Source organism: Canibacter oris (genome assembly GCF_014197205.1).
In the GTDB taxonomy this organism is placed as follows: Bacteria; Actinomycetota; Actinomycetes; order Actinomycetales; family Microbacteriaceae; genus Canibacter; species Canibacter oris.
This window is the reverse complement of record NZ_JACIFD010000011.1, coordinates 1-56,498: the sequence shown is the minus strand read 5'-3', so window position 1 is coordinate 56,498 and position 56,498 is coordinate 1. Positions and strand designations below refer to the sequence as shown.

Annotated in this window: 58 protein-coding genes and 4 tRNA genes (1 of these 62 running past the window's edge); 34 read left to right on the top strand and 28 right to left on the bottom strand. The window is 56.0% G+C overall.

What is annotated here, in order from left to right; all coding sequences use genetic code 11:
* Positions 1-282, top strand: partial view of a type II toxin-antitoxin system PemK/MazF family toxin gene (locus tag F5897_RS06025; protein ID WP_124824099.1) — the end only. The gene continues 342 nt to the left of window position 1, outside the view; 282 of the gene's 624 nt are visible here — the last part of the coding sequence; its start codon lies beyond the left edge, outside the window; its stop codon occupies positions 280-282.
* A gap of 91 nt (positions 283-373) precedes the next feature.
* Here F5897_RS06025 and F5897_RS06020 read toward each other — a convergent pair whose 3' ends face one another.
* Positions 374-1,366 (bottom strand): hypothetical protein, encoded by a 993-nt coding sequence (locus F5897_RS06020; protein ID WP_124824098.1) that lies wholly within the window; start codon positions 1,364-1,366, stop codon positions 374-376.
* A 175-nt stretch (positions 1,367-1,541) separates the two neighbouring features.
* Here F5897_RS06020 and F5897_RS06015 point away from each other — a divergent pair.
* The 4 genes from F5897_RS06015 to F5897_RS07940 all read left to right on the top strand — a co-directional run bounded on the left by F5897_RS06015 (position 1,542) and on the right by F5897_RS07940 (position 2,159).
* Positions 1,542-1,614 (top strand) — tRNA-Gly (locus tag F5897_RS06015).
* A 53-nt stretch (positions 1,615-1,667) separates the two neighbouring features.
* Positions 1,668-1,741 (top strand) — tRNA-Cys (locus F5897_RS06010).
* A 4-nt stretch (positions 1,742-1,745) separates the two neighbouring features.
* Positions 1,746-1,823: transfer RNA gene (locus F5897_RS06005), tRNA-Val, on the top strand.
* A 210-nt stretch (positions 1,824-2,033) separates the two neighbouring features.
* The gene (locus F5897_RS07940) at positions 2,034-2,159 is read left to right on the top strand and encodes a hypothetical protein (RefSeq protein ID WP_281375795.1); all 126 of its coding nucleotides are present in this window, start codon (positions 2,034-2,036) and stop codon (positions 2,157-2,159) included.
* 165 nt (positions 2,160-2,324) lie between these two features.
* On the opposite strand, the gene F5897_RS06000 is transcribed toward F5897_RS07940, so the two are convergent.
* Both F5897_RS06000 and F5897_RS05995 read right to left on the bottom strand, forming a co-directional pair.
* Positions 2,325-2,690: a DUF2304 domain-containing protein gene (locus tag F5897_RS06000; protein WP_183304852.1), complete on the bottom strand. Its 366-nt coding sequence runs from the start codon at positions 2,688-2,690 to the stop codon at positions 2,325-2,327.
* Positions 2,690-3,430 carry a glycosyltransferase family 2 protein gene (locus F5897_RS05995; protein WP_183304851.1) on the bottom strand — a complete coding sequence of 247 codons (741 nt, stop codon included), beginning with the start codon at positions 3,428-3,430 and terminating at the stop codon, positions 2,690-2,692. The genes F5897_RS06000 and F5897_RS05995 overlap by 1 nt, the downstream gene beginning before the upstream one ends.
* Positions 3,431-3,603: 173 nt before the next feature.
* Here F5897_RS05995 and F5897_RS05990 point away from each other — a divergent pair, with 173 nt between their 5' ends.
* Positions 3,604-4,479 (top strand): glycosyltransferase family 2 protein, encoded by an 876-nt coding sequence (locus F5897_RS05990; protein WP_124824095.1) that lies wholly within the window; start codon positions 3,604-3,606, stop codon positions 4,477-4,479.
* A 7-nt stretch (positions 4,480-4,486) separates the two neighbouring features.
* Complete coding sequence (locus F5897_RS05985; protein WP_183304850.1) at positions 4,487-5,893, top strand: hypothetical protein; 1,407 nt, start codon at positions 4,487-4,489, stop codon at positions 5,891-5,893.
* Here the strand turns inward: F5897_RS05985 and F5897_RS05980 are convergent.
* The 4 genes from F5897_RS05980 to F5897_RS05965 form a co-directional block, all read right to left on the bottom strand.
* Positions 5,834-6,910, bottom strand: a complete 1,077-nt coding sequence (locus F5897_RS05980; protein ID WP_183304849.1) for an acyltransferase family protein — start codon at positions 6,908-6,910, stop codon at positions 5,834-5,836. The two genes, F5897_RS05985 and F5897_RS05980, sit on opposite strands and share 60 nt — an antisense overlap.
* Complete coding sequence (locus tag F5897_RS05975; RefSeq protein WP_124824092.1) at positions 6,907-7,908, bottom strand: glycosyltransferase family 2 protein; 1,002 nt, start codon at positions 7,906-7,908, stop codon at positions 6,907-6,909. The genes F5897_RS05980 and F5897_RS05975 overlap by 4 nt, the downstream gene beginning before the upstream one ends.
* Before the next feature lie 62 nt (positions 7,909-7,970).
* Positions 7,971-8,057: transfer RNA gene (locus F5897_RS05970), tRNA-Leu, on the bottom strand.
* Positions 8,058-8,101: 44 nt separating this feature from the next.
* The gene (locus tag F5897_RS05965) at positions 8,102-8,527 is read right to left on the bottom strand and encodes an NUDIX hydrolase (protein ID WP_343048823.1); all 426 of its coding nucleotides are present in this window, start codon (positions 8,525-8,527) and stop codon (positions 8,102-8,104) included.
* Between the two features lie 53 nt (positions 8,528-8,580).
* On the opposite strand from F5897_RS05965, the gene F5897_RS05960 reads away from it, so the two are divergent.
* From F5897_RS05960 to F5897_RS05890, 15 genes are all read left to right on the top strand, one after another.
* The gene (locus F5897_RS05960) at positions 8,581-9,957 is read left to right on the top strand and encodes a M20/M25/M40 family metallo-hydrolase (protein ID WP_183304847.1); all 1,377 of its coding nucleotides are present in this window, start codon (positions 8,581-8,583) and stop codon (positions 9,955-9,957) included.
* 48 nt (positions 9,958-10,005) lie between these two features.
* The gene (locus tag F5897_RS05955; protein WP_183304846.1) at positions 10,006-10,911 is read left to right on the top strand and encodes an undecaprenyl-diphosphate phosphatase; all 906 of its coding nucleotides are present in this window, start codon (positions 10,006-10,008) and stop codon (positions 10,909-10,911) included.
* Positions 10,912-10,913: 2 nt separating this feature from the next.
* Positions 10,914-12,287 carry a cysteine--1-D-myo-inosityl 2-amino-2-deoxy-alpha-D-glucopyranoside ligase gene (locus F5897_RS05950; protein ID WP_183304845.1) on the top strand — a complete coding sequence of 458 codons (1,374 nt, stop codon included), beginning with the start codon at positions 10,914-10,916 and terminating at the stop codon, positions 12,285-12,287.
* Positions 12,284-12,991 carry an HAD family hydrolase gene (locus F5897_RS05945; RefSeq protein ID WP_124824087.1) on the top strand — a complete coding sequence of 236 codons (708 nt, stop codon included), beginning with the start codon at positions 12,284-12,286 and terminating at the stop codon, positions 12,989-12,991. Before F5897_RS05950 ends, F5897_RS05945 begins: the two co-directional genes overlap by 4 nt.
* On the top strand, positions 12,988-14,019 hold the full coding sequence (locus F5897_RS05940) for a tRNA (adenine-N1)-methyltransferase (protein ID WP_124824086.1): 1,032 nt from the start codon (positions 12,988-12,990) through the stop codon (positions 14,017-14,019). The genes F5897_RS05945 and F5897_RS05940 overlap by 4 nt, the downstream gene beginning before the upstream one ends.
* A complete protein-coding gene (locus F5897_RS05935) occupies positions 14,009-14,941 on the top strand; it encodes a hypothetical protein (RefSeq protein WP_183304844.1) in 933 nt (310 codons plus the stop codon). The genes F5897_RS05940 and F5897_RS05935 overlap by 11 nt, the downstream gene beginning before the upstream one ends.
* Positions 14,942-14,949: 8 nt before the next feature.
* Complete coding sequence (locus F5897_RS05930) at positions 14,950-17,160, top strand: helix-turn-helix transcriptional regulator (protein WP_183304843.1); 2,211 nt, start codon at positions 14,950-14,952, stop codon at positions 17,158-17,160.
* Positions 17,161-17,169: 9 nt separating this feature from the next.
* Complete coding sequence (gene tatC, locus F5897_RS05925) at positions 17,170-17,964, top strand: twin-arginine translocase subunit TatC (RefSeq protein ID WP_233574299.1); 795 nt, start codon at positions 17,170-17,172, stop codon at positions 17,962-17,964.
* A gap of 15 nt (positions 17,965-17,979) precedes the next feature.
* Complete coding sequence (locus tag F5897_RS05920; RefSeq protein ID WP_183304842.1) at positions 17,980-20,259, top strand: DEAD/DEAH box helicase; 2,280 nt, start codon at positions 17,980-17,982, stop codon at positions 20,257-20,259.
* 2 nt (positions 20,260-20,261) lie between these two features.
* Positions 20,262-21,917 (top strand): apolipoprotein N-acyltransferase, encoded by a 1,656-nt coding sequence (gene lnt, locus F5897_RS05915; RefSeq protein WP_183304841.1) that lies wholly within the window; start codon positions 20,262-20,264, stop codon positions 21,915-21,917.
* 61 nt (positions 21,918-21,978) lie between these two features.
* On the top strand, positions 21,979-22,740 hold the full coding sequence (locus tag F5897_RS05910; RefSeq protein ID WP_183304840.1) for an SDR family oxidoreductase: 762 nt from the start codon (positions 21,979-21,981) through the stop codon (positions 22,738-22,740).
* 2 nt (positions 22,741-22,742) lie between these two features.
* Complete coding sequence (locus F5897_RS05905) at positions 22,743-24,464, top strand: methyltransferase (RefSeq protein ID WP_183304839.1); 1,722 nt, start codon at positions 22,743-22,745, stop codon at positions 24,462-24,464.
* A 9-nt stretch (positions 24,465-24,473) separates the two neighbouring features.
* Complete coding sequence (gene hisD, locus F5897_RS05900) at positions 24,474-25,796, top strand: histidinol dehydrogenase (RefSeq protein ID WP_183304838.1); 1,323 nt, start codon at positions 24,474-24,476, stop codon at positions 25,794-25,796.
* Positions 25,796-26,281 carry a transcriptional regulator NrdR gene (nrdR, locus tag F5897_RS05895; RefSeq protein ID WP_124824079.1) on the top strand — a complete coding sequence of 162 codons (486 nt, stop codon included), beginning with the start codon at positions 25,796-25,798 and terminating at the stop codon, positions 26,279-26,281. The genes hisD and nrdR overlap by 1 nt, the downstream gene beginning before the upstream one ends.
* Positions 26,282-26,301: 20 nt before the next feature.
* On the top strand, positions 26,302-27,345 hold the full coding sequence (locus F5897_RS05890; protein ID WP_183304837.1) for a quinone-dependent dihydroorotate dehydrogenase: 1,044 nt from the start codon (positions 26,302-26,304) through the stop codon (positions 27,343-27,345).
* Between the two features lie 76 nt (positions 27,346-27,421).
* On the opposite strand, the gene F5897_RS05885 is transcribed toward F5897_RS05890, so the two are convergent.
* Positions 27,422-27,949: a DUF3043 domain-containing protein gene (locus F5897_RS05885; RefSeq protein WP_124824077.1), complete on the bottom strand. Its 528-nt coding sequence runs from the start codon at positions 27,947-27,949 to the stop codon at positions 27,422-27,424.
* Between the two features lie 137 nt (positions 27,950-28,086).
* Here F5897_RS05885 and erpA point away from each other — a divergent pair, with 137 nt between their 5' ends.
* The 6 genes from erpA (at position 28,087) to F5897_RS05855 (ending at position 32,594) form a co-directional block, all read left to right on the top strand.
* A complete protein-coding gene (gene erpA / locus F5897_RS05880; RefSeq protein WP_124824076.1) occupies positions 28,087-28,455 on the top strand; it encodes an iron-sulfur cluster insertion protein ErpA in 369 nt (122 codons plus the stop codon).
* 154 nt (positions 28,456-28,609) lie between these two features.
* The gene (gene ctaC / locus F5897_RS05875) at positions 28,610-29,485 is read left to right on the top strand and encodes an aa3-type cytochrome oxidase subunit II (protein WP_484482098.1); all 876 of its coding nucleotides are present in this window, start codon (positions 28,610-28,612) and stop codon (positions 29,483-29,485) included.
* Between the two features lie 5 nt (positions 29,486-29,490).
* Positions 29,491-31,134: an aa3-type cytochrome oxidase subunit I gene (ctaD, locus tag F5897_RS05870; RefSeq protein ID WP_183304836.1), complete on the top strand. Its 1,644-nt coding sequence runs from the start codon at positions 29,491-29,493 to the stop codon at positions 31,132-31,134.
* 12 nt (positions 31,135-31,146) lie between these two features.
* Positions 31,147-31,569 (top strand): aa3-type cytochrome oxidase subunit IV, encoded by a 423-nt coding sequence (gene ctaF / locus F5897_RS05865; RefSeq protein WP_124824074.1) that lies wholly within the window; start codon positions 31,147-31,149, stop codon positions 31,567-31,569.
* Between the two features lie 20 nt (positions 31,570-31,589).
* Positions 31,590-32,033, top strand: a complete 444-nt coding sequence (locus F5897_RS05860) for a GNAT family N-acetyltransferase (protein WP_124824073.1) — start codon at positions 31,590-31,592, stop codon at positions 32,031-32,033.
* Positions 32,034-32,039: 6 nt separating this feature from the next.
* Entirely contained in the window at positions 32,040-32,594 is a 555-nt protein-coding gene (locus F5897_RS05855) for an exonuclease domain-containing protein (protein WP_183304835.1), read from the top strand.
* Positions 32,595-32,924: 330 nt separating this feature from the next.
* On the opposite strand, the gene qcrB is transcribed toward F5897_RS05855, so the two are convergent.
* From qcrB to F5897_RS05825, 6 genes are all read right to left on the bottom strand, one after another.
* Positions 32,925-34,532 carry a cytochrome bc1 complex cytochrome b subunit gene (gene qcrB / locus F5897_RS05850; protein ID WP_124824072.1) on the bottom strand — a complete coding sequence of 536 codons (1,608 nt, stop codon included), beginning with the start codon at positions 34,530-34,532 and terminating at the stop codon, positions 32,925-32,927.
* Positions 34,529-35,530 (bottom strand): cytochrome bc1 complex Rieske iron-sulfur subunit, encoded by a 1,002-nt coding sequence (qcrA, locus tag F5897_RS05845; RefSeq protein ID WP_233574339.1) that lies wholly within the window; start codon positions 35,528-35,530, stop codon positions 34,529-34,531. The genes qcrB and qcrA overlap by 4 nt, the downstream gene beginning before the upstream one ends.
* Positions 35,531-35,625: 95 nt before the next feature.
* Positions 35,626-36,420 carry a cytochrome bc1 complex diheme cytochrome c subunit gene (qcrC, locus tag F5897_RS05840; RefSeq protein WP_124824070.1) on the bottom strand — a complete coding sequence of 265 codons (795 nt, stop codon included), beginning with the start codon at positions 36,418-36,420 and terminating at the stop codon, positions 35,626-35,628.
* A 20-nt stretch (positions 36,421-36,440) separates the two neighbouring features.
* Positions 36,441-37,061 carry an aa3-type cytochrome oxidase subunit III gene (gene ctaE, locus F5897_RS05835; RefSeq protein WP_124824069.1) on the bottom strand — a complete coding sequence of 207 codons (621 nt, stop codon included), beginning with the start codon at positions 37,059-37,061 and terminating at the stop codon, positions 36,441-36,443.
* Positions 37,062-37,660: 599 nt separating this feature from the next.
* Positions 37,661-38,410 carry a phosphatase PAP2 family protein gene (locus F5897_RS05830; RefSeq protein WP_158608056.1) on the bottom strand — a complete coding sequence of 250 codons (750 nt, stop codon included), beginning with the start codon at positions 38,408-38,410 and terminating at the stop codon, positions 37,661-37,663.
* 116 nt (positions 38,411-38,526) lie between these two features.
* Positions 38,527-39,390 (bottom strand): alpha/beta fold hydrolase, encoded by an 864-nt coding sequence (locus F5897_RS05825; RefSeq protein WP_183304834.1) that lies wholly within the window; start codon positions 39,388-39,390, stop codon positions 38,527-38,529.
* A gap of 60 nt (positions 39,391-39,450) precedes the next feature.
* Between F5897_RS05825 and F5897_RS05820 the strand changes: the two genes are divergently transcribed.
* Entirely contained in the window at positions 39,451-40,158 is a 708-nt protein-coding gene (locus F5897_RS05820) for an exonuclease domain-containing protein (RefSeq protein WP_183304833.1), read from the top strand.
* Positions 40,159-40,282: 124 nt separating this feature from the next.
* On the opposite strand, the gene F5897_RS05815 is transcribed toward F5897_RS05820, so the two are convergent.
* From F5897_RS05815 to F5897_RS05790, 6 genes are all read right to left on the bottom strand, one after another.
* On the bottom strand, positions 40,283-40,699 hold the full coding sequence (locus F5897_RS05815; protein ID WP_124824065.1) for a DUF3349 domain-containing protein: 417 nt from the start codon (positions 40,697-40,699) through the stop codon (positions 40,283-40,285).
* Positions 40,700-40,727: 28 nt separating this feature from the next.
* Positions 40,728-41,021 carry a hypothetical protein gene (locus F5897_RS05810; protein WP_183304832.1) on the bottom strand — a complete coding sequence of 98 codons (294 nt, stop codon included), beginning with the start codon at positions 41,019-41,021 and terminating at the stop codon, positions 40,728-40,730.
* Positions 41,021-42,193, bottom strand: coding sequence for an inorganic phosphate transporter (locus tag F5897_RS05805; protein ID WP_124824064.1), 1,173 nt, complete (start codon positions 42,191-42,193; stop codon positions 41,021-41,023). Before F5897_RS05805 ends, F5897_RS05810 begins: the two co-directional genes overlap by 1 nt.
* A 178-nt stretch (positions 42,194-42,371) precedes the next feature.
* Positions 42,372-43,202: an aldo/keto reductase gene (locus F5897_RS05800; RefSeq protein WP_183304831.1), complete on the bottom strand. Its 831-nt coding sequence runs from the start codon at positions 43,200-43,202 to the stop codon at positions 42,372-42,374.
* Positions 43,203-43,311: 109 nt separating this feature from the next.
* Positions 43,312-43,560, bottom strand: a complete 249-nt coding sequence (locus F5897_RS05795) for a type B 50S ribosomal protein L31 (protein ID WP_124824062.1) — start codon at positions 43,558-43,560, stop codon at positions 43,312-43,314.
* 175 nt (positions 43,561-43,735) lie between these two features.
* The gene (locus F5897_RS05790; RefSeq protein ID WP_183304830.1) at positions 43,736-44,521 is read right to left on the bottom strand and encodes an ABC transporter ATP-binding protein; all 786 of its coding nucleotides are present in this window, start codon (positions 44,519-44,521) and stop codon (positions 43,736-43,738) included.
* A gap of 100 nt (positions 44,522-44,621) precedes the next feature.
* Between F5897_RS05790 and serB the strand changes: the two genes are divergently transcribed.
* The gene (serB, locus tag F5897_RS05785) at positions 44,622-45,260 is read left to right on the top strand and encodes a phosphoserine phosphatase SerB (RefSeq protein ID WP_183304829.1); all 639 of its coding nucleotides are present in this window, start codon (positions 44,622-44,624) and stop codon (positions 45,258-45,260) included.
* Positions 45,261-45,328: 68 nt separating this feature from the next.
* On the opposite strand, the gene fabG is transcribed toward serB, so the two are convergent.
* Positions 45,329-46,042, bottom strand: coding sequence for a 3-oxoacyl-ACP reductase FabG (gene fabG, locus F5897_RS05780; RefSeq protein ID WP_183304828.1), 714 nt, complete (start codon positions 46,040-46,042; stop codon positions 45,329-45,331).
* 88 nt (positions 46,043-46,130) lie between these two features.
* On the opposite strand from fabG, the gene F5897_RS05775 reads away from it, so the two are divergent.
* Both F5897_RS05775 and F5897_RS05770 read left to right on the top strand, forming a co-directional pair.
* Complete coding sequence (locus tag F5897_RS05775; protein WP_183304827.1) at positions 46,131-46,493, top strand: DUF3099 domain-containing protein; 363 nt, start codon at positions 46,131-46,133, stop codon at positions 46,491-46,493.
* 207 nt (positions 46,494-46,700) lie between these two features.
* Positions 46,701-47,585, top strand: a complete 885-nt coding sequence (locus tag F5897_RS05770; protein WP_183304826.1) for an SURF1 family cytochrome oxidase biogenesis protein — start codon at positions 46,701-46,703, stop codon at positions 47,583-47,585.
* A gap of 79 nt (positions 47,586-47,664) precedes the next feature.
* Here the strand turns inward: F5897_RS05770 and abc-f are convergent, their stop codons facing one another.
* From abc-f to sufB, 6 genes are all read right to left on the bottom strand, one after another.
* Complete coding sequence (gene abc-f / locus F5897_RS05765) at positions 47,665-49,263, bottom strand: ribosomal protection-like ABC-F family protein (RefSeq protein WP_183304825.1); 1,599 nt, start codon at positions 49,261-49,263, stop codon at positions 47,665-47,667.
* A 78-nt stretch (positions 49,264-49,341) separates the two neighbouring features.
* Positions 49,342-49,668 (bottom strand): metal-sulfur cluster assembly factor, encoded by a 327-nt coding sequence (locus F5897_RS05760; RefSeq protein ID WP_124824571.1) that lies wholly within the window; start codon positions 49,666-49,668, stop codon positions 49,342-49,344.
* A 92-nt stretch (positions 49,669-49,760) separates the two neighbouring features.
* Positions 49,761-50,510, bottom strand: a complete 750-nt coding sequence (sufC, locus tag F5897_RS05755) for a Fe-S cluster assembly ATPase SufC (protein ID WP_183304824.1) — start codon at positions 50,508-50,510, stop codon at positions 49,761-49,763.
* A 2-nt stretch (positions 50,511-50,512) separates the two neighbouring features.
* Positions 50,513-50,845: a non-heme iron oxygenase ferredoxin subunit gene (locus F5897_RS05750; protein ID WP_124824054.1), complete on the bottom strand. Its 333-nt coding sequence runs from the start codon at positions 50,843-50,845 to the stop codon at positions 50,513-50,515.
* Positions 50,846-52,000, bottom strand: coding sequence for a Fe-S cluster assembly protein SufD (gene sufD, locus F5897_RS05745; RefSeq protein ID WP_124824053.1), 1,155 nt, complete (start codon positions 51,998-52,000; stop codon positions 50,846-50,848). It abuts the gene before it with no gap.
* 3 nt (positions 52,001-52,003) lie between these two features.
* Complete coding sequence (gene sufB, locus F5897_RS05740; protein ID WP_124824052.1) at positions 52,004-53,422, bottom strand: Fe-S cluster assembly protein SufB; 1,419 nt, start codon at positions 53,420-53,422, stop codon at positions 52,004-52,006.
* 171 nt (positions 53,423-53,593) lie between these two features.
* Here sufB and F5897_RS05735 point away from each other — a divergent pair, with 171 nt between their 5' ends.
* Entirely contained in the window at positions 53,594-54,487 is an 894-nt protein-coding gene (locus tag F5897_RS05735; protein ID WP_183304823.1) for a COX15/CtaA family protein, read from the top strand.
* A gap of 170 nt (positions 54,488-54,657) precedes the next feature.
* Here F5897_RS05735 and F5897_RS05730 read toward each other — a convergent pair whose 3' ends face one another.
* The gene (locus tag F5897_RS05730; protein ID WP_124824050.1) at positions 54,658-55,617 is read right to left on the bottom strand and encodes a heme o synthase; all 960 of its coding nucleotides are present in this window, start codon (positions 55,615-55,617) and stop codon (positions 54,658-54,660) included.
* Between the two features lie 131 nt (positions 55,618-55,748).
* Here F5897_RS05730 and F5897_RS05725 point away from each other — a divergent pair.
* Positions 55,749-56,498 (top strand): transketolase family protein (locus F5897_RS05725; RefSeq protein WP_484482097.1); only part of this gene is annotated, 750 nt, incomplete at its 3' end.

Here is a 56,498-nt window from a genome sequence, read left to right as displayed (position 1 = left end):
CCATATGTGGAAAATGATGGCCGTGGCAAAGACCGCCCAATCTTGATTATCGGCACTCTGCCGGATGGCGCGGTTGCCGGATGCTACCTGACCTCAACGCCGCACCGGGAATATGTGCACTTGGGCGCCGGCAACTGGGATAAGCAGGGTCGCGACAGCTATCTGAATCCTGAACGACTGCTGCGCGTCACCCGCAGCGGGATGCGCCGGGAGGGCAGCGCTGCGTCTCAGCAGCAGTTTGAGCGGGCGCTGGGTGCGCTGCGTAGCGCCGGGCTAATATAACACACACCCGGATATATTGCGTTAGGCGGGTTAGAGATTTGCAGCCCTGTCGCTAGCGGCGTGGCTCGGCTGAGAGCGTCTTAACCAGCTGCTAGAGGTTCGAGAGGTTGCTGTCGAGCAGGTTATTAAGCTCCTGCGAGGTTTCGCTCAGTTGCACCAGCCGCAGCCGCAACTGCTCATAGTGATCAATTTTTGCTTGGATTTCGCTGCGGGTCTGCAGCAGCTGTTCACGCTGGGCCCGATACTGGTCAGAGATTCGGTAAAACTCTTCCGGGTTGGTTGCGAAACCGTAGTTACGGTTGCGCTCGTTAAACTCCTGCACCGCACTGTTATACATCTGTACCCGGGTTTCAAACTGCCCGCGCTCCAGCTCCACGGTTTCTCGCAGCTGCCGCATTTCTGCTTCCAGCTGCGCGGCCTCCTCTTGAATCGTGGTAAACACTGCGTGGTAGCGATCGAAAATCGCCACAATAGCGGAACGATCTACAATATACTGCGCGTAGTGTTCCTCAAGCTCAGCCGGCAGGTCTGCAACCTCAGTGCCCAGCACCGAGTGCAGCTCGTTAGTGAATTCCGCCTGCGGCAAATCAGCGTAAACCTCCATGCGAGTGCGCAGCTGCTCTGAGGCGTGATTTTCGTAATAGTCTAACAGCCACTTAGAGAGTTCGCGATTGTCTGGGGTTTGCTGCCACACCGCATGCAGCATCTCATGCACCGCGGTGACCTCAACGATGCCGCTGATACGCGGATCTGTGACATCAAAAAGGTGGATCCGGTGCTCGCTGGTGTAGCACCCCACAACGTGACCAGATTCCGTGTGTGTCACCGCTGCACACCCGGTGCGAAAAGCTGCGCCCGTGGAAATAGTGGGGTGGGTGGAGTGAAACACCAAAAGACCAGCGTCGGTGAGCCGAATGTGTTCTTCGAGCGCCAGAATTTTATTGTCTGGCCGGTAATCACGAGCCAGCCACCAGTTCTGAATTGTGTAGCGATTAGCGTACGCAAAATATGCACCGACTGCGATGAGCAGTAACAGCAGGAAAACGAATATCCGCTTCCAGGGTGATTTAGTATTTTGCGTCACACTCTAATTATGCAAGGGTGTGACTGAGAAAAGTCGGCGATTCCAGCGCTTCGTTATAGAGCTGTTGTGTCCCTTGACTTTAAGCGCGACACGCTGGCGACACACGGCAGTTTGCACGATCTAAAAACCTCAACTATAGTTAATTGAGTTGAAGCGATTACAGCAGAAACAAAATGCGGATGTAGCGCAGTTGGTAGCGCATCACCTTGCCAAGGTGAGGGTCGCGAGTTCGAATCTCGTCATCCGCTCTGGTGGACTGGGTAACCCAAACCACTACCGTAAGGTTTATTTTACACCGCGCGGTGGCGTGGCCGAGAGGCGAGGCAGCGGCCTGCAAAGCCGTATACACGGGTTCGAATCCCGTCGCCACCTCCAACTCGGGCGATTGGCGCAGTCTGGTTAGCGCGTTTCCTTGACACGGAAGAGGTCGCTGGTTCGAATCCAGTATCGCCCACCACTCATTAATTTTCTTACCGCACCTAATCCGTGCGGTTTTGGCGTATCCGGCTTATACTCGGGGCTAGCCCCGTGACACGCCCGCCCATGCTTAGCAGGCATATGCATTGGCGCAAATCACGCTATCAATAAAACATACAGCAGACCGTGAAACCAACCGCACACTAAATATAAACACAACCCAGCCGGCTAGATAAAGCGTAACATTGTTATGCCCGCCTGGATCACCGGCACATACACGGAAGCTTTTTACGCTGATTCGTGGCTTATCTGTGACGACTACCTGGAATACATGCAGGTGCAGGAGGAAGCGAAGAAAGCACTCGCTGCACACTAAATGTAGGTTTTCACTGATATAACCTACCCATCGCGAGGGATTTTTTCCTACCCTTTTACCAGTCACAGCATCAAACGCTCACGCGACGAAGGCGCACGCCACAGTGCCCAAACAGCAAAACCGGCGGCACCTAGCAAGCACCGCCGGCATTTCAGCCCAGGGGAGCTATTGCTGGGCGGGCGGATCTTCCACCCGCTGCTTCAGCTCCCTGAGCTCAGCGTCTAAGATTGCAACCTGTTCAGCAAGTGCGCGGGTCTTATCTTCACCGCGAGTCAGTTCCACCGACTGCTGCACGGTGAGCACCAGCAACAGCACCAGCGCCACAATAAACAACAGGTTAGCAGGCACCGCGAAACCTAAAAGGTGCGCAACGAAGTCAAGCACTCCGGGGAAGATGCTGAGCGCTAGAATTCCCAGCGCCACGAGCACCCAGGTAACGATGTAGCGTTCGCGCAGGCGACCGGCGCGCACCAGCAAGAACAACCACGCCACCATCAAAAAAGCGATGATGATCCACAGCATATTCTGCATTAGATTTCCTCCTCGAGCGCTGCAACCGGCTCTGTTTTACGAGTTAGCGCCAAGCCCATCGCGAAAAAAGCACGAATCAAATAAATCATCGCTTTAAAAGGTGACGCTGAAGGGGTGCCGCCCTGGCGCTCCCGCATTGCCACAGGCACCTGTGTCACCACCAGGCCGGAGCGCGCTGCGACAACCAACGAATCAATTGTGTCGCCCAGATACTCAGCAGGGAAGTGCTTGCAGTACTGTTTAATCGCACGGCGGTTTGCAGCGCGGAAGCCGCTGGTGGCGTCAGTCAGCTTCGTGCCGGTGATGCGCGACAGAATCTTCGCGAGCACCTGCATCGCCCACCAGCGTGGACCAGCAGCCTGGTACTCACCAACTCCGGCAAATCGCGCCCCGATAGAAATATCAGCGTGTGCAAGACCAGCCAAAACCCGCGCGATATCGTTAGGGTTGTGTTGCCCGTCAGAATCCACCTGAATCGCTTGGCGGTAGCCGTGCCGCAAAGCGTAGTGATAACCGGCACGCATCGCACCGCCAACGCCCAGGTTAAACGGCAAATCCATCACCGTCGCTCCCGCTGCTCGCGCCACCGCGGCGGTGTTATCGCGTGATCCGTCATTAACAACCAAAATATCCAGATCATCAGAAACGGCGATGATTTCCGCAATGGTGTTTGCGATCGCTTCTTCTTCGTTCCAGGCCGGCATAATCACCAGCGTGCTTGCCTGTTTATTGCGGATCATCCTCACCCCGTATCCAGATAACTTATCACAGCAATTTTACCTGTTAAACACTGAACACAAGCAGCAGCCACCGCAAGAAGTAAGATATTTCCTCGGCGACTGTGGGTGACAGCAGATTTTAACCAGAGTGCTGTTAATCTTTTTACAGAACAATAACCTGACTTGGAGTGAACATGACAGTAGATATTCTGTTTCCTTTCTATGGTGACGTCGATTTTATGAAACAGGCTGTGCGCTCTGTAATCGGTCAAACTTATCAAGATTGGCGTCTCATCGTGGTTGATGACGGCTACCCAGATGACAGCATTCCAGGCTGGTTTGAGTCACTCGAAGATTCACGTATTACATATATGCGCAATGAAAAAAACCTCGGCGCAAACGGCAACTACACCAAGGCACTGAGCTTTGTCGAGAATGAGCTGGTGACGGTTATGGGCGCCGACGATGTGATGCTGCCTAACTACATTGAGTGGCTGGTAGAAGCCGCTGCCGCACACCCTGAGGCACAGATTTTCCAGCCAGGTTGCGTGGTGATTAACGAGCGTGATGGCCTGTCAAACACCCTGGTAGAAAAGGTGAAGTCATACTATCGCCCCAACACCACCCGGGTGCTGGCCGGGGAAGAACTGGCGGTGTCAATTCTGCGCGGCGACTGGCTCTACTTCCCGTCACTGGGGTGGCGAGCGTCTGCAATTCAGGAGATCGGTTTCCGCGGCGGCCTGAATGTGGTGCAGGACATGGCACTCGTGCTTGATGTCGCGATGCGCGGCGGGGCTCTGTTCTACGATGAGCGCGTGGCATTCATGTACCGTCGCCACAGCGCATCTGATTCTTCATGGCGCGCGCTTGAGGGCAGCCGCTTCAAGGAGGAGCGCGAATACTTCTACACCATCGCCCGCGAAATGGAGCAAAAAGGTTGGAAGCGCGCTGCACGCGTGGCGAAGCTACACGTGTCTTCCAGGTTGCACGCGCTAGCGCTGCTGCCAAAAGCGGCCCGCGCCAAGAAGTGGCAGGGGGTTAAAAACCTCACCAAGCATGCCGTAAAGTAACACAGGCATGACTGAACAGAGCGCCGCCCAGCGCATTACCAAACGCGAACAAATCGCAATTTTGGCTAGTTCCGCTGTGGCGGCGCTCAGCACCTTTGTTGCCACCTGGATCGCAAACTTTGCGCTGCCCGCAGCGCAGGTCACCGAGTTTCTGTTGTTCTGGGCTGCGCTGTTTGGCGTTTTTGGGATTGTCGCAGGCATCGCCTCTGAATCCACCCGGGCTGTGGGAGCCGCACGCCTGGCACCTGCTACGCCGAGCGCTACCACTGCTACGAACGCTACAACTACGATGAGCGCCGCCACACCCGCCGCAGCAGGCAGCAGTGCAGCCGCAATCAGAGGGGCATCCGTTGCTCTAACAGCGGGGGCAATCGGGGGAGCGGTGGCGCTTTTAATCGCACTGAGCTCGCCACTGTGGGTGGGCCAGATTGCCACCACAGCGCCCGGCGCAACCGTAGTGCTGTTGGTCACTGGCGTCGCACTCTACGCGGTGCACTCGGCGGCCAGTGGCGCCGCAGCCGGCAGTAACAGCTGGTTCCTGTACGCTTTCCTGGGCGGTGGAGAAGCCGTCTGGAGGCTGGTGGCAATGGCGCTGGTAACGTTCCTCGCGGGCTCGCTAATTTCGCTAGAAGCCGCGGTGGTTTCTCCAGTTTTACTGTGGCTCGTGCTGGCTCTCACGCACGCTCCAACCCGCCGCGTGTTGCTGTCTCGCGCAGATGTCAACAGCGCCCGCCTGCTGCACAATATGCTGTTTGCGATTCTGTCGTCTGCGGCATCCGCAGTTTTGATGACCGGCTTCCCACTGGTGTTGCGTTTTAGCGAGCAGGCTGCCGCTCACAGCGAACAATTTCTGGTGTTGGGAGCACTGATTCTCGCGGTTTCAATCTGCCGCTCTCCAATCATGATTCCGCTGCAGGCGTTTCAGGGCGTTGCAATTGCTGCCTTCCTCAAACAACGACACCGCCCGCTGCAAGCTTTTATGCGCCCAGCAGTCGCGCTGACGGCGGTGGGAGCGGTGGGGGCGCTGCTCGCGGCGCTCGTCGGCCCTTTCCTGTTTCTGCTGATCTATCCGCCAAAGCACGATGCTGTAACGGCCTACCACACTGTGGCGCAGCCCTGGGTGCTTGCGGCTCTCACCGCGGCATCTGCGGTGATGGCGTTGCTGGTGCTTTCTGGAACCGCGATCCTCGCCTTAAACGGGCACACCTACTATGCTGCGGGGTGGATTATTGCTGCCGCGGCGACAACGGCCCTGGTTTTCCTGGTGCCGCTCCCGCTCATTGAGCGCACGATTATTGCACTGTTTCTTGGCCCCGCCACGGGAGTGCTATTGCACCTGCTGGGGATGCGCCGCCTAGCCTGGGATCACCCAGGTGCGGATCGGCTTGATGAGGCGCAGCAGCCACACGGCTAGCAGCGACAAAACCCACACCACAACGGTGCGCAACAGCACCTCCGGGAAACTGTTAGCTGGGCTGATCCGCGCCAAAACATCAATCAACATGAGGTGAATCAGGAACACTCCGAATGTCAGACCGGAGAGTTTTGTGAAAAGGCTAGCGATCCGCTGCGGCATAAAACTCCAGTCGGTGTTGTGCGCCGCGACGTAAACGGCTGCAGCAAAAAACACGGTGCCGACGGAGAGATAACCGTTCCACAAATCAGCGTGTGCATCATGCCGCAGCATATAACCGCCCGCAACGAAGATAAAGCTGGCGAGTCCGACGGCACCCAACGCATAAATCACCCAGCGCTTCATGCGGGAAAGCTCAATGTTGGTGATGAGGTATCCCAGCAGAAAGTACAGCACGTAACCGCTGAGCGGAATTTCCAAATCCGGCATAAAACCAGGAAAGTAGCCTCTGATAAGCGGCACCAGGGCAGCACTGAAAAACGCTAATGCAGTGAGCGCAGCCACTACTTTGACAGGGCACAGCCCCAGCTTTTCAGCGCCTGCAAGTGCCAGTGCAAGCACGGGAATAATCAGGTAGATGCCGATGGTTGCTTCGAGATACCAGAAGGTTGCGACCTCGCCGCTGCCACCGAAAATTGTCGCGCCGATCCGCTGCAGATTATAGTCGGAGCGGTGCAACACAAAAGCGTGAAACAACAGATACAGCTGCCCCCACACCACATAGGGGACCACAACTTTCAGGAGGCGTTTGCGGAAGAAAGTGGGGATGCTGTCGCGGCGCAAAAAGCCCAGCAGGTTCCGGCCGCTGTTCATGAAGAAAATCGGCACCGCAATCGCGAAAACAGCGCTCAACACATTTTCTGCCCACCACCGTGGAGTGTCGGACGGGTGCCAGTAGTTGGCGCGCACATGCAAAAACACCACCCCGAAAATTGCGATGACGTTTAACACGTCGACGTACAGCGCCCGCGGGCGTTTAACGGTGGTTGCTGGGGTGGCGTTAGTTAGCTGTGTCACGCTTTAATCCCGTATTTACGGCTAATGTAGCGGTAGTAAACTTTTCGATACAGTCCCGGCGCTAACATTAGCGCGGTTGCCGCGACTGCCAGCGCCGGCTTAAACTTCACAATCCTAAAAATATCAGCCCAGCTGAGCCGTTTGCGACACTCCTTGATTGTCAGGGCAGCCCGTTCTTTACCCGCGACCATCGCCTGCTGCGAGTTATTAACATAGGTGAGCACCTTAGCAGAAGACAACGCCGCTGCAAGGTTCGGAGTGCCCTGCACCAGATCCTGCGCAAAACCATTAAAAGCGGCAACCAAATGATCGCTCTCAGTAACCTCCACCATGTTGCCCCAGGTCAGGCTCTTCGGATCTACTTGGTAACGGTAAAGCGGGGTTTTAATCGACGCGAACTTAGCGGCGCGCGCCAGCGTTTGGAAGGTGTAAAGCGCATCCTCTGCGCGGTGCACCTTATTATCAAAACGCACCTGTCGAATAATTTCAACACGGAAGAGTTTATCCCACACATAAGGGGAAATCTTGTCAAAGAGTAGCTGCACGGCTGCTTCTTTACCGGTGGCATTTTCCGGGAAAGGCCAAGCCCGATAGGTCTCTTCACCGTCTAAGCTGATTAGTTTGTGCGCACAGGTTACAATCTCAGCGCCGCTGACCTCAGCGAGTTGATGCAGTTGCTCCAAAAACTGCGGCTCAAAAGAATCATCGGAATCAAGGAATGAAATCCAATCACCCTGCGCATACTTTAACGCCGTGTTACGCGCCCCAGACAACCCCTGGTTAACCTCGTGATCAATGTAGGTGAAACGCTCATCGTTTAGCTCTGCCAGGTAGTTTTGCACAATTTCAGCGGAGTTATCAGTGGAAACGTCATTTACGATAATAACTTCCCAGTCGGTATCAGTCTGGGCAAGCACCGAGTCGATGCACTGAATAACAAATTCTGAAGTGTTATACACCGGCATAATAATCGACGTACGCGGTTTTTTAGCTACCATGAGAAACTCCTTTAGCTATAAATTTAGCAGGTGAAAACGCCTTAGCATTTTCACCTGCTCTGTGCGCGAGGGGGGACTTGAACCCCCACGTCCTAAATGCGGACACTAGCACCTCAAGCTAGCGCGTCTACCTATTCCGCCACCCGCGCAAAATTGTCTTAACGGACAACAGATAAAAATTTATCACAGTTTCTTAAAACTCACAATCAGAGTTAGCGTGTCGGATTAAGCGCGGAAAAATATGCTCTGTGTTTAGCGGCGCAATGTCATGGCGAGAAGTGTCTGGCGCGATCCACGCAACATCCACAATTTCAGCAGCCGGAGATGGCGTTGCCGCTAGTTGCTGCAACTCCTGAAACACAGTAGCAACAACCTGGGCACCAGCCTCGTTTGCCGCAGCGGCGGTGAAAGTTCCAAAGTGCTTTAGTTGCTGCGCATCCAAATGCAGCCGAAGTTCTTCGCGCACCTCTCTAACAGCACACTCAGCCATGGTTTCACCCGGCTCCGGCTTGCCTCCCGGTAGCATAAAAACTGTGGTGTCTTTTTTCTTTACGTGCAGCACCTGCCCGGCAGCGTTCTCAAGAATCACCGCGGCAACAATAATTTCCTGATTATCCACAGCATTAAGTGTACTAAGCTGCAACCGCACGCCGTACAGCTTAAAATAGTTTTGTGAATACCCCAGCATTTTCTAACAGCAGCGCCGAACACAACGATAGCTCTAGCGAGCCGAATAACAGCAACACAGCGCACAGCCAAAACGACATCAGGCTTAGCGAGACCGTGAAAATAGCGCAGCGCCTGATTCAGTTTGACACCACTAACCGGGGGCAGGGCAATGCCAACCCAGAGCGTCCCGCCGCAGAGTGGGTGGTGCAGTATCTCGCCGAGCTCGGGGTGGCAGCAGAGATTTATGAGGCAGCACCCGGGCGCGCCACTGTGGTCGCGCAGATTGCAGGGGCGGATCCGCAGCTGCCGGGGTTAGTACTACACGGACATCTGGATGTGGTGCCGGCAGACCCGAAGAACTGGTCGGTTGATCCCTTCGCGGGAGTTATTAAAAATGGCATGCTGTGGGGGCGCGGCGCGGTTGACATGAAAGACATGGACGCGATGATGCTAACCGCGGTAGCAGAAATTTTACGCGCCGGAGAAAAACCGCGCCGTAATCTCACCCTGGTCTTCTTTGCCGATGAGGAAAACGGTGGAGTTTACGGCAGCGAGTGGATGGTGCGGCATCACCCGGAGGTTTTTGCCGGTGCCAAATATGCCATCAGCGAGGTTGGGGGGTATTCGATTTACCTTGGGGACAAACGCGCTTACCTGCTGCAAACTGGAGAAAAAACCGCAAACTGGATGCGTCTGACCGCACGCGGCGTTGCGGAACACGGCAGCCGAGTAGCAACTGACAATCCACTGGTTAAGCTGAGTGCAGCACTGACTCGGCTCGGCAACCACAAGTGGCCAATTGAGCTCGGGGCTACAACCACCGCGCTGCTGCAGGCAGTTAGCGAGCTCACCGGAACCAGCGGCACCCCGGAAGAGATTCTGGCGCAGACGGGCACCGCTGCCGGCTTTTTGCAGCCGAGCCTGTGCGCCACAAGCAACCCCACAGTTATCGATGCCGGCTATATGCAAAACGTGATTCCAGACACCGCAACCGCGATTATTGATGTGCGCACTCTGCCTGAGAAACAAGAGGAGACTATGAGGCAGGTAGCGGAGATTCTGGGCCCAGAAATCGAGATGGAGCCGCTGGTGCAGGCGGTCGGTCTAGAGACTGAGTTCGCTGGTGAAGCCGTTGACGCGATGATCGCAAGCCTTAAAAAGTTTGACCCGGAAGCGGTGGTATTGCCTTATCTGCTCAGTGGTGGCACTGATAACAAAGCACTCAGCGCACTGGGCATCATCGGCTACGGCTTCGCGCCGCTGCTGCTACCACCTGAGCTTGATTTCCCGGCCATGTTCCACGGCGTTGATGAGCGGGTTCCGCTGCAGGCGCTAGACTTCGGGCATCAGGTGCTGACAGATCTGCTGCGTACTTTCTAAGCATTGCCCGGTAGTGTTAAAGAGACTAGCAGCGACAGAGAGCAATTGATGAATATTTTCGAAGCGATTATCCTCGGCATTGTGCAGGGCTTGACAGAGTTCCTCCCGATCTCTTCGAGCGCGCACCTGCGAGTTGCAAGTGAGCTACTCGGCATCGGTGACGCCGGAAGCGCTTTCACCGCGATTACACAGCTCGGCACCGAGGCTGCGGTTGTGGTCTTCTTCAGGCGAGATATCGTCCGCATTATCAAGCACTGGGCGCTGGCGCTGGTCGGGAAATTGCCGCGCAATGACGCTGATGCGAAGATGGGGTGGTGGATCATCCTCGGCTCGCTACCCATCGTGGTCTGCGGGTTACTTTTCGAGGATCTTATCGACTCTACGCTGCGCTCTCTGTGGTTCGTGGGGCTCACTCTAATTGGCTTCGGCTTGCTTCTGGGGTGGGCTGATAGAGTTAGCTCTAAGCAGCGGCAACTGAACGATTTGAACGCACGAGACGGTGTGCTTTACGGCCTCGCTCAGGCGCTGGCTTTAATTCCCGGAGTTTCGCGCTCTGGGGGCACGATTACCGCTGGCCTGCTAATGGGATACAGCCGCGAAGCAGCTGCGCGTTACAGCTTTCTGCTGGCAATTCCGGCGGTCATTGGTTCCGGCGGTTACAAGCTCGTAAAGAGCTTCACCGCAGCTGAGACAGTGTATCCGGTGCCGACACTGGTGGCGACCGTTGTGGCTTTCTTAGTAGCAATTGCAATCATCAAGTGGTTTATGCACTTTATTACAACTCGCAGTTTCCTACCGTTCGTGATTTACCGTATTGTCTTGGGCACAGTGCTGCTGATGGCTGTGGCGACGGGCTTACTGGAGCCTAACAGCGCGGCGAACGCGACTGCGCTGTCAGCTAGCAGCGCGGGTCTTGTAGCACCGCACTTGGCCGTTTGGGGAGGGATGCTATAAATATGCGCACCTGGTCTGAACCACGTTTTCATAGCCTCGGCTCCGAGGGAATCATGCCGCGCTTTTACAACAGCGCCACCGCACGTTTTGAGCATGCGCCGTTGCAAGACAACAAGGCTACACTGTATGTGTGCGGTATCACCCCGTACGACGCAACTCATCTGGGGCACGCTTTCACCTATCTCACTTTCGATCTGATGCAGCGAGCCTGGCTGGATGCCGGGGTAGACGTGGTTTACGCACAGAACATCACTGACGTAGACGATCCACTGTTGGAACGAGCACAGGCAACGAAGGTGAAATGGCGCGACCTCGCGGCAGAGCAAATTGCGCTGTTTCGCAGCGATATGCACAGCCTAGCAATGCTGCCCCCGCAGCACTATGTCCCGGTTACTGAGCAAATTACGGAGATCGCTGCCGCGGTGCAGACACTGCTTGACAAAGGTTTTGCATACCGACTCCCGGTCCACGATGTCCCGCCAGAGGCAGTGGCTGCGGCGCCACCTGCCGGGGAAAGCCAAGGCTCCGCTGCCGCAACCACGACATCACCGGCGCCGGACGCTCCAGCGACAACAAAATACGATATTTATTTTGACCATCAGGCGGTAAGCGCAGCTGGTGTATGGCAGCTCGGCGACGTGATCAAGCTGCTGCCTGAGGAGTATCTCCGACTCAGCGAGCTGCGCGGGGGAGACCCGGCACGAGAGGGTAAACACCACCCGCTTGACCCACTGCTGTGGCGCGCCAAGCGCAAGGGTGAACCTAGCTGGGAGACCGTGCTAGGTAAGGGACGCCCTGGCTGGCACATTGAGTGCTCTGTAATTGCAGCCCAGTGTTTGGGGACCCCCTTTACGGTGCAGGGCGGCGGCGAAGATTTGCGCTTCCCACACCACGAGTTCTCGGCCGCAAACGCTGCGGCGCTTTACGACACACCGCTCGCACACATTTACTCGCACGTTGCGCTGGTGTCATATCAGGGGCACAAAATGTCAAAATCGCGCGGCAACCTGGTGTTTGTGCACAAGCTGTTGCGCGCCGGATACAGTGGCAGCGAGATTCGCTTGGCGTTGCTCAACCACCATTACCGCAGCAGCTGGGAATGGTTTGATCAGGATATTGTCGCAGCAAAGCAGCGCCTCGCGTTGTGGGAGGCGGGCTTTAAGGAGCCGGGCAGCGATCCACAAACAGCAATCGAGGTTGTTGCGCAGCTGCGTGCCGCCCTCGCCAACGATTTAGACACCCCTTTGATGCTGGGGATCATTAACCAAGCTGCGCAAACCGGGGTTGATGATCCAGATTACCTGGTAAAAGCCGTTGAGAATCTACTGGGAGTCACTATCTATAGCACCCCTGAGACCGGGATGATTGAATTATGAGTCGCGCACCGCACGCCCTGCTATGGGATATGGACGGCACTATTGTAAACTCGGATCCGCTGTGGGAGCGGGCCGCAACCGAGCTTTTAGCAGAACATAATGCAACGATTACCCGCGAAACCGGCCTGAGCATGGTTGGCCTCAGTCTCTGGAAAGCTGCGGAAATTCTACAGCAGCACGGTGTTGCACTAAGCGCTGATGAAATCGTGGAGCGCAAAGTGCGACGTGTGCTCGAGCTGTATAGCCAAACGGAGGTATCTTGGCGCCCCGGTGCGCGTGAAACTCTCGCCGCTGCAAAGCACGCAGGGATTCCAAATGTGATGGTGACGATGGCGCTGAGCAGCATCGGCAACGCTGTCGCGCAGCTGCTGCCAGAAAACACCTTCAGTAAAGTTCTAGGGGCAGATCAGGTCACCGCACATAAGCCACATCCTGAACCGTACCTGCGCGGAGCTGCTCTCGCCGGAGCCGACATCCGGGACTGCTTAATTTTTGAAGACTCGGTTACCGGAATCGCCTCCGGCGCCGCCAGCGGCGGGGTCACTGTGGGTGTACGAAACCTGGTCGATATTTCTAACTGTGAGGCGCACATTATTGTCGACTCTCTGCAAGAATATGATTTAGAAACCTGGTTTGCAGTGTTTAATAAGTACAGGGGCACTGAACCAGTGCCAGGTGGTTACAATCAGGGAGCTAAACTATGAGCGCACAGCGCGGTCCATTTGTCTACGGCGATAGAGTACAGTTAACCGGCCCGCGCGGGAAGCGCTACAGCATCACTCTGGTTCCAGAAGGTGAATTTCACACCCACTGGGGCATGATTCCGCACAGTGATATTGTGGGCTGTGACGATGCTTCAGTTTTGCAAATGGGCGAGCGCGCAGAGTTTTTCGCGATCCGCCCCCTGCTATCTGATTTTGTGATGGCAATGCCTCGCGGTGCCGCCATCGTGTATCCAAAAGACGCGGCACAGATTTTGTCACTCGCTGATATCGCCCCGGGAATGCGAGTAGTTGAAGCCGGCGTGGGCTCAGGTGCTTTAACGCTGCACCTGCTGCGGGCGCTAGGTGACAGCGGACAGCTGCACTCAATTGAACGTCGCGAGGAGTTTGGCGAGGTCGCCAGCGCCAACGTGGCAGCTTTCTACGGTGAACAGCCCGCTAATTGGCAGCTCTCCATCGGTGATTTTCAAGATGTGCTGCCGACCGCCGCTGAGCAAGGCAGCGTGGATCGTGTCGTGCTCGACATGCTTGCGCCGTGGGAATGTATTGATGCGGCGGCTGACGCACTGGTGCCTGGTGGTGTAATAATTGGTTATATCGCGACCGTAACGCAGATGTCACGCTTCGTGGAGGCGCTGCGCGCAAGCGGTCGCTTCACCCATCCGAACGCTTCTGAGACTATGGTGCGCGGCTGGCACGTGGAGGGTTTAGCGGTTCGCCCTGACCATCGCATGGTGGGACACACCGGTTTTTTGGTCACGGCCCGGAAGCTCTCTGACGGCGTGGTGCTGCCAGAACTGAAGCGTCGCGCTTCAAAGAGCGACTACACCGATGAAGATGTCGCAGCCTGGACCCCCGATATGGTGGGGCAGATGGTTAAAAGCGAGCGGGCGTTGCGCAAAAAAGTTCGAGAAGCACAAAAATTCGCTGCGGATCGCCTTAACCCAGGTGGCACCGCAACAAATTCTGCAGCGCAACAGGCTGCACAGGAGGAAACCAATGAGCGTTAATCGTAAACTCTTCGCAACCATTGTTGCTGGCTGTGCCGCGATGTTGCTGTCCGGCTGCACAGGTGCCGCTGATACCGCAGCCCCGCACCGCGACGACTGCCGACCAGTGCTCACCGCTGGGGCGGCGTCCGCGGAACTCCCAGCCACCTGGGATAAATTCCCGTCACAGCTTACCCCAGTAACGGCGGCAACCGTGGCAGCATCCCAGCGTAGCGTCACCCTGGCGCCACATTCAACCACTCCAGCAACGCCTGGTGACTTCGTTGCATCACAGCTTGCGATCTATGATGGTAAAACTGGCGAGCAGGTTTATAGCACCACCGCGAAGGGCGAAACCGCCCAAGACTTCCTTGCGGTGCAAGAACCAGAACAGGCGACTGCATTGTCACGCGCGATTCAGTGCGCTGCTGCGGGGGACCAGGTGCGAGTCGTTTACTCTGCCGCTGATTCGGAGCCGTTTGCCGCGCAGTTCGGTATCAGTGCAGGCAGTAACGCTGTCGTGCTGCTTGATGTCGCTGCGGTTAGCGGTGCAAAGGCGGAGGGTAAACCACAGCGCTTGCCCGCGGGTTTCCCCGCAATCACACGTACCGCTGACGGGGTTCCAGGCATAGTGGTACCGCCACAGGCACCCCCTACCGAGACCCTAGCCGCGGTTTCTATCAAGGGCACCGGGCGTATGATTACCCCCGCTGACAACCTAGTGGTGCGTTACACAACGGTCGCTTGGGAAGACCAAGAGGTGATTACCTCCAACTGGACTGCTAACGCTAACCCGCAGCTGCTGGCCGCGGATGCCCCTGATATTCCTTGGCGCGATAAACTCAATGATATTCCGCTGGGCTCTCAGGTAGTGGTGCTGCAGCCCGCTAGTGCAGGCGCAGGTGCCGCTGTGATCGTCGTGGACTTGCTGCTGGCCGGGTAACTCAGCCAATGGTGAGTGAGCATCACGGAGCATCAAAAGCTAAGTATCAGGCTGCTCCAACACGGCTCAGCGAGCTGCTGCTGACGCTCGCTCACCATCCCACTGGATTGTCCAAGCAGCAGCTACTGGAGTTAGTGCCTAGCTACCACGAGCAATTGGCAGGTTCTTCCGTAACTTCAGTGCAGCGGGTTTTAAACCGTGATATCGCAGCGCTACGCAGTGTTGGCTATGCAATAGTATCGCAACGAGTCAGTGGCGCAAACCATGCTGTTTATGTGTTATTGCAAGCCACGCAGCCGGACTTTAATTTCACCGCGCTAGAAAAGCTGCTGCTGCGCACAGCGCTAAAGCACTGGCATTCGCTGCAGCGAGGCGGTGACTATTTTGAGCTGCTCTTGAAGCTGGCGCCACACCTTTACAACCCTGATAACCCCTTCGCCCAGCTCACCGTTGATAATGCCGCGGAGATGCTGCTGGTAGCTAATCTCTCCGCCGCAATCACTGCGCAGCAGCAGGTGCGCTTCAATTACGCGTTGCCAGGGCGTGTGCCTCATCTGCGCACCGTTTCTCCGCTGCAGCTACACCGCACTCAGGAACGCTGGCATCTGCTCGCCTTTGAAGAGCGTACGAATACGATACGCACTTTTCTACTTTCGCGTATCACCGAAGTCACGCTACTGACCGACCCTGCCGTCACGGTGCATGCCGATGAAATCAGCGCCAAAGTGCAAGAGCTACAGCGCGTCGTAGGCGCTACATCCGCGGAGCTAAGCTTCACCACCCTAACCCCAGCTGTGCAGCGTCTGCTTCGCCTCTACAATACCTGTCTTAGAACCGCAACAGCGCCCAACAATTACACGCTCAATTATGGCGATACCGCGGTGTTAACTGAGCAGCTGGTCGCTTTAGACACGCCGGTTGTAATCCACATGCCACAACAGCTACGGCAGAGCTACCACGCATTATTAGCAACAATCGCTGCTCAGCATGAAACCGCTGCGAGCCGTAATTTTGTGTTACCTCCGCAAACCGCTGCAGTGCCGCCACAGACTGGATCACGCTTGGCTATAGAAACTCGCTGCTTGCTGCACACCACGCTGCTACAGCTGCTGCAAGAAACCGGTGATTTTTTATTGCTGCCGGTTACGGAGTTACTTGGATTGAGCTCCGAAACCGTGCTAACGGCACTAACTCAGCTCAACCGATTGTTCACCGTGACCGGTTTACCTCATCACGTCGATGCGCCGCGACTCCGCTTTGAGTTTGCTCCAGCTGCGACTGACACATCGAAAGCTACCGCTGCAACTGCGACTGACACGGCACAAGCAGAAGATAGCGGCTGGGTAATAATGGAGGGCGCAGCAACACTGCCGTTACCAGCTTTTACCGCGCAAGACTACAGTTTGCTGCGACGCTGCATCGCAGCCCTGATTCCGCAGCTACCGCAGCAGTTAGTTGCAGCGCTGCAGGAGCTGGAGGAGCGGTTAGAGCAGCTACCACTCGCAAACAGCAACGACGTAACACCGCAAACGGTGTCTAGTGATCGCTTAGCGACTGCTCCAAGCGTGGCTGCGGAACTGCTAGCGGCACACATCTCAGCTAAAAACGTGGCTTGTTTCGGCTATATTGATGCTGCGGGCAAGCGCACTTCCCGGACGGTAGTGCCTTTGCGCTTGGAACTCAGTGACAGCGGATGGCGACTGCACGGCTTATGCCTCACCAGTATGGCGCGTAAAAATTTCTTGGTGGCCCGTATGTCACAGTTGAGCATTGGGCCACGCGCCGATTTTGTGGCTGCGCACAACCTGGATGCGGGGCACATAACCGAGATTTTAAAAGGCACGGTGCCCGGATCCACCGCCGCACGCACCACAGTAACCGCACTGGTGTGCATTGCTGAAACCGCGAAAATTAAGCTCCACAGCTTCAACCCTCTCTATCTGGCGACCCCGGCGCAGCCACTGCACGCTGCGATAATCGAGGCAGATGCAGCCGTCACCACGGCAGCAGCTGACGCAGCTTGGCACTACGCCAAAATCAAGCTGTGGGACCCAGCGAATATTGTGAAGGTGGTGCAAGCGGCTCCGGGCACGGTTGAGGTACTTGAGCCGCCAGAACTGCGGCAGCTAGTAGCAGACTGGGCCGCACACACCCGACAGGCAGCGACAACAACTTCCCAGACAGTATCTACGCAGCCAACGGTCGCCGCACTGCGCTAAAATTTTGGTGTGGCAAAAACCTCCCGAAAGAAGAATCCTGAAGCTCGTATGCGGCTCACTGAGCACCTCGTTGAGCTGCGCAAGCGTTTAATGATTTCTGCGCTGGCGATTATCGTTGCGGCAACAGCGGGGTGGCTTTTGGCTGATTCAGTGTGGGATCTGCTGCGGGTTCCGATTTCTGAGGTGGCGGCCGCTGATGGTCGTTTGGCGAGCATCGCTTACACCGACGTCACCGGCGCTTTTGATTTGAAGCTGCGCATTAGTATTTTCCTTGCGATTTTCATCGGTAGTCCGATTTGGTTGTATCAAATTTGGGCATTCTTCTCTCCGGGGCTGACCCGCAAAGAAAAACTCGGCGCGGTGGCTTTTCTCGCCGCCGCGGTGCCGCTGTTTTTGGGTGGAGCGATCGTAGCCTGGTATTTGCTGCCAAATATTGTGCGCCTGCTAACCAGCTTTGGTTCCGCTGAGGATGCGCTTTTGCTGGATGCTCGCACCTATCTAAACTTTGCGACCCGCTTAATGTTTGCTGTTGGCATCGGGTTCGTGCTGCCGGTGTTTATTGTGCTTTTGAACTTTGTAGGAGTGCTCTCGGCGGCAACTATTTTACGTAGCTGGCGGGTTGCCGTTTTGATTATTGCGGTGTTTGCAGCGATGACCACTCCGGCCGCGGATATCAGTAGCATGCTGCTGCTTGGGGGTGCGATGTGTGTGCTTTATTTCCTGGCCGCCGGTATCTGCTATCTGCACGATCGCCGCAAGCACAAAAAGCTGGCTGCTGAGCTGGCAGAGTATGAGCTTTCCTAATTCGTAAGGAGCAATATGACAGCGCTTGAGGCCTTTGAGGGCAAACTCGGCTATCGTCTAGACGCTTTTCAACGTACCGCCTGCCAGTGTTTAGAAGATGGCAGCTCGGTTTTGGTAGCGGCTCCCACGGGCGCCGGCAAAACAACCGTCGCAGAATTCGCAGTTGCTTTGGCGCGGCGCGAGTTTGATTTGGAGATTGTGTACACCGCTCCGATTAAGGCGCTCTCCAATCAGAAGCACGCGGAGCTGTGCGCAGAGTACGGCGCTGATCAGGTGGCGTTACTTACCGGCGACGTGACGTTAAACCCTGACGCGCCAATTAAGGTGATGACCACCGAGGTGTTGCGCAATATTATTTATGCGGATCCGGCTCGCCTCGAACGCACCCACAGCGTGGTACTCGACGAAGTACATTTTTTGGGAGACCGTTTCCGTGGCCCGGTGTGGGAAGAAATAATTCTGCACCTGCCACAGCACATTAAAATTGTTGGCCTGTCAGCAACGGTGTCCAACGCGGAGGAGCTGGGCGATTGGATGCACCTGGTGCGCGGCAACACCGAGGTGATTATTTCTGAGGAACGCCCGGTGCCACTGTACCAGCACGTCTTCACCGGCTCGAGCCTGCTGCCGATGTATGTAAGGGGGCGTTTTAATCCGGAGATTGTGCGTCTCAAGCCGCTGCGCAAACGGTCACGCTCAGCAGCACCGCGGCGGCAAGCTCCAAGCCGTATCAGCGCGCCGCAGGTTGTGCACGCACTACAAGAAACCGGACTGACCCCGGCAATTTACTTCATTTTCAGTCGTATCGGTTGTGACCAGGCCGTGACTCGCTGTGTAGCTGACGGCATTTCTCTAACGACCAGGTCGGAACGCCTAGAGATTCGTGCGGCGGCGCAGCAGGTTTTGCAGCAGCTGACGCCGTCAGAGCGGCGAGCGCTGCGCCTCAACAGCTGGCTGCGGGGCTTGGAGCGCGGGGTTGCCGCGCATCATGCGGGGCTACTGCCACAGCAGAAGTTGATTGTGGAGCAGCTGTTTCAGCAACGGCTGGTGAAGGTGGTGTTTGCCACTGAGACGCTGGCACTCGGCATTAATATGCCGGCGAAAGCGGTGGTGATTGAGAAGCTGAAGAAGTTTAACGGCGATGAGCGAGTTTATCTTTCTAGCGGGGAGTTCACACAGCTAACGGGTCGCGCTGGCAGGCGCGGTATCGACACCGAGGGTCACGCCATAATTCTGTGGGAAAACTCACTGGATCTGGAAGTTTTGGAGGGTCTCACTGCGGCTCGCACCTATCCGGTTTTGTCATCGTTTAGGCCGACCTACAATATGGCTGTGAATCTGCTGCGCTCGCGCGAGGTTGCGGTCGTGCGAGATGTGCTGGAGCGCTCTTTTGCGCAGTTCCAGGCGGATCGTTCTCTCGCCGGTGATGCCATGCAGCTGCAGCGCATGCAGGAGTCGCTTCAGGGCTACCAAAACGCGATTGCTGCGGCTACTGATGTGGAAATTGCCCGGCGCTGGGAGGCGCGGGCGCAGAAGCTGAGTAAGCAGATGCGGAGTTTGACTCGGCAGCTAAATCGTCGCACCGGGAACATCAGCCGGGTTTTTGAGCGAGTTATCACGGTTTTGCGCACGCTTGGCTATTTGGCTGAGCCAACTACTCTGGCCGCACAGGTAGCGTTGGTTCCTGCCAGCTTACCTGAAGCCGTTTACAGCCAGCAGTTGGTGTCGCAGACTGCGCAGCTGGAGGTGCTGCGCCCCACAGTGTGGGGTCTGGCACTGGCGCGGATCCACGGCGAAAAAGCGCTGCTAGCGGCGGAGTGTTTACGCAGCGGTGCGTGGGAGGGCTTAGATGCTTACGAGCTGGCTGCTATTGTGAGCTGTCTCACCTATGAGCCGCGCCGTAATGACGCGGGTTACGGCACCCCTTTAAGCGGTGCCTACGATGTTGCTTTGGAACGCACTGCCGGGATTTTTATGCGCTTGGATGCGCTTGAGGAAGATTTTGCGCTGCCGCAAACTCTGGCGCCTTTCGCTTATAACGCGTGGGTTATGCATGCCTGGGCTCGCGAAGTGCCACTGGATGAAATTTTGGAGCACAGTGAATTGAACGTCGGCGATTTTCTGCGGTGGGTGAAGCAGACCGCTGACCTGCTGGGGCAGCTGGTTGCGGCGGGTGAGACGGTGCTGAACAGTGAGGTCGCTTTGCCTGCGGATGCGGCACTGGCGCTGTTGGAAGTGGTTAATACCGCGCGGGCGGCACGCACGGCTATTGTTTACGGCCTGGTGGAGGCGTAGCGGTGTTTGCGGTGCTGTGGCGGGGATTACTGGCTGTTACCGGCGGTGTGTTGCTAGATTTATCGCGACCAGGCTCTGGTATTTGGCCGCTGGCGTTTGTCGCGGTTGGCTGTTATTTTGCGGCTATTTATGGATCAGGTAAGCGGGTTGCTGCCCTCGTGGGTGCGCTGGGCGGCGCAGCTTTCTGGTTGCCGCATCTGCACTGGTTGACGCTTTATCTGGGTGCGGTGCCGTGGCTGGCTTTAGCTGGTTTTATGACACTGTGGTTTACAGTTTTTAATGTGCTGGTGACGGTGTTACTGACATCGCTGGCACGGCTGCTATGCCTACCTCAGCTTCCTGTTGTTGTCAGGTCGCTAGTGCAGAGTGTAGCACTGGCTGCGGTTTACGCGGGGCTGTGGCTATTACGGGAGCTGGGGGAGTCGAGTTGGCCATACGGGGGCTTTGCGTGGGGTCGATTTGCGGCGAGTTTTGCTGATAGTCCCTTTGCGGGCGCGGTGAGCTTTTGGGGAGTTGCTGCTACCGGCGCGGTTTTGGTTTTTGCGGGGGTGCTACCGGTGGCAACCTTTGCTGTGCTACGTCATGCTTCACGTGAACTGCCACCATCTCAACCGCGTACCGTTTCACCCACGGGGATGCGCTTCGCGGCAGTCGCTTGGCTGGACTCCGTTCCAGCCGCCCGGCTGCGACCGATTCTAGGCGCGGCGCTGCTTACTGTCACGGTGTTGGCAGCACAGCTGTTACTGCCGCAGCCTGTGCTCACGCAGCGTGACAACATCCGCATCGCTGCGGTGCAAGGCAACGCGAAAGCTGGAATTTTTGACGACCGGGAAAACGGCGATGTGTTTCGGGCACACTTTGACGCTACTACAGCATTTTTAGAGGGTTTGGATCCGGCTGCGCCGCGTCCGGAGCTTATCGTGTGGCCAGAAAACGGCGCTGAGTTTAACGTCACCGGCTCGCCCCGGCGGATGCGTGAGCTGCAGCAGCTAGCTGCCTTCAGCGGTGCGGATATTATGGTTGGCACGATCCTCCCCGGACAAAATCCGGGCGATGGTACGGCTTTTAATGCTGCCGTCACGGTCACCGCAGCGGGTGAGGTTACGGCTCGCTACGATAAATACAATCCGGTGCCGTTTGGTGAGTTTATGCCAAATCGGGAGTTTTTTAGAATGTTCGCCCCGGAGCTGGTGGATCTGGTGCAATTAGAGTATCTGCCCGGTGAGCGCCCCAGTGTGCACACCCTGCGGCAGGCAGCGATCGGGCATGCAATCTGCTTTGATATCACTTTTGATCGGCAAACCACCGCGATGCTTGACGGCGGGGCGGAGCTGTTTGTGGCCCTCACCAATAACGCTGATTTTGGACGCACCGACGAGAGTTTGCAGCAGCTCGCACTGACGAAATTGCAGGCGCTCAGCGCAGGACGCGCCCTGGTGAATATTTCAACCGTGGGCCAGAGCCAAATCCTGGCTCCCGATGGCAGCAGTCTCGCGAGCATCGCCGCTTTCACTCCCGGGGTGATCACCGCGGATGTTCCGGTGCTCACCGGAGAAACTATCGCTACCAAGTACGGCGCCTGGTTTGCGTTACTGTGGGGGTTGCTGCCCGCCGCAACTGCCGCCGTGATTTTTAGCGTGAGGATAGCGCGAATATGACGCACTCGTGGCACCAAGTAGGTTACCCTTAGAAATAAATATTCTAATCATAAGGAGCATCATGAACCCTCTAGCTGTAGGCAGCCTCACCGGTAAGCGTGTCCTGGTTACGGGCTCTTCCCGTGGTGTCGGGGCAGACACTGTGCGTTACTTCGCGGGCGCCGGCGCTGACGTGGTGATTAACTACCGCAATAAGGCTGCGCGCGCCGAAAAACTCGGTGCTGAACTAGCAGAGTTTGGCGGCAAAGTGGTGCTGTGCGGGGCTGACCTAACCGATGCAGAATCAGTCAATAACCTCGCCGCGACTATTAAAGATGAGCTAGGCGGCCTCGACATTCTGGTGCTCAACGCCTCCGGCGGCATGGAGCGCGGCATGGCAGAAGATTACGCCATGGTGCTCAACCGTGACAGCCAGGTGCGGATGCTTGAAACCATGCTGCCGCTACTGGCGCCAGGTTCTCGCGTGGTGTTCGTGACCAGCCACCAGGCACACTTTATTCGCACCACACCGACAATGCCAGAATATGAGCCAGTTGCCCTGTCAAAGCGCGCTGGTGAGGATGCGCTGCGCGAGCGTATCCCTGAGCTCACCGCCAAGGGCGTAGAGTTTGTCGTAGTCTCCGGCGACATGATTGAGGGCACCATCACCGCAACGCTGCTTGAGCGCGCCAACCCTGGCGCGATTGAAGCACGTCGCGAAGGCGCCGGGAAGCTTTACAATGTGGCCGAGTTTGCGGCGGAGGTGGCGTTAGCTGCGGTGGATCCGGTTCCCGCGGATCACACCCGACTGGTTGGCGACACCTCTGACTTCGCGGCAGAGTAACGGTGACTCGGGTTAGTGACACCGACCGCAGCTTGATTGGGCGGCTGCGACAGGATTTGCTCGCGGCGGATTACTTTCCCGACCGGGTAACCGCGATGCTCGGTGGGCAGGAGTCCCAGCAGGCCCTGCTCGCAGGCTTAGCAGTCCCGGCGGAGGCGGCGCTGCAGCAGGCGGCCGCGGCCGCCAACACCGCGCCCGCTCGGGCCCTCGCAACGCTGTGCGCGGTGTTGCAGTTGGGCGCCGCTGTACGCGGCGCCCAACTTGCTGCAGCATTGCCCACCCTCACGGTTTCCGGGGCGGTTACGTTGGGTTTGCTGCGCCCGGTTGACCCAGGTATGTCTGTCACTGATCCCGCAGCTGAGTTTGTTGCTGCGCTGTCGTTGAACCCGGTTGCCGTGGCTGACACTTTCACCGGTGGTTTCCAGGAGTGGTGGCTGTTAAGCGACCTTGACGATCATTTGCGGCGGGGCCCGGCTGCCGCTGATTTTGTGATGGGTGTGGGCGGGGCGAGCCGTAGTTTGTTGCAGCAGGCGCCGGCCACCGCGGTGCAGCTTGCCGCTGATATGGGCACCGGCTGCGGCATTATTGCGCTACATTTGGCGCTGCGTGCGACCCGGGTGATTGCCACCGATATTTCGGAAAGGGCTTTGCGCTTTGCTGAGCTAAATGCAGTTTTGAATCAGGTCACGAATATCGAGTTTCGCCAGGGTGATTTGTTTCACCCCTTCGGAGCTGATCGGGTTGATTTGCTGCTGACTAATCCGCCATTTGTGATTGAGCCTGACAGCGCTGAAAGCCTGGTGTATCGCAGCGGCTCCGGCGCGGGCGATAGTTTGGCAGCACAGGTGGTGTCACACATGGCAGGGGTTTTGCGTCCCGGAGGCGAAGCTGTAGCCCTGGTGAACTGGGAAAACCGTTGGGGTGACAGCTATGCGTCGCGCCCTGCAGAGTGGTTGCGTGAGGCAGCCGCGGTGTGCCCGAATTTGGCGGCCGCCTGGGTGATTGAACGCGAGCAGCTCTCGCCGCTCGGCTATGCCCAGATGTGGGCTCGTGACGGGGGCTTGGCGCAGGGCTCGGCTGCTGCCAGCGCAAAGATTTCTAAATATTTGCAAGATTTTAAGCAGCGCCAGATTGCAAGTGTGTCGTTGGGCGCGGTGCGGTTGCGTGCAGCGCAGCAGACAGCTTTGGGCGCTGCACATACGCAGCCGGGGGATGCGCAGCAAGGCGCTGCTGTTGCCGACTCAGCAGTGAGCACGAACATAGCGCAAATCGCAGCCGCACCGCTAGTGCATATCTGCAGGGAGCGGGGTGCCCTCGCGCCTGCCAAAGAAGCGGGTCGGGCACTAACCGCTACTTTTGACACCGCGCTAGCTTTGGCGCAGCTGTCTGATACCGAACTTTTAGAGCGCACCTTACTGGTGGCGAACTCGGTAGTAGAGCAGCGGATCCACAACCCTGGTGCCGCTGATCCACAACAATTGGTGCTGCTTAACTCGGCTCCATTCATGCAGCATCACTCAGCTGACACCCTGCTCACCGCAGCAGTGGGAGCTTGTGACGGTGAACTCACCGTGGCGCAGATTGTAGGGGCTTTAGCGCAGATTTTTGAGGCGGATCCGGCCGCTGTTGTCGCTGAACTTCTCCCACAACTGCGAGATTTAGCGTGGTTGGGTTTTCTACGATTACCAGGCACTGAGCCGCCGGCCGCACCTGATTCTCGCTAGAATTAAACTATGCAGAAAATTGATCTTCGGGGTATCTGGCTGAGCGCCGCTGAGCTGCGCGCTGTGGTACCGCGGGCTACACTTGACGCCACAGCTGCGCTGGGGCAGGTGCAGCCACTGCTGGATGCGGTGAAAACGCAGGGCGCGGCAGCGCTCTATCAGCAGGCAGAACAGTTTGACGGCGTCACCGGGCATGAACTGCGAGTGCCCCAGGAGCAGATTGCGGATGCACTAGCAGCGGCTGATCCGCAGCTGATTTCTGCCCTGCAAGAGATGATTCGGCGCGTCACCGCAGCCAGCAAAGCGCAAGTTCCGGCGGCAACAACCACGGTTTTAGCTGACGGCGCGACGGTGTCGCAGCGCTGGCAACCGGTGCACCGGGTGGGGCTGTACGTACCTGGTGGTAAGGCGGTTTACCCGTCAAGCGTGGTGATGAATGCGGTGGCGGCTTTAACCGCCGGAGTGCGGGAGCTAGCACTCGTGTCTCCGGTGCAATCGCACGGCTCAGTTGACCCCACAATTTTGGCTGCGGCTGCGCTATGCGGGGTGACTGAGATTTACGCTATCGGGGGAGCGGGAGCGATTGCTGCGCTGGCATACGGCGTGCCTGAAATTGGGCTTGCGCCGGTTGACATCATCACCGGCCCCGGAAATATTTTTGTCGCGGCAGCAAAACGCGCAGTAACCGGCCTAGTCGGCATTGACAGCGAAGCAGGAACCACCGAAATCATGGTACTCGCCGACGCCACCGCCAACCCGGAGTTTGTTGCTGCTGACCTGGTGAGCCAGGCTGAGCATGATGAGGCTGCCGCCGCAGTCCTGGTAACTGATGCGCCGGAGCTTGCTGATGCGGTCGCCGCTGCGGTGGTACGCCGCACCGCGGAAACCCCACATAGTGCCCGTGTACAAACAGCACTCAATGGGCCACAGTCAGGCATCATTCTGGTTACTGACACCGCGCAGATGATCGCGGTTGCTGACGCTTACGCTGCCGAACACCTCGCAATTCAAACCGCTGACGCGGCTAAGCTGGCAGCCGCCATCAGCAACGCCGGGGCACTGTTCATTGGACCGCACTCACCGGTCAGCCTAGGCGACTATATGGCCGGCTCAAACCATGTACTGCCAACCGGCGGCACCGGACGGTTTGCCGCTGGGCTTGGCGCACACACTTTCTTGCGTCCCCAGCAAATTATCGACTACAACGCTGCAGCGCTACAGCAGGTTGCCGCGCCGCTAGCAACAATCGCGCTCGCTGAGGGCTTGCCGGCGCACAGTGAGGCCGTACAGACCCGCTTTAAAGCCACTCGGCAGGAGGATTCAACCCCATAATGCTATGCCCTTTTTGTCGTCACAAAGACACCAAAGTAATCGATAGCCGTAACGCTGACGAGGGCCGTGCGATTCGGCGACGCCGCGAATGCGGGAGCTGCGGCGAGCGTTTCAGTACCAACGAAACCGCAGAGCTGGTTATCATCAAACGCGGTGGCGCAATGGAACCCTTTAGCCGTCACAAAGTGGTCTCTGGGGTGCGCAAAGCCTGCCAGGGTCGCCCGGTGAGCGATGCTGATTTGGCGCTGCTTGCCCAAAAAGTTGAGGATGCGCTGCGCGCCACCGGCTCCTCACAGGTTGATGCAGCCGATGTTGGAGTGGCGATTTTGCCGTTCTTAAAAGACCTTGATCAGGTTGCTTACCTCCGTTTCGCGAGCGTCTATGAAAACTTTGAGTCGCTCGCCGACTTTGAGGCAGCGATTCAGCAGCTGCGCACCAACCACCCAGATTCCCCCCGCGATCGTCCAAGTTTAACCAAGCTTTAACACCAGAGCCAAGAGAAAACATGTATAAATTCTTCTTCAACAATGTTTTGCGTCGCTTAGACACCGAAACAGCGCACCGTTTAGCGAGCACCGCCCTACAAGTATTGCCAATCGCCGCGCCAATCGTGCGCCCGCTGCTAAAAACCCCGCAGCAGCTGCGCACTCGGGCACTTGGCAGCACTTTCGCAAGCCCCTTCGGGCTCGCCGCAGGCTTTGATAAAAACGCTGAAGAAATAACTGGCCTTGGCCTGCTCGGTTTTTCACACGTTGAAGTCGGCACGCTAACCAAGCACGCGCAGCCAGGCAACCCACGGCCACGACTGTTTCGCCTGGTCGCTGACCGGGCTCTGATTAACCGCATGGGTTTCAACAACGCGGGTAGTCTCGCTGCTGTGCCGCGACTAGAGCGCGCGCGCCTTCGTAAAAACCGCCCCGTTATCGGAGTCAACATCGGCAAAAGCAAAATCACACCGGTGGAAGACGCAGTAGCAGACTATGTCTATTCCACTCAATTGTTGGCACCGCTGGCTGACTACCTCGCGGTTAATGTCAGCTCACCTAACACTCCCGGACTGCGTGGGCTGCAAGAGTTAACCATGCTAGAGCCGCTGCTTACTGCGGTGCGAGATGCCGCCGGCAAAACCCCGGTACTGGTGAAAATCGCCCCTGATCTTGACGATGCACAAATCGCTGGAATTGTGGATCTCGCAGCCCGCTTGGGGCTAAGCGGCATCATCGCAACCAACACCACAATCTCCCGCGACAATCTGCAAACCTCAGCCGCAGCTGTAGCCGAAATTGGCGCTGGGGGACTGTCTGGGGTGCCGCTGGTGGAGCGATCACTAGAAGTACTGCGACAGATTAAAGCCAGTGCTCCGCCCGAGCTCACAATTATTTCAGTTGGTGGAATCACTACCGGAGCAGATGTGCTGGCACGCCTGGAGGCAGGCGCAGACCTGGTGCAGGGGTACACCGGTTTCATTTACGAAGGCCCGCTGTGGGCACACCGTATCAATAAGGAGCTTGCCGCGCTGGGCTGGCACGGTAATGCCGCAGCACGCTGATCCACAGTCCATAAAACTAAATCGGGTGCCGCGCGATAAATTCTGCGACACCCGATTGGTTATTTAAAGCTGTTGTTTATGCTGGCCACTGCCCGCGCTTACGCTGCGGCTTCGGCAGACGCAGGGCACGGAACTGAATCGAACGACTGATAGCGTACCAGCCCCAGCCTTTTTCAAGGTTTGCGGCACCGAACTTGCGCACCAGGGCACGTTTCAGGAAGAACCGCATAATCAGGCTGTCAACGATGATTGTGAGCACCAGACCCCACATCACGATGGCGCCGGTGTATGCCCACCGCGTCGGGATGAAGGTCCACAACACAATCAAAAACATGATCGGCAGTGCAAACTCGCCGATACCGGTGCGCGCATCAACCCAGTCGCGCACGAATTTACGCTGCGGCCCCTTATCGCGAGCGGTCAGATAGCGCTCATCACCGTTCGCAACACCGCGTCGTATCTCTTCCCGTCGCGCCATGGCCTGCTGCCGCGCAGCTTTTTTAGCCGCCGGATCTTTGCTCCCAACCAGAGGTCGTGCGTTGCGTGCCTGTGCTTCTTTTCGAGTTGGTGTGGGGCGTCCCTTACCCTGCTGCTCGCTAGCCAAGTGTTTCTCCTACAGTTTTAAAAGTGTCTCCCACAAATATAGTACCCGGTACCTGATGTCGGTGATGCCCGGGGCACTTCAAGCTGCGATGAAATAACATTGTAAGGTTAAATTGTTTATTTAGTAAGGAGCTTCACATGAGCGAGACTGCATCAGATGCCGCTGGCACCGGCACAGCTGCACACCAGGTGATTTTAACCGATCGAGCCCGTGACAAAGTATCGAGCCTCTTGGCACAAGAGGGAAGAGAAGATTTACGTTTGCGGATTGCAGTGCAACCGGGTGGCTGCTCCGGTCTCATCTACCAACTGTACTTTGACGAGCGGCTGCTCGAAAACGATGCGACTGTCGACTTCGGCGGAGTAGAAGTGGTTGTGGATCAAATGAGCGTGCCTTACCTCAACGGTGCCACAATCGACTTCGAAGACACCATTGAAAAGCAAGGTTTCACAATTGATAACCCTAATGCGCAGGGTAGTTGCGCCTGCGGCGATAGCTTCAGCTAACAATTCCAAAAATAATTTTTCGCTATTTTACAGGGCTTTTTTGCGTTTCGGCGCGCCGAATGTCCTGCAAAGCTCCTGAAAAGCGGTAAGCTATCAGGTAGTAATCAGGTTTCGGGAGAAATTCCCAGCTTGTTCACACTTTGAAAGGTATGCAGTGCGTTCTAAACGTCAAATGAAATGGGCAGCCACCTCTACGGTGGCGATTGCCGGTCTCGTACTTGCAGGCTGCACCCCAAGCCAGCAGCGTGGCTTCCTGCCTGAGGGTTCCGAGGGGGCAACTAACCACACAGAGAGCCTAACCGCTCTGTGGGTTAACTCCTGGATTGTGTTGTTGCTGGTTGGTCTGGTTGCTTGGGGCCTGGTGCTCTGGGCAGCAATTGCTTACCGCCGTCGCCGCGGTGAGACCGGTGTGCCAGTACAGCTGCGCTACAACATGCCAATTGAAACCCTGTTCACTGTAATTCCAGTGATTCTAATCCTCGGTTTCTTTGGCTTCACCGCAAAGACCCAGTCGGCAGTGGAAGCTCCAATCGCGAACCCTGACACCCGCGTTGAGGTTATCGGCAAGCGTTGGGCATGGGATTTCAACTACACCGACGAGAACGTACACTTCTCTGGCGTTCAGGTGCAGACCGACGAGAACGGTTCACCAGTTCCAAGCACTATGCCAGTGCTTTACCTGCCAGTAAACAAGACCACTGAAATCAAGCTTGAGTCTCGCGACGTAATCCACTCTTTCTGGGTAGTTGAGTACCTGTACAAGAAGGATATGATTCCTGGCAAGACCAACTACATGTACTTCACCCCAACCAAGACCGGCACCTTCGTTGGCAAGTGTGCTGAGCTCTGCGGTGAGTACCACTCTGTGATGCTTTTCGAGGTTAAAGTTGTAGAGCAGGCAGAATACGACGCTTACATTGCCAGCCTGAAGCAGAATCCTGAAAACCGCGGTCTGCTGACTCTGGATTACAACCCGAACCAGAACTTGCCTGGCGCAGAGGCTCCAGTTGAAGAAAGTCATGAGGGCTAATCATCATGAAAAAAGGTAACGTTATTGTTTCGTGGCTAACATCCACGGATCATAAGACCATCGGGTACATGTACCTGATCAGCTCCTTTGTTTGGTTCCTGATCGGTGGCTTGATGGCGCTTATTATCCGCGCTCAGCTGTTTGCCCCTGGCCTGGAGATCGTGGCAACCAAGGAGCAGTTCAACCAGCTGTTCACTATGCACGGCACTATCATGCTACTGATGTTCGCTACTCCGCTTTTCGCGGGCTTTGCGAACGTGCTGCTGCCACTGCAGATTGGCGCTCCTGATGTGGCTTTCCCACGTCTAAACGCATTCGCTTTCTGGCTCTACACCTTCGGCTCGCTGATTGCGGTTTCAGGCTTCCTGACTCCGCAGGGCGCGGCGTCATTCGGCTGGTTCGCATACGCGCCGCTTTCAAGTGAGACTTTCTCACCTGGCGTTGGCGGTAACCTGTGGGTGCTCGGCCTGGGTATCGGTGGTTTCGGCACTATTATGGGTGGCGTTAACTTCATCACCACCGTGCTCACTATGCGTGCTCCTGGCATGACCATGTGGCGTATGTCAGTGTTTACCTGGAACACCCTCATCACCTCTATCCTGATTCTGCTGATCTTCCCAGTTTTGGCTGCAGCCTTCCTGGCGCTGGCTTCAGACCGTATCTTCGGTTCACACGTTTACGGCATTGAAACCGGTGGCCCGATCCTGTGGCAGCACCTCTTCTGGTTCTTTGGTCACCCTGAGGTTTACGTTATCGCGCTGCCATTCTTTGGCATCGTGTCTGAGGTCTTCCCAGTGTTCGCACGTAAGCCAATCTTCGGTTACAAGACCCTGATTTACGCAACCATCTCAATCTCCGCGCTTTCTATGACCGTGTGGGCACACCACATGTTCGTAACCGGCTCCGTGCTGCTGCCGTTCTTTGCGCTGATGACCATGCTCATCGCGGTTCCTACCGGCGTGAAGATCTTTAACTGGATCGGCACTATGTGGCGCGGCTCAATCACCTTTGAGACCCCTAACCTGTATGCCCTGGGCTTCCTGGTAACATTCGTCTTCGGCGGTCTCACCGGCGTTATCCTGGCCTCACCAGCGCTTGACTTCCACCTGTCTGATTCTTACTTCGTGGTCGCGCACTTCCACTACGTCATCTTCGGCACCGTGGTGTTCGCGATGTTCTCTGGCTTCTACTTCTGGTGGCCAAAGTTCACCGGTAAGCGTCTCAACGAGCGCCTGGGCAAGATTCAGTTCTGGATCCTGTTCATTGGCTTCCACATGACCTTCCTGGTGCAGCACTGGATTGGTGTGAAGGTTCTACCGCGTCGTTACGCCAGCTACCTGCCAGAGGATGGCATCACCTGGATGAACCAGCTGTCAACGGTTGGCTCAGTGCTGGTTGCAATCTCAATGCTGCCGTTCCTGCTGAACGTTTACATCACCTGGCGCAGCGGCAAGAAGGTAGAAGTTGATGACCCATGGGGGTACGGTCGCTCACTCGAGTGGGCTACCAGCTGCCCACCACCGCGGCACAACTTCACCTCGATCCCACGTATCCGGAGCGAATCACCTGCGTTTGATTTGCACCACCCAGAGGTTAGCGGCGTGGAGCAGCCAGCTCCGGCTAACGCCCCTAAGCTGACCAGCCACTAGGAGTAAATAAAAATGAAATCTAATATCGTTATTTACGCAATCCTGACGGCGTACTTCTTCCTCCTGGCCACTATCTACACTCTGTGGCACATGGCAGAGTACAACGGTGAAATCGAATGGGCTGGCTCACTCGCGATTGCTGGTTCTGGCTTCCTCGCAGCTTTCTACGCTGTGTGGCTGCGCATGAACTACAAGAAGCAGGGTGGTGTACTGCTAGAAGACGATGAAACCGCAGACATCGACGACGCAGACCCAGAGATTGGCGAGTTCAGCCCTTGGAGCTGGTGGCCACTGGTCCTCGGCGCCGGTATTGCGATTGTGACCATCGGTCTTTCAATCCACGGTTTCTGGCTCGCGTACTACGGTGCGCCACTTACACTGCTCGGTGTAGTGGGGTTAATCTACGAATACTACCGTGGTAACTTCGCTCGCTAAAAAGCGGTAAAATTGTCTGTATGACAATTACAATTCGCAGAGGCCAGCATGAAGACGCTCATAAGCTCTTCAAGCTGGCCTCTCAGTATATCACCGGCCGGGAACCAATTAATGAAGCGGATTTCACAATCGCGCTTGATAATGTGCTGCGATACCGCGATCAGGAAACCAACGTACTGTTTGTGGCGGAACACAACGGTGAAGTTGTGGGGTACTCCCTGATGACTGTGTCACGTTTGCTGCACGCGCCTGGTTTGACCGCACACTTGCAGGAGATTGTAGTAGACACGGCGCACCGCAAACAGGGCATTGGCGACCGCTTAGTGGCAGCCTGCGAGTTTTACTGCATGGGCAGGGGAGTAAGGCAGCTGTCTGCGGTTACTAGCCACATCGGCAATTTCTACTCGCACCGCGGCTTCGAAGCTGTTGGCCAGCACTATCGTAAAGTTCTGGAGCTGGGCTAATTCCCGGTGTCTTACTATCCGACCGCTGCCGCTCTTGCCGCACCGGCTTTTGTCGCCGTAGATTTTGAAACCGCCAACCGTATCGGCGGAGTTTCCGCCTGCGAAATTGGACTGGTGCGGTTTGAGCAGGGCAAGGTTGTGGCGGTTTTAGAGAGCAAACTGTGCCCGCCGCCCGGCTATCAGCATTTTGAATTCACACACATTCATGGGCTGTGTTTCTCTGATGTCGCTGCAGCTCCAAGCTGGGAGGAATTCGCCGGCGCAGCTGCTGCTTTTATCGCCGGGGTACCAGTTTTTGCACATAGCGCCCGCTTCGACGCTAGAGTCTGGCGTGATCTAGACCGCCACTACGGAACTGTTAGCTACCCCTCAAAATTTTATTGCAGCTACGAAGCTGCCAAAAGATTGCTTCCTGGGCTCTCCAGCTATCGTCTAACGAGCGTTCTTGCCGCCTGCGAGCCTGAACACGTTTTCACGCATCATCGCGCCGTGGCTGATGCTGAGGCCTGCGGTCGTATCATCGCGCATCTGCAGCGCCACATAACCCTAGAGCTGCCCTAGCAGCGCGCTGCTAGCCTGCCGGCCCCAGTTGCTTGACCTTCTCGCTTTTGACATTACTCTTCTGTATCACACCGTCTGTCATAAGCGCCTCGAGGCTGACAGCATCGCACAACAAGTGCCACCGCCCGCGTCACACTGCCGCGGGTATCGACAAGCAAGCCTGCGGTTTACCAGCGCAAACGGGCAGCAAATCGGCAACTGTCAAAAAGCCTCCGCTTACTTACAGCAACCATCTGACTGAGACAACAGTTACTGATTCCTGGAGGGGTGTACAAAAAACGGTGAGGCTCCGCCTGATAGGGGAGCCTCACCGCTGAGCGTTAGCTGTGTTTAGTGATGATCGTGTTTTGCCTGCTCGATCTCGGTTTGAGTCGGAGGCACGATACGATCCTCGAAGAAGAACCGGCTAACAGCTGCGCGTACCTTCTGACCGACAGAAATCTTGCCGTTGGCGTCCGGGCGGACAATCAGAGGAGCGTAGTCGTGGTAGCTCACCAGCTGCCACCGCTCGTGCTCGCTCAGCTCTTCGTGAACCTCGGTGAACTTACCACCAGGCAGACGCACGATGCGTGCTGACTCCCAGCCGTGCAGAGCAATAGAACGGTCTTTCTTCTGCAGGGCGAGGCAGATACGCTTGGTGATAACGAACGCGATGATTGGTCCGAATACCAGGCTGAACTGCAGCATGTGAATCATGAACTCCAGTGATGACTGGAAGTGAGTTGCCATTAGGTCAGAACTTGCACCAGCCCACAGCGCAGCGTAGAAGGTTACGCCTGCGGCACCAATCGCGGTACGGGTTGGAGCGTTACGTGGACGGTCAAGAATGTGGTGCTCACGCTTGTCACCGGTTACCCAAGCTTCGATGAACGGGTAGCAAGCTACCAGCACGAAGAAGATACCGATTACCAGCAGTGGCAGCAGCATGTTCCATGACCAGGTGTAACCGAACCACTCGGTTTCCAGCCCTGGTGGCACCAGACGCAGCGCGCCGTCGGCGAAGCCGATGTACCAGTCAGGCTGGGTACCAGCAGATACCGGTGACGGATCGTATGGGCCGTAGTTCCAGATTGGGTTAATGCTGAAGGTTGCAGCAATCAAAACCAGTACGCCAAACACGATGAAGAAGAAACCACCGGCTTTTGCTGCGTAAACAGGAAGCACTGGGAAGCCCACAACGTTTTCCTGAGTCCGGCCTGGACCAGGGTACTGGGTGTGCTTGTGAATAACCACGAAGGTCAGGTGCAGCGCAATGAACAAGATAACCATTGCTGGTAGCACCATGATGTGCAGCATGTACAGGCGTCCAACGATATCGGTGCCTGGGAACTCGCCACCGAAGAAGAGGTAGCTGAGCCAGGTTCCAACAACCGGGATAGCCTTCATAATGCCGTCAATAATACGTAGGCCGTTACCTGACAGCACGTCGTCTGGCAGTGAGTAGCCGGTGAAGCCTTCAGCCATTGCGAGGATGAAGAGCACGAAGCCAACAACCCAGTTAAGCTCACGCGGCTTACGGAATGCACCGGTGAAGAACACGCGCAGCATATGTAGACCAATTGAGGCAACGAACAGCAGCGCCGCCCAGTGGTGCAGCTGCCGCACCAGGAGGCCGCCACGGATAGAGAAGCTAATGTCGAGAGTGGATGCCATCGCAGCACTCATTTCGACACCCTTCATTGGCGCAAACGGACCATCCCAGTGGGTTTCAACCATTGACGCCTGGAAGAACAGGGTCAGGAAGGTGCCTGAGAGCAGCACAACTACGAAGCTGTAGAGTGCAACCTCACCAAGCAGGAATGACCAGTGGTCAGGGAATACCTTGCGACCGAATTCACGGACTGCTACACCAATCTTGGTGCGCTCATCAAGGTAATTTGCGGCTTTCGCGGTAAAGCTAGCTGAACCAGCTTTCAACTCTGGTGTGGTGTTGCTCATTTCAGACGCTCCCAGTAGCTAGGTCCAACAGGTTCTAGGAAGTCGCTCTGCGCGACGAGGTAGCCTTCATCATCAACTGTGATTGGCAGCTGTGGCAGCGGACGCTTTGCCGGGCCAAACACTACCTTTGCCATATCAGACACATCGAACTGTGACTGGTGACATGGGCACAACAGGTGATGTGTGTGCTGCTCGTAGAGAGCTACAGGGCAGCCAACGTGTGTACAAACCTTAGAGTAAGCAACGATACCGTCGTATGACCAGGTCTTGCGATCTTCTGGCTCTTTCAGGTCACGCTTATCGAGACGCATCAGCAGCACAATAGCTTTAGCCTTTTCGTCAAGCGGGTGCTGCGCTTCATGCAGGTTCTCTGGGATCACGTGGAACGCAGAACCGATTGTCACTTCACTCGCCTTAATCGGCACACCGGATGGATCGCGGGCAAGACGCACACCTTTATCCCACATAGTGTGTTTCAGCAGGTCAATCGGATCGTATTCCTGCGGAGCCAAACTACGCAACAGAGTAACGCCAGGTAGCGGGAATGCAATCAGCGCGCCAATAAGACTGTTACGCACCAACGTGCGGCGTGTGAAACCTGACTCTTTATCAGCAATCTCAAAAATCTCTGCCGCGGTTTTGCGGGTCTCGGCGTCGCTTGCAACAGGATGGCGGTAATCGATTGATTCACCATCATACATCAGGGTCTTGCCCCAGTGCACTGCACCGATACCGATGCCCAGCAGACCGAGCGCCATTCCCAATCCAACAAACAGGGTGTGCAGACGGATGTCCAGCATTGAACCTGATTCGATAGGGAAGGCCATATAAGCAAGCACTGCGCCCAAGCTGCCGGCTATAGACAGGTAGAACAGTGTGAATACTGCGCGCTCTGCGTTCTTAGCCTTCTTTGGATCAGTGTCAGTAACACGTTTGCGGTGCGCCGGCAGACCAGGATCTTGCACAGCGTCTTCAGCAATTACTGCTGTGCCCACCAAATCGCCAGGGCTCTGGGTGGCGACAACGGCGAGACCGTCTTTCGCTTCCTTTGCCAATTTTGCTCCTAGTTTTCTTAAATGTTAAATCTTGATGACTAGTTTGACTTTGCAGTTACCCAAACGGTAAGAGCAACAATCGCACCTAGACCGAATACCCAAATGAAGAGGCCCTCAGCAACCGGACCCAGTGAGCCCAGCCCGAAACCGCCAACTTTGGTTTCTTTCTCGATGTATTTCAGGTAGGTAATGATGTCTGCTTTATCCTGCGGGGTGAGGTTAGCATCGGAGAATACAGGCATGTTCTGTGGACCGGTAACCATTGCCTCGTAGATGTGTGCCTCGTCAACACCAGTCAGTGCGGGAGCATACTTACCCTGAGTCAAAGCACCGCCCGCAGCAGCAACGTTATGACACATTGCACAGTTGATACGGAATAGCTCGCTACCGTTAGCAGCATCTCCATCAGCTTGCAGGTAGCGTGCCTCTGGAATTTCTGGCCCCGGAGCCAGAGAAGCTACGTATGCAGCCATCTGCAGAGTCTGCTCTTCGGTGAACTGCACTGGCTTAACCATGCCCTGCGGACCTTGGAATGCCAGTGGCATACGACCGGTGCCAACCTGGAAGTGCACAGACGCAGCGCCCACACCAATCAGGGAAGGACCATCAGGAGTACCCTCAGCGTTCATGCCGTGGCAGGTTGCGCAGTTTGCAGCAAACAGCTTCTGACCCTCGTCGATAGTCTGCTGGCTGGTCATATCAACCTCAGCAGTTGCAGTGGTCTGGCTGAAGCCAGCGTAGGCACCGCCGGTGATTAGCAGACCTGCTGCAACCAAAGCGATGGTTGCCAGAGGGCTACGCTTACCGGTCTTACGAATCTTATTCTTCTTCATAGTCAATCATTTCCCTCGGACTAGCGCACCAGGTAGACAACTGCGAACAGCAGGATCCACACGACGTCAACGAAGTGCCAGTAGTAAGAAACCACTACCGCGCTGGTTGCTTCTTTGTGGGTGAAGTTCTTTACCGCGTATATACGACCGATCACCAAGAGGAAGGCAATCAGACCGAGTGACACGTGCAGACCGTGGAAGCCAGTGGTGAGGTAGAAGGCTGCGCCGTATGCGTTTGAGCTCAGGGTGATGCCGTGAGATACAAACATTGCGTACTCGTACACCTGACCAGCCACGAAGATAGCGCCCATGAAGTAAGTCAGGTAGAACCACTCTACGGTGCCCCACTTGGTGAACTGGGCGAGGCTACCGGTACGGCGTGGCTGCATCCGCTCAGCTGCAAAAACACCCATCTGACAGGTGAAAGAGGAGAGCACCAAAATAAAGGTGTTGATAGCAGCGAAGGTCAGGTTGTGCTTTTCAACCTCGTGCGCCCACTGCTCAGGTGCTGTAGCTCGCAGCGTGAAGTAAATCGCGAAAAGTCCCGCGAAGAACATTACCTCGCTACCAAGCCAGATGATCGTGCCGGTGGCGACAATGTTTGGTCGCTTTACCGCCTGCACGGCTGTTTTCGTAGTCATTTTGGAAGTATTCACCTCTCCATTATGGCTGAAAATTTGGTGTATGTTACCTGACACGCAGGTGAGAACGTTGGTTTTCAGCGCAACGGTCTCTTCCATAATACCTGATGTTTTGCTGAGAGTTAGACAATTTTTAGCTGAATACTCTTGCCCGTTTTCATCAGATGAAGATAATGAAGCAAAGCGCAGGGGGAGAGGCCCCGGAAAATCGCGCTTTACAGCAACTGCGACTAAAAAACAACCGAGACGGCAACGAGAGAAACCAACCAGGGGATGCAGTAGCTCGGCTCGCGTCGAGCGTGTCGCACAGCAACTCCCGACAACCGTCAACTCAGTTCGCGATGGCCGTCAACTCAGTTCACGGTGCCCGGCAGTGCGACAGTGGCACAGAATACAGCAGCACAGAATACAGCAGCACAGAATACGGAGAATAAGGAGAGCCACGCCTGCTAACAGTGCACACCGGGCTAGGCAGGGGCGGGCGGATCCACACCCCAAAATCTAAACTGACATAATATATATTATCACCACGGGCCAAAGTGGTTATCAAATTGCTGGCCGCCAATGAGCAAGCACAACGCAGTTGTCGCGCAGCAAGTTTAGGCTTTTTTGCCGTAGCGCACGATGCCTGCAACAGTTTTGCAGCCGTAACAGCTAGCCGCGATAACCGCGAAAATTCCAGCCCACAGCGCGGCGCTGTGAGCGCTTGCCAGCCACGCATAACCAGCCAACAGCAACGCCACCAGCGCAGCAATTCCGGTGGTCAGCGCCAACACAAAGGCAGCTATGCCGGCGCCCGGCGCATAATTATGCGCTTTGGCTGGCAGCAGACCCAGCATCACGCAGTAACACACAAGCGCCAACATAATCGCGCCGAAAACGTCGCTCGGGCGATGCCAGCCATTCAAGAGAATCTGCGTCCCCACTAGCGCCAGCGCCGCAGCCGCGCAAACTGACATAAAACCACGGAGGATTTGCGGCGCGATCACCACCAACCCCAGCGCTAATACCGCGAAAATTGTCGCGTGGCCACTTGGAAAGGTGTTGTCAGCGCCGAGCTCCCAAAAATCTGGGCGCACTAAAATTTTCTGCTTCAACACCTGTGACAGCGCAACCGCCCCTAAGGATGCCACCACAACCACCACTGCCCTACTGAAGCCCCAGCGAATCGCCCCCAGCACAGCCAGCACCGCAACCGCAAAAAACACAAAAGCCGGTGAAACCAACGACAGCGGGAAACCAGGATCATAATTCAGGGTGCTCGCCTGCAGCGCCGCGTCCTCAGCGTGCTGCCCCGTAGAGCTCTGCACACCGAGCACATACGCAGCAGCTCCCAAAAGTAACGCCACCAGCGCCGCAATTGCAGCTTTTCGCCGAGCCTTACCCAGAATAATGCACCTCCCTGTTGGTTAATTATGGCAAAACCACCTGAAAAACAGCCGCGCGCTGCAGCCTGCCCGCAGCGTCACTGCTGCCGCTGCACCGCCACAATATTGCGCCAAACAATCTCCGCAGCCTCATGCGGTGCCTCATAGTGCACCAGGTGTCCCACACCGCCAATAGGATACAGCTGCGCCGCAGGCAGCATTCGCACTAGTTCCAGCTGTTTCACGAGCGGCGTAATGTCATCTTTGTCGCCCGCAATCACTGCTGTCGGCATCGTAATATACTGTGCCCGCGCGGACACCGTGTTGGTGATACTCGCGGTGAAAGCCTGCAGCAGCATCTCGCGGTTAGCGTAGACACTGAAATATTTGTCATGCTGGTTGTGGATCCAGCGGCGTAACTCCCGGTCCCCCGTCTTGGCCATTGCGACGCTCATCCCCCGCACGATTAAGCGGTGCGACAGCAGCGGGTTTGCGAGCTTTTCCGGCAAAGCTTTGCCGAGCTGATAGTAGCCAACCGCAAGTTTGGTGAGCAACCCGCGCGGCCCCTCCAGCGCCGGGGCGCTAATCGGGTTAATTAAACTCAGCTGCTCGGGGCAGTAACCGGCTTCCAACGCCGCGGTAGCGACCAGGGTCCCAAAAGAGTGGGCCACCAAAAAACGTGCCCCAAAATGCGTAGCAAATGCTTGCAACCAACTGCCGTATGCAGAGATGTCGTGGGTGGTTGGAAGCGGCTGACTAAGCCCAAAGCCTGGCAGATCTGGCACAATAATCCGCAGCGGCTCGCCGCTGTCTGCCGCCAACTGCTGCAACCGCTGCGCAATCAGCTCCAGCCCGTGATGGTCGCCGCGGAAACCGTGCACCAAAATAACCGGTTCGCCGGATTCGCCGTACTCCCAGTACGCACAGCTTGCGCCGGCAATTTCTATCTCTTGGTGCCGCATTATCTTCCTTCCACATTTGCCTAGGCAAAGTTGTCACCCCGAACCATTACTATTGTAACTATGACAGCACAAAGACCTCAGTGGGCAGAGCGCCTGGCAGTTTTTGACATCGAGACCACTGGCGTTGATCCGTATTCAGACCGCATTGTTACAGCGGCAGTAGCGCTGCTTGACAACGGCAAAGTCACCGAGCGCCACGATTGGATTATCAACCCCGGTGTCCCCATTCCTCCGGCAGCAGTGCAGGTGCACGGCATCACTAATGAAATAGCTAGCGCCTCCGGAGTAAAACCTGAGATTGGCATTGCACAGATTGTCATCAAGCTGCTTGAAATGGTCGAGCGCGGGTACACTCTTGTGGCCTTCAACGCCAGTTTCGACATCACCATGCTTTACGCCGAAGCTACCCGATATCAGATTGCCGATTTAGCCAGCATCAGCCCAATAGCTGATCCTTACTATATTGATCGCAAGCTGGATCGCTACCGCCGCGGCAAGCGCACCCTGGTTGATGTGGCGCAGCATTACGGGGTCAGCCTGGAAAACGCTCACGATGCGGCAGCTGACGCTATTGCTGCCGGGCAGGTGCTTTACGCCATTGCCGCTAAGTATGCCCCGCAATTACCGGCAACAGCGATGCAAATGCATGACGCGCTGATTGTGTGGGAGCGGGAGCTAACACTCGATTTCAAGGAGTACCTACAGCGCAACGGAAAACCCAATGACAATGTGGTTCCCGGCTGGCCGATTAAGCCCACAGTTATATAATCACTGCCGTCATCAAAACCTGTCGCTTAAGGCAGCTTTGATGCGCAATTGCTACCTAAGCGTGCAGCATAAGTTCCCGTGCTCATGGGACATATCCGGAACCTGGTTTTCGTGACAACTATGTTTACTGTGTGCCCTTCGCTGCTTCCGCAGCGGCTTCGGCAATGGCAATTTCATCCTCCGCCGGAGTTTTGTACTTCACAAATTTCGAAGTCCGTTCGGAGGTTGGATCCACGTGCACCTCGGCAATTTTCAGCCCGCTGGCACCCAAAATTTTAGCGACACGGTCAATATCGCTCGCGGTTGGGACCTGATCCACAACTCTGCGAATATACTCATTAATCTGACTGTCGCTGACATACGATGCACCGCGCGCCTCACGCGCCTGCATTAGCCGCCGCACAACCTCTTCCAGCTGTTCATCGTTTAGCTCGCTGCGCAGCAGTGCCATCACAGCTGGACGGTCTGTCTGCGGCACATCCTCCGGATAGCCGCTTAACAGCCAGTCAAGCACCCGAGTAACAATGTTTTTATCTGACAATGTGTTTTCCTCTGAAAATAAATCTGTGTTATCCCGCAGCACCAAACAGGTTGAAGCCCGTCATAAAGAAGATGAAGTCTTTTGCGATCCACAAAATACCAATCAAAATACTGAGGGAAATCAGCGCAAAAATGCAGTAACCGAAGAATTTTGCCGCCGGAGCAGCGGGCTCAATCTCCACCAGTTTGCCGTCAGCGGTGTATTCCGCAGGGCCGCTCAGCAGCCGCATACCAACCGCGAAAAGCGCTGGCAGACCGGCGCCAAAGACCAGCCCCGCACCCAAAACCGGAAGCAGTCGGTCAAGAATCTCTAGCAGGTTCATTATGCCGCCTTCACTTCCTTCGGGGTCTGTTTCTGCCACTCATCGTTTACGTTTGAAGGATCAATCGGGTCTTTCTTCGAGTGTCTGAGCATCCAGTAGCAGAAACCAAGGAGAATCACGAAGACCACCGACTCCCCCATCCAGGCACTGCCAGTGACTTGATTTATCGCGTTACCAATAAACCAGGTTAGCGCACCAACCGCACCGGAAGCTGGCAGGGTAATCAGCCAGGCAATAACCATGCGACCCATCACACCCCAGCGCACCTCGGCGCCTTTTCTACCCAAGCCAGAACCGAGAATAGAACCAGTAGCCACGTGCGTAGTAGACAACGCCATACCGAAGTGTGACGAAGTTAGAATGATTGCAGCCGAAGACCCTTCTGCAGCCATTCCCTGGGGTGGATCAATCTCCACCAGGCCTTTACCCAGAGTGCGAATAATCCGCCACCCTCCGAGGTAGGTACCCAGAGCAATCGCAATCGCACAGGTTGCACGCACCCAGAACGGAATCGGCGCCTCCGGGTCGATGCTGTCGGCAGCCACCAACGCCAAGAAAATGACACCCATTGTTTTCTGCGCGTCATTGGTGCCATGAGCTAGCGAGACCAGTGACGCAGTAGCGACCTGCCCAATCCGAAAACCCTTAGCCTTGTTTTTATCTGCCGTGGTGCGCGTGATGCGGTAAACCATCGCGGTACCAACAGTTGCAACAATCGCGGCAATAATCGGGGCGGCTAGCGCCGGCACAATTATCTTTTGCGCCACTCCAGCCCACAACACACCGTTAAAACCCAAAGATGCCAGTGTAGCACCAATCAAACCACCAAAAAGCGCGTGCGAGGAGCTAGATGGCAACCCTAAAAGCCAGGTGAAAACATTCCAGAGAATAGCTCCCACCAGCCCCGTAAACACGATTAGCATCAACCCCGAACCACCATCAGAGGCTTCCAGGTTCACCAAGCCGGTGCCAACGGTTTTAGCTACCTCGATTGACAAAAAGGCGCCAATCAGGTTCAAAACAGCCGACAGCGCCACCGCGGTTTTCGGTTTCAGCGCTTTAGTCGCGATGGAAGTTGCCATCGCGTTCGCCGTATCGTGAAACCCGTTAGTGAAATCAAACGCTAACGCGGTTAAAACAACAATTACAAGGATAATTAGTTCTGTTGTCACGGTCTTCTTCTTAATCGTTACAATGACAACTAAAGTGTACCTGTTTTCCAGGTGTTAAAACTACCCAATTTACAGTTCAAAACCTGTTTACCCTGATGGCACGCACAAAAATAAATTGCCGCAGATGTCAGACACGCGGCCCAGACCCCTGCGGCAACTTCCAGCTGCTGAAATTTACTTAAAAATCGATGTCAGCTGGGTCCGGGCCGATCCGCCCATCCGCCTTTGACAGCGCAGTAATTTCAGCAACCTCCTCGGCGCTCAGTTGCAGCTTTGCCGCGGCAAAATTTTCGGCGATGCGCTGCGGAGTTACTGATTTCGGAATCACCACGTTTCCAAGTGCCAAATGCCATGCAATAATCACCTGCGCCGGGGTCGCACCGTGCGCTGCAGCAATCTTCACGATTACCGGATCCTGCAGCACCTCGCCGCCCTGCCCGAGCGGGCTCCAAGCCTGGGTCAGAATCCCGTGCTTCTGGTGCAGTTGGCGCAGCTCAGCTTGATTCCAGTAAGGGTGCAATTCGATTTGGTGGATCGCAGGAACTACGCCGGTCTCAGCGATGATTTCTTCCAGCTCAGCCGCTGGGAAGTTAGACACCCCGATGCTCTTTACGCGACCGCTGCGCTGCAACTCGATAAGCGCTTTCCAAGACTCCAGGTATTTACCCGCCTGCGGTTTTGCCCAGTGAATCAGGTAGAGGTCAAGGTATTCCAAACCCAGTTTTTCAAGCGACTTATCAAAAGCCACGAAAGCACTGTCATAACCCTGGTCATCATTCCACAGCTTGGTGGTCACAAAAATCTCTTCGCGTGGCACATCGCTGGCAGCGATTGCAGCGCCGGTGCCACTCTCGTTGTCATAGATGCGGGCGGTGTCGATGTGGCGGAAGCCGGTCTTAAGCGCAACGTCCACAACCTCGGCGACTACATCGTTAGGAACTCGCCACACCCCGTAACCGAGCTGTGGAATTTCATTGCCGTCGTTAAACCGCAGCACTGGAATGGTCATAATTATTACCTCTGCTTCTTACTAACTAAATTTGCTTGCCTACGCAGCCACTTAAATCTGAGACGAAAAACGCCCGAACTGTGTCGGGCGTTTTCTGCACATCAGGGCTTTACTGACCGAAGCCTGCGAAGCGCTGGTTGAACTTCTCAACACGACCTGCAGAGTCGAGGATGCGCTGCTTACCAGTGTAGAACGGGTGTGAAGCGCTTGAGATTTCAACATCAAGCACTGGGTAGGTTACACCGTCGAGCTCAATGGTCTTGTCGCTGGTCAGGGTTGAGCGAGTCAGGAAGGTCTCACCTGACGCAAGGTCGCGGAAAACGATCGGCGCGTAGCTCGGGTGAATTTCGGTCTTCATATTATTCCTTCAAAAATTGATTGGTTTTGCGGGCTTTGCCGCCTCCAGTTTGCGAACAAAGTCGCACCATCCACCAAGAATAGCAGATAACCGGAGTTTTTGCGATTTTTTCTCACCGTGTCTTTGCTGCGGCTTCACCAAGGCATTACCGCGGCCACGCCGCGACTAGCCGCAGTTAGCGCGCGTGCGCAAAATAACGACCGTGCTGCAGCGTCAGCTCCAGGTTCACCCCGAAAGCCGCACTGAGATTCTCCGCGGTCAATACCTGCTGCAGCTCCCCCTGAGCCTGCACCTGCCCCGAACCGTTCAGCAGCAGCACATGAGTGAACCCCGGCGGAATTTCCTCTACATGATGAGTCACCATCACCATCGCAGGCGCAGCCGGTGACTGCGCAAATCCAGAAAGAGACTGCAGCAACTGCTCGCGACCGCCGAGATCAATCGAGGCCGCCGGCTCATCAAGCAACAGCAACTCGGGATCGGTCATCACCGCGCGCGCCAGCAGAGCCCGCTTGCGTTCACCGTCGCTCAGCGTACCGTAGTTACGCTCTGCCAGGTGCGCCAGATTCCACTCTTGCAGCACCCGCGTGGCACGACGCACATCTAAATCTTCATAGTCTTCATGCCATCTGCCGGCGACTCCGTAGGCCGCGGTCATCACCACGTTGAGCACCGTCTCGTTAAAAGGAATCAACCGCTCGGTGGCACGAGTCACCGCACCAATCGCAGTGCGCAGCTCGAAAACATCAACCTTGCCAAGCTGCTTCCCTAAAATTTGCACCACCCCGGCAGACGGATGGTCTGCCGCGCTAGCGAGTTTCAACATTGTTGATTTCCCAGCGCCGTTCGGCCCCAGAATTACCCAGCGCTCGCTGCTGTCGACGCTCCAATTCAAGTCGCTCAAAATCGCGCGTTGATTGCGCACGTAGCTGACGTTCTCAAAGCTAATCACCTTTGCCATGTAACTTACCCTACGACACCGCACAAAAAATCAGCTGTGCCACGCGGCTAAAGCTCGCAGTGGCTGCGTTTTTCGACAGAAAATAGCTAAACTCAAAGCTATGACTAATTTTTCTCCGCTGCTAGTGCTTGACTGCGATTCCACAACCATAGAGCAAGAAGTTATTGAGCTGCTCGCAGAACACACCGGCAGCCGCGCCGAGGTTGCCGCAATCACCGCAGCGGCGATGCGCGGTGAATACGACTTCGCCACGAGCCTGCGCGAGCGCGTCAAAACCTTGGCCGGGGCTCCGGAGAGCATCTTCAAAGAGGTTGCCACGCAAATCACCTTCTCCCCAGGTTTCACCGAACTCGCCGCGGCAGCGCACTCCGCAGGCGGCAAAGTTTGTGTGGTTTCCGGCGGTTTTATGGAGGTGCTTGACCTGATCCTCCCGCACCACCTGGTTGATTGCTATCATGCCAACCGCCTGGAGATACAAGACGGCAAACTCACCGGACGGGTGCAAGGGGAAATAGTCACCGCTGAGACCAAAGCCCAGTATCTGCAAAAATGGGCGGTGCAGTTCGGCACGGAGTTGCGCCACACCATCGCAATCGGCGACGGAGCGAATGATTTAGAAATGATGCGGGTTGCTGGATCAGCGGTCGCGTTTAAAGCTAAACCAGTGGTGCGCGAGCACGCAGATCTCATCGTAGATGACAGCCTGAAGCGGGTAATTTCACTCTTTACCGCTGCCTGAAACAGCAGCGCCCCGGCGATATGTCCGCGCAGTGCGGGAGTCTAGCCGGGGCGCTCCACCACAGAATCTTAGTGGCCCATGCCGAGGCCACCGTCAACCGGAATGACCGCGCCAGAAATGTATCCGGCCTCATCACTCGCCAGGAAGTTCACCACGTTTGCGATTTCCTGCGCCTCGCCAAAGCGGCCAGCCGGAATCTGCGATAGGTAAGCCCGTTGCTGCTCCTCCGGCAGCACCGCGGTCATGTCGGTCGAGATAAACCCGGGAGCCACCACGTTCGCGGTGATACCACGGCTACCCAGCTCACGGGTCAGAGAGCGCGCAAAGCCCACCAGCGCTGCCTTAGAAGAAGCATAGTTAATCTGCCCCGGAGACCCGAACAGACCAACCACGCTTGAAATCATAATGACGCGCCCAAAGCGGCCCTTCAAAAAGCCCTTCGCGGCACGTTTTACTACACGGAAGGTGCCGGTGAGGTTGGTGTCCACAACGTCGGTAAATTCCTGCTCTGACATTCGCAGCAGCAGCGTGTCTTTTGTGATGCCAGCGTTCGCGACCAGCACCTCAACCGCGCCCAGCTCATTTTCAACCTGGGTGAAAGCAGCGTCGATGCTCGCAGCGTCATTAACATCAGCTTTCACGGTGAGCGCGCCGGCCGGCCCCCCGGCACCATTGCGGCTAGTTACCGCAACCCGATGCCCCGCCGCAACCAAGCGCTCCGCAATCGCGTAGCCGATGCCACGGTTGCCGCCGGTCACCAAAACAGTTCTTGCAGTAGACATACGAACCTCACTCGCATTCTGGAAGTTATCACTTAACAATCTAAGCCTACAGCCATTGAAACCAATTAAACTGGTAGCGGGAGGTGTGATGTCTGAATCATTTAACGTAACCAGCGCTGGCATCGATCCGGCAACGGATCGGCAGCAACGGATGCGCGCCTACACAATCGCGATGCTGATACGTACGATTTGCGTTGTGATTATCTTCATCGCGCCCGGCTGGTGGGCGGTAATTCCTGCCCTTGGAGCGATTTTCTTACCCTCAATCGCGGTGATGATTGCGAACATCACGGCCGCACCTACCGAGCAAGCGGTAACCGCTGTGGCACCGCTCGCCCTGACTGCGCCGCAGCAGCCTGCGGCGGATAGATCCACCCCTCACACTATAGTAATTGACAGTTTCACCGACCGTCGCGCCACAGGCGAGCGACTGCCCGATGCCGATGCTTGATTTTTTTGCTGCGGATCAGCCCGCCCTGATTTGCTCCCGGGCGCGGTGTCAGGAGCCTGCCGAGTACGCCCTAAAGTGGGCGAACCCCAAAATTCATCGCGACGGCCGGCACAAAATTTGGCTCGCGTGCGAGGCTCATCTACCCTATTTACAGGAGTTTCTTACCGCCCGGGATTTTTTGACAGAAGTGACAGGAGTTGAGCAGCTGTGAGTAAAGAGTATCCAGGCTGGCGCTTTTTGTATTCCCCGCGCTGGATGGGCTACTACGCGATGCTCGCGGTGTTCGCGGTTGCCTGCGTGCTGCTGTCTAACTGGCAATTTGATCGGCGCGAACAGGCCAAAGCTGAGATTGCGCGCATCGTTAATAACTATGATCAGGCACCGCAGCCACTCACCACCGTGCTGCCAGACCCAAACAGTTTCGATGCCGACAGCCAAAAATGGCTGCCCTTTGAAGCCACCGGCGAATATCTTGGCACTCCCGCGCTGGTGCGCAACCGCCCGGGCTCCGGTGGCACCGGGAGCCATTTAGTGCAGGCGTTTAAAACCACCTCGGGGCTGATTATTTTTGTGGATCGCGGCTGGGTGGCGGAGGCAGTAGACGAGAAAGGCCGGGCTGACTTCGCGGCGCTGCCGCTAGCTCCTACCGGCACCCAGGTCACGCTTACCGGCCGACTGCGGGGCAGTGAAGCGGTGATTTCTGGCAGCCGTTCCACCGTGCACAGCACCGGCAGCATTAACACTGCCGAGCTTACCACCGTCACGGGGCTTGCCCCGGACGCGGAAGTTGCAACCGCGGTCTACGCGATGCTCACCGCCGAAAATCCATATTTTGACAGCGGCGAAATAAGCCCGAAACCGTTGCTCGATGAAGGCCCGCACCTATCTTATGCGCTGCAGTGGATTGTGTTTATCGCGATTGCCGGGACCGGCATCGGATACGCCGCGCGGCAAGAATTTAAGCACTTTAATCGCGGCTCTAAAAAGGTTGCACACATGGAGCAGCAAGCCCGTATTCGTGAGGCGAAGCGACGTGCTCGCCGCGGTGCCAGCGACGCCGAAGAGGAAGATGCGCTGCTCGACGCCGCCTAAACCGGCGCAATAAGCGCAACTCGACACTGCCTAAACCGGCGCAAGCATTATGCACGGCACACGGACCGCACCGGCGCACCTAGCTCAGCTCAATCAATTCCAGGTACTCGGGGCTCCAAATGTCTTCGGTTGCGTCCGGCATAATCAACACCCGCTCCGGATTCAGCGCCGCAACTGCTCCAGGATCATGGCTCACCAAAACAACTGCCCCAGTGAAGCCCGCTAGCGCGTTCAAAATCTCTTCCCGACTGGCGGGATCGAGGTTGTTGGTTGGCTCATCAAGCAGCAGCACATTGGCGCTGGAAACCACCAGCGTTGCCAGCGCCAACCGGGTTTTTTCGCCGCCCGACAGCACCCCCGCAGGTTTATGCACATCATCTCCGCTAAACAAAAACGACCCCAGCACTTTGCGCGCCTCAGTTTCGGTCAGATGCGGCGACGCAGAAACCATGTTTTCCAGCACGGAGCGTTCAACGTCGAGGGTTTCATGCTCCTGCGCATAGTAGCCAATTTTCAGCCCGTGACCCGCGACCACCTCTCCCGTGTCAGGCGTGTCAACCCCAGCAAGAAGTCGCAGCAGGGTAGTTTTACCGGCACCGTTAAGCCCCAAAACCAAGACTTTGCTGCCGCGATCGATGGCGAGATCCACCCCCGCAAAAATTTCTAACGACCCGTAACTCTTGGTTAAACCGCTGACCTGCAGCGGGGTTTTGCCGCACGGTTGCGGATCTGGGAAGCGCAGTCTCGCGACCACGTCCAGCTGCCGAGCCTCCTCCAGCCCGGCAAGCATCTTTTCAGCACGCCGTACCATCTGCTGCGCCGCTGCGGCTTTGGATGCCTTGGCTCCGAAACGCGCCGCCTGCTCTTTCAAATCTGCGGCTTTCTTTTCGGCGTTGGCACGCTCTTTGCGGCGCCGTTCTTCATCAGCCGCACGCTGGCGCTGATAGTGTTTCCAGCCCATGTTATAGATATCGATTACCTGCCGGTTTGCGTCAAGGTAGAAAACCCGGTTCACGGTTTCGTCGATGAGGTCAACGTCGTGACTGATCACGATCACCCCGCCCTTGTAGTTACGCAGGAAGGTGCGCAGCCACACGATTGAATCGGCGTCAAGGTGGTTAGTGGGCTCGTCAAGAATCAGCGTTTGTGCGTCGCTAAACAGAATACGCGCCAGCTCGATGCGGCGCCGTTGCCCACCAGAGAGCACCCCGAGCGGCTGCTCCAGCACCCGCGGTGTCAGCCCCAGGTTGTGCGCGATGGTCGCGGCTTCACTCTCGGCCGCGTATCCGCCGAGCGCGTGCAAGCGATCTGTGAGATTTCCGAAACGCTTCATTGCTTTAGCTGCAATTTGTGGATCATCGTGCGTCATCTGCTCACTCGCTTTAGCGAGCTGTGCCTGCAACGTACCCAGCCCGCGCGCGTCAAGGATGCGATGGCGGGCTAGCTGCTCGGGGTCTGCAGAGCGCGGATCCTGCGGCAAAAATCCGATTTCACCGCGCACATGCACCTTACCCTCTGTGGCTTCTTTCTCACCCGATAGCACCTTGGTGAGAGTGGTTTTGCCGGCGCCGTTACGCCCCACCAGCCCGATTTTATCTCCCGGGTTAACCACAAAACTGACATCGCTCATCAGGCGCCTAGCTCCCACATCAATGGCGAGATTTTCTACAGAGATCATGGGTTTCCTGTTTTCGACCTGTTTCCGACAGCAAACGGCAACAGGACTGATGCCCTGCTGCCGTTTGCTTACTAGCTGTTAAATTGAAAAGCCCAGGGCCCGCATCATATCGCGCCCGTCGTCAGTGATTCGCTGCGGAGTCCAAGGTGGCATCCACACCCAGTTGATGCGAAACGCCCCAACCAGCCCGTCAAGCGCCTCCGCTATGTCATTCTCGATGACATCTGTGAGCGGGCAGCCGGCGCTCGTCAGCGTCATGCTCACAACCAGGGCATCATTTGCCTGATCATAAGCTAAATCATAAATCAGGCCGAGATCCACAATGTTTACGCCGAGCTCCGGGTCGGCGACGTTTTTCAACGCCTCCAGCGCCTGCTCCCGAAACTCCGGATCAATTTCGGTAATCTGTGTTTGCGTCACAATTTTCTCTTTTCAAACGAGTGTGGGGCTAGTTTATCCTATCCCCGCACTGCAAACCAGCCTTAAAGCGCTTCCGCTTAATGTTGGAAGCGGTCGTAGCCTTCTGCTTCCAGGCGTGCCGCCAGCTCAGCGCCACCCTGTTCAGCAATTTTTCCGTCCACAAAAACGTGTACGAAGTCTGGCTTAATGTAATTCAGGATACGAGTGTAGTGGGTGATCAGCATCACGCCCATGTCGTTTGCCTGATGCGCCCGATTAACGCCCTCTGACACGATACGCAGCGCGTCCACGTCAAGACCGGAGTCAGTCTCGTCCAGCAGTGCAAACTTTGGCTTCAAAAGCTCCAGCTGCAGAATCTCAGCGCGCTTTTTCTCACCGCCCGAGAAGCCCTCGTTGACATTACGCTCCAAGAATTCCCCGCTCATACGCAGGTTTTCCATAGCGCCACGCACATCCTGCATCCACTGACGAATAGCCGGAGCGTCGCCATCAATCGCAGTTTTCGCGGTGCGCAGGAAGTTAGCCATGGTAACGCCCGGAATCTCTACCGGGTACTGCATCGCCAAAAACAGCCCGGCCTTGGCGCGCTCATCAACTTCCATCTCCAGCACATCTTCGCCGTCAAGCGTGATTGAGCCACTGGTCACCTCATAATCTGGGTGGCCGGCGATAGTTGATGCGAGGGTTGATTTACCAGAGCCGTTAGGGCCCATAATCGCGTGAATCTCACCGGAGTTAATGGTGAGGTCTACACCCTTCAGGATTTCCTTGGTGCCGCCGTCAGTCTCAATCTGAACGTGCAGGTCACGAATTTCTAGAGTTGCCATTACTAGTTGTTCTCCTTATAGATCGGCGTCGGATCTACATAAATTTTGTTATCTTCAACTTTAACCGTGTAAACGGGCACAGGCTCATAGGCCGGCAGGTTTCGGGGCCACCCGGTAACCAAAGAAAACTGTGAGCCGTGCGCCCAACACTCAAGGGTGTCGTCCTCCACGAAGCCTTCGCTAAGAGAAATGTCACCGTGAGTGCAGCGATCACCGATCGCAAAAAGCTCGCCAGCTGAGTCGCGCACCAGCGCAATTGGCTGGCCAGCAACATCAACTTTCTTTGGCGTGTTTACCTGCACTGCAGCGGCTTCGCACACAAACTCAAAGCTCACTTATCGCTCCATTCCAGCGATGATAGCGGCATCAGAGCGAGCAAGCTCAGCACTCAAGCGCTCAGCCAGTTCAGCAGCAATCTCTTCGTTATCAATCTGCTGCACAATCTCGTTCAGGAAGCCGTGCACCACCAGGCGGCGGGCGGTTAGCTCGTCAATGCCGCGCGCCATCAGATAGAACAGGTGTTCCTCATCAAAGCGGCCGGTTGCCGAAGCGTGACCCGCGCCCTCAATGTCGCCGCACTCAATTTCCAGGTTTGGCACAGAATCCGCGATTGGTCCGGTGCCCAAAACCAGGTTGCGGTTTTCTTCATAGCTGTCAGTGCCGACTGCCTCCGGGCCAATCAGCACATCACCGATCCACACGGTGTGTGATCCACGACCCTGCAATGCGCCCTTGTAGTTAACCCGGCTGCGGCAGTTAGGAGCAACGTGGTTGATCCACACCTGATGCTCTAAATGCTGCCCAGGATCAGCGAAGTACAGCCCGTACATCTCGACGTCACCACCCTTGTGGGTGAGGTGCGCAGACGGATTAACCCGCACAACCTTGCCGGACATGTTGACCGCAATGTGCTTCAGTTTCGCGTCGCGCCCCAGCTCCGCGTGGTGCGCAGAAACATGCACTGCGTCATCATCCCACTCCCCGATTGCTACCAGGGTGAGGTTTGCGCCGTCGCCGACTTTAATCTCCACGGTTTCGGTGAGCTCAGCAGCGCCTTCTTGAATCAATACCACAGTGGCGTGTGCCTGCGGCGCCACGTCCACAAAGATGAGCCCCGCCGCAGCCGCGGTGCCGTAGTCACTGAGCCGAATCACGGCCTCTTTCGCGTCGTCACCGGTGATTTTAATCAGCAGTGCCTCAGCTGCGGTGTAGCTCTGCGCGGCCGCACGATCTTCTGGCGCGTAAACCGAACCCAGACGCGCATCGCTGCGAGCGATAAAAGTGGTTTCAATGCCCGCAACCGGCTCCATGCTCACGCTTGGTTTAGCGGTTACCAGCGCGTCATTAAACAGTGCCTGCAGTTCTCCAACAGGAGTGTATTTCCATTCTGCTTCCCGCCCAGTTACCGCGGCAAAATCAGCCACCGCAAAAGAGGTCGGACGCTCGGAGCGGGTCTGCACCGGCACAGTTTTATCGTGTGTAATGCCCATACCTTAGCCCACTGATCCTTCCATGCTCATGTCGATGAGCTTATTCAGCTCCAGCGCGTACTCCATCGGCAGCTCGCGCGCAATTGGCTCAATGAAGCCGCGCACAATCATGCTCATTGCTTCGGTTTCGTCAAGGCCACGGCTCTGCAAATAGAACAGCTGCGCCTCGCTCACCTTGGTCACCGTAGCTTCGTGACCGAGCTGCACATCATCAACGCGAATATCAATTGCCGGGTAGGTGTCTGAGCGGCTGATGCGATCCACCAACAAAGCGTCACAGATCACCGAGTTTGCCGAGTGGTGCGCATTTTCAGCGATTTTCACCTCACCACGGTAGCCGGCACGGCCACCTCCGCGAGCAATAGACTTCGACACGATTGATGACTGCGTGTATGGCGCCAGGTGGATCATTTTCGCACCGGCGTCCTGATGTTGCCCAGGGCCCGCGAAAGCAACTGACAGGGTCTCCCCTTTGGCATGAGCGCCGGTGAGGTAGATTGACGGATACTTCATGGTGACCTTAGAGCCGATGTTGCCATCTACCCACTCCATAGTCGCGCCCTCTTCCGCAATCGCACGCTTGGTCACCAGGTTGTATACGTTGTTAGACCAGTTCTGAATCGTGGTGTACCGCACGCGAGCATTTTTCTTCACGATAATCTCAACAACCGCTGAGTGCAAAGAGTCAGTCTTGTAGATGGGCGCAGTACAACCCTCAATGTAGTGCACGTAGCTGCCCTCATCAGCGATAATCAGAGTACGTTCAAACTGCCCCATGTTCTCGGTGTTGATACGGAAGTATGCCTGCAGCGGAATCTCTACATGCACACCCTTTGGAACATATACGAAAGAGCCACCGGACCACACCGCAGTGTTTAGCGCAGCAAACTTATTATCACCGGAAGGAATCACGGTACCGAAGTACTCTTTAAATATTTCCGGGTGTTCTTTTAGCGCGGTGTCGGTGTCTAGGAAGAGCACACCCTGTGCTTCGAGATCCTCCCGAATCTGGTGGTACACCACCTCTGACTCGTACTGCGCCGCAACACCAGCCACCAGGCGCTGCCGTTCCGCCTCTGGAATACCGAGACGCTCGTAGGTGTTTTTGATGTCTTCTGGCAGGTCTTCCCAGGTGGTAGCCTGGCGTTCGGTGGAGCGCACAAAGTATTTGATGTTGTCAAAATCGATCTCGCTGAGATCTGCACCCCAAGACGGCATTGGTTTGCGCTCGAAAATCTTCAATGCTTTGAGCCGCCGCTCAAGCATCCACTCTGGCTCGTTCTTCAAACGAGAAATATCGCGCACAACTGCTTCGCTCAGGCCACGTTTAGCGCTTTCACCAGCAGCATCTGGGTCGTGCCAACCAAACTCGTAGTTACCAAGCTCTTGCAGCTCCGGGCGATCAATGAGAACTTCTGTCATTGCACCTTTCCTTGGGTTTCACCGCACGGCGCGCTACTCCTTTAAGAACAGTTCGCCCCGCCAGTGGAGTAATGTAGAAGCTGTACTCCTTTTTTATGAGGAATTTACAAACTTCTTTGGTTTTAATTGTAACGAACAAAATACGATTTTCCTGACAAGGAGCATATTTTCATGGCGCAGCCGCGGACATCTCAAACCCCGGGAAAATTTTTGCGTTTCACCGCCTGGCTCTCATTCATATTAAACGTGGTGATTATTGGCACCGGCGGCGCAGTACGCTTAACAGGTTCGGGGCTGGGCTGCAGCGAATGGCCATTGTGCACCAAAGACTCGCTTGTGACAACCCCAGAGATGGGCATCCATGGTCTGATTGAGTTCGGCAATCGCACCATTTCGGGGCCGATCCTGTTAGCCGCAATTATCGTTTTGGTGCTCTCGCTGCGGCTGCAACCTCGACGCAAAGAATTAACAGTTTTGGCTAGCACTGTTTTGGCGCTGGTGCTGACTCAGGCACTGCTCGGTGGCATGGTGGTGTGGTTCCACCTCAACGCCAACCTGGTCGGGGTGCACTATTTCCTCTCAGTCGTTTTGGTTGCAATCACCGCGGCCTACCTGGTGCGGATGTACGAGCCGGCGGGGCCGCGGGTGCGGGTGGTGTCGCCAAGTTTTGCGAGTTTCACTCACCTGACTTCCTTTATGATGCTGCTCACCGTAATTTTCGGGATTTTCACCACGGGAGCTGGCCCGCACTCTGGGGATATCAGCGTAATTCGTGACGGCTTTGATGCCTCGCTGCTGGCGCACCTGCACTCCTGGCCGGGGTATATCACCGCCGGGCTTTTGCTGCTGCTGGTGGTGTGGTCGATTCAGTCAGAATACCCGACTACTCGGTGGAGCATTGCGCTGCTGCTGCTGATGACAGTGCAAATTTTTGTTGGCGTGTATCAAGCACGCAACGGTCTGCCAGCATTCGCAGTTGGGGTGCATATGGTTTTGGCTTCCTTAACTGTTGCGACCCTGGTGGTTTTGATTATGCGCCTGAAAACCGTGAAAACGGCTTTCTAGCAAAACTTTTGGTATGCGGATTGTGCTAATCTCAGACTTTGCGCTCAGCGCCCGGGCGCACAAGCACAGCTGCGCAGAAATACCTCTATAGCACCACACAAAGGGCTTAGCGAAAAAGCAGCGCGGAACTGCTGTGCACAGCACCCTGCGAAAGGCTTACTAACGCAAGGCTAATTAACAGGCAGGAATTGGTTCCATGCTGGTAACAGTGGATCCAGCGCCATCGCAAGCGAAATTACCGTGAGGTAGGCTATAGAGCCGTGAAAGACGCGCATTGGCTTACCCTCAGAGCCGCGAATAGCTTTGCCGTAAAGCTTGTGAGCCTCGTAGATAAAATACGCGCCTGAAATAAAAGCAATAACGGTGTATGTCCACCCCATTGGCGCTACCGGAATCAGCAGCAGCGAAGAAGCCACGGTTGCCCAAGTGTACAGAATGATCTGCAAACTTACAGTGCTGCGGGCCCGCACCACGCCAAGCATCGGCACGCTGGCGGCTGCATAGTCTTCGCGGTACTTGATTGAGAGTGGCCAGTAGTGTGGCGGGGTCCACAAGAAAATCACCAGGAAGAAAATCCAGGCTTCAGCGCTCAAGGTTTCGGTAACTGCAGCCCACCCGATCAGCACCGGGAAGCAGCCGGCGATTCCACCCCAAATGATATTTTGTTCACTGTGCCGCTTCAGAATCAGGGTGTAAATCACAACATAGAAGAAATTGGCAAGCGCGGTCAGCAGCGTTGCTAACCAGTTGGTGAAAATAGCCATCCACACAACTGAGAAGATCCCCAGCACCCAAGCGAAAATAAGGGCATTGCGATCGCTAATCTCCCCAGTTACCAGCGGCCGCCCCTTGGTGCGGTTCATCTTGCGATCCATATCGCGGTCAATGTAACAATTAAACGCGCCCGCACTACCGGCGCTCGCACCACCGCCGATGAGCGTTGCAATCACCAGCCACAAGTCAGGTAACCCGCGGGCAGCAAGAATCATTGCCGGAACGGTAACCACCAGAAGTAGCTCCATTACGCGCGGTTTTGTGAGTGCCACGTAGGCTTTAACTGTGCTCATCAGAGTTGGCTTCACAGCTGCTCTAGGAGCACTGGTTTCTGGGGTGCAAGCTTGTGTAGACATCAGCGCTCATTTTACGCCTTAAAGTTCAAGGAATGCTGTGTCGTTTGTTCAGACAGCCACCTCGCCGAAGCGGTAATATATTTTAGTACGCTTTTGATATTGATTTTTCAAGCAACCCAGGAGAAAACGCAATGAAGCCACTTGAGTGGACAGCCGCTGATGACCTTGCCGTAAGCACCGCGCGCGTGCTAGCAGCAGACGCAGTCGAGAAGGCAGGCAACGGGCACCCCGGCAGTGCAATCAGCTTGGCCCCCGTGGCGTACCTGCTTTATCAGAAGGTGATGCGCCATGATCCAAAAAACACCGACTGGTTAGGGCGTGACCGCTTCATCCTGTCTATCGGTCATTCCTCACTCACTCAGTATGTGCAGCTGTACTTAGGTGGTTTCGGGTTGGAGCTGCAAGACATCAAAGACCTGCGTACCTGGGGCTCAAAAACCCCGGGGCACCCAGAGTACGGGCACACCGCAGGCGTTGAAATTACCACCGGCCCACTTGGGCAGGGTTTGGCATCTGCAACCGGTTTCGCTTACGCGCAGCGCTACGAACGTGGTCTTTTTGACCCTGATGCACCGGCTGGCGAAAGCCCTTTCGACCACTTCACATATGTGCTCGCCGGCGACGGCGACATTCAAGAGGGTGTAACAGCTGAGGCTGCTTCTCTCGCCGGCCATCAACAGCTCGGCAACCTCATTGCAATTTACGACTCCAACAAAATCTCGATTGAGGACGACACCGATATCGCGTTCACCGAGGATGTTGCAGCACGTTACCGCTCCTACGGCTGGCAGGTGCTTGACGTTAACTGGCGCAAAGCTGAGGGTTACGACGAAGATGTGCACGCTCTTTATGATGCGATTGCTGAGGCACAAGCAGACACA

What these genes read in the sequence shown, in the direction of transcription:
- F5897_RS05820 (WP_183304833.1), top strand. Translation starts at nt 39,451, where the DNA reads ATGACAGCACAAAGACCTCAGTGGGCAGAGCGCCTGGCAGTTTTTGAC.
- F5897_RS05810 (WP_183304832.1), bottom strand. Translation starts at nt 41,021, where the DNA reads ATGAACCTGCTAGAGATTCTTGACCGACTGCTTCCGGTTTTGGGTGCG.
- sufB (WP_124824052.1), bottom strand. Translation starts at nt 53,422, where the DNA reads ATGACAGAAGTTCTCATTGATCGCCCGGAGCTGCAAGAGCTTGGTAAC.
- F5897_RS07940 (WP_281375795.1), top strand. Translation starts at nt 2,034, where the DNA reads ATGCCCGCCTGGATCACCGGCACATACACGGAAGCTTTTTACGCTGAT.
- F5897_RS05930 (WP_183304843.1), top strand. Translation starts at nt 14,950, where the DNA reads ATGGTGAGTGAGCATCACGGAGCATCAAAAGCTAAGTATCAGGCTGCT.
- sufD (WP_124824053.1), bottom strand. Translation starts at nt 52,000, where the DNA reads ATGGGCATTACACACGATAAAACTGTGCCGGTGCAGACCCGCTCCGAG.
- F5897_RS05935 (WP_183304844.1), top strand. Translation starts at nt 14,009, where the DNA reads ATGAGCGTTAATCGTAAACTCTTCGCAACCATTGTTGCTGGCTGTGCC.
- F5897_RS05940 (WP_124824086.1), top strand. Translation starts at nt 12,988, where the DNA reads ATGAGCGCACAGCGCGGTCCATTTGTCTACGGCGATAGAGTACAGTTA.
- F5897_RS05945 (WP_124824087.1), top strand. Translation starts at nt 12,284, where the DNA reads ATGAGTCGCGCACCGCACGCCCTGCTATGGGATATGGACGGCACTATT.
- ctaF (WP_124824074.1), top strand. Translation starts at nt 31,147, where the DNA reads ATGAAATCTAATATCGTTATTTACGCAATCCTGACGGCGTACTTCTTC.
- qcrC (WP_124824070.1), bottom strand. Translation starts at nt 36,420, where the DNA reads ATGAAGAAGAATAAGATTCGTAAGACCGGTAAGCGTAGCCCTCTGGCA.
- F5897_RS05910 (WP_183304840.1), top strand. Translation starts at nt 21,979, where the DNA reads ATGAACCCTCTAGCTGTAGGCAGCCTCACCGGTAAGCGTGTCCTGGTT.
- F5897_RS05730 (WP_124824050.1), bottom strand. Translation starts at nt 55,617, where the DNA reads ATGTCTACACAAGCTTGCACCCCAGAAACCAGTGCTCCTAGAGCAGCT.
- fabG (WP_183304828.1), bottom strand. Translation starts at nt 46,042, where the DNA reads ATGTCTACTGCAAGAACTGTTTTGGTGACCGGCGGCAACCGTGGCATC.
- F5897_RS05735 (WP_183304823.1), top strand. Translation starts at nt 53,594, where the DNA reads ATGGCGCAGCCGCGGACATCTCAAACCCCGGGAAAATTTTTGCGTTTC.
- F5897_RS05825 (WP_183304834.1), bottom strand. Translation starts at nt 39,390, where the DNA reads ATGCGGCACCAAGAGATAGAAATTGCCGGCGCAAGCTGTGCGTACTGG.
- hisD (WP_183304838.1), top strand. Translation starts at nt 24,474, where the DNA reads ATGCAGAAAATTGATCTTCGGGGTATCTGGCTGAGCGCCGCTGAGCTG.
- ctaD (WP_183304836.1), top strand. Translation starts at nt 29,491, where the DNA reads ATGAAAAAAGGTAACGTTATTGTTTCGTGGCTAACATCCACGGATCAT.
- F5897_RS05975 (WP_124824092.1), bottom strand. Translation starts at nt 7,908, where the DNA reads ATGGTAGCTAAAAAACCGCGTACGTCGATTATTATGCCGGTGTATAAC.
- F5897_RS05860 (WP_124824073.1), top strand. Translation starts at nt 31,590, where the DNA reads ATGACAATTACAATTCGCAGAGGCCAGCATGAAGACGCTCATAAGCTC.
- F5897_RS05950 (WP_183304845.1), top strand. Translation starts at nt 10,914, where the DNA reads ATGCGCACCTGGTCTGAACCACGTTTTCATAGCCTCGGCTCCGAGGGA.
- F5897_RS05995 (WP_183304851.1), bottom strand. Translation starts at nt 3,430, where the DNA reads ATGATCCGCAATAAACAGGCAAGCACGCTGGTGATTATGCCGGCCTGG.
- qcrB (WP_124824072.1), bottom strand. Translation starts at nt 34,532, where the DNA reads ATGAGCAACACCACACCAGAGTTGAAAGCTGGTTCAGCTAGCTTTACC.
- F5897_RS06000 (WP_183304852.1), bottom strand. Translation starts at nt 2,690, where the DNA reads ATGCAGAATATGCTGTGGATCATCATCGCTTTTTTGATGGTGGCGTGG.
- F5897_RS05890 (WP_183304837.1), top strand. Translation starts at nt 26,302, where the DNA reads ATGTATAAATTCTTCTTCAACAATGTTTTGCGTCGCTTAGACACCGAA.
- F5897_RS05955 (WP_183304846.1), top strand. Translation starts at nt 10,006, where the DNA reads ATGAATATTTTCGAAGCGATTATCCTCGGCATTGTGCAGGGCTTGACA.
- F5897_RS05920 (WP_183304842.1), top strand. Translation starts at nt 17,980, where the DNA reads ATGACAGCGCTTGAGGCCTTTGAGGGCAAACTCGGCTATCGTCTAGAC.
- F5897_RS05775 (WP_183304827.1), top strand. Translation starts at nt 46,131, where the DNA reads ATGTCTGAATCATTTAACGTAACCAGCGCTGGCATCGATCCGGCAACG.
- F5897_RS05990 (WP_124824095.1), top strand. Translation starts at nt 3,604, where the DNA reads ATGACAGTAGATATTCTGTTTCCTTTCTATGGTGACGTCGATTTTATG.
- erpA (WP_124824076.1), top strand. Translation starts at nt 28,087, where the DNA reads ATGAGCGAGACTGCATCAGATGCCGCTGGCACCGGCACAGCTGCACAC.
- F5897_RS05790 (WP_183304830.1), bottom strand. Translation starts at nt 44,521, where the DNA reads ATGGCAAAGGTGATTAGCTTTGAGAACGTCAGCTACGTGCGCAATCAA.
- serB (WP_183304829.1), top strand. Translation starts at nt 44,622, where the DNA reads ATGACTAATTTTTCTCCGCTGCTAGTGCTTGACTGCGATTCCACAACC.
- ctaE (WP_124824069.1), bottom strand. Translation starts at nt 37,061, where the DNA reads ATGACTACGAAAACAGCCGTGCAGGCGGTAAAGCGACCAAACATTGTC.
- F5897_RS05800 (WP_183304831.1), bottom strand. Translation starts at nt 43,202, where the DNA reads ATGACCATTCCAGTGCTGCGGTTTAACGACGGCAATGAAATTCCACAG.
- F5897_RS05985 (WP_183304850.1), top strand. Translation starts at nt 4,487, where the DNA reads ATGACTGAACAGAGCGCCGCCCAGCGCATTACCAAACGCGAACAAATC.
- nrdR (WP_124824079.1), top strand. Translation starts at nt 25,796, where the DNA reads ATGCTATGCCCTTTTTGTCGTCACAAAGACACCAAAGTAATCGATAGC.
- sufC (WP_183304824.1), bottom strand. Translation starts at nt 50,510, where the DNA reads ATGGCAACTCTAGAAATTCGTGACCTGCACGTTCAGATTGAGACTGAC.
- abc-f (WP_183304825.1), bottom strand. Translation starts at nt 49,263, where the DNA reads ATGATCTCTGTAGAAAATCTCGCCATTGATGTGGGAGCTAGGCGCCTG.
- F5897_RS05795 (WP_124824062.1), bottom strand. Translation starts at nt 43,560, where the DNA reads ATGAAGACCGAAATTCACCCGAGCTACGCGCCGATCGTTTTCCGCGAC.